The sequence below is a fragment of the Paenibacillus qinlingensis genome (assembly GCF_013204845.1).
Lineage (GTDB): Bacteria > Bacillota > Bacilli > Paenibacillales > NBRC-103111 > Paenibacillus_E > Paenibacillus_E qinlingensis.
Genome location: NZ_JABMKY010000006.1, coordinates 115,343 through 173,013 on the forward strand (window position 1 = coordinate 115,343; position 57,671 = coordinate 173,013).

Sequence of the window (57,671 nt, forward strand, 5' to 3'; positions counted from 1 at the left end):
GATGAGAAAGGTGATCTTGAGCTGGTTCAATCGGCATTGTTGAAGAAAATGAAGGATGAGCTTCATGGTACGCGGTTATTTCTGCAAGCTGTAGAATCAGATGGCAGTCTGGTAGTTGCAGATGGTAATAATTGGTTTCTGAAAAAACATTACCGAATTAAACAAAATGAGACGATGGATGTACCGGATGAGAGTGGAATGAAAATCTACCAATTTGACGGTGGGAATGGAAGACTTATAAAAACAGTCCATGCACTCACAGGCGCTCTGATTAATGAGCTGAGCTATGATGACTCCGGGCATCTTATCGCCATCCATGATGAAGAGGGCAATCAGGTATCTATTGAACGCGATGCCAGCGGTGTGCCTTTAGCAATCATTGAACCGGGTGGAGTGAGGACGAAACTTGAGGTGGATGCTAATGGCGAGCTCGTTGCGGTTACGGATAACGCGGGTCGCTCATACAAGATGGTGTACGATGCCCAGGGACTGCTTACACGGTTTATTGATCCTAATCAAGCTGTCAGTAAGTATGAGTATGATAGCAAGGGGCTGTTAGTTCGTGCAGAGAATGCATTGGATGGCGTTAAAACACTGCAAAGGACAGATACAGCGGTCGGATATACGGTTGTTTTTACTGATCCGGAAGCTCGTTCTACTGTTTATAAAGTAGAAAAATCCAATGGGAAATTGATTCGCACCTCGATTGACCCGGCTGGGGGACAAACGATTTTGACCGTTCAGGGCGATTACAACCAGCAGTTGGATTTGCCGAATGGTACGACCGTCAACAAAACGTTCTCCCCCGATCCGCGCTGGGGCATGAATGTCCCTGTGCTGCAAGAGATGACAGCCATAAATGCAGATGGTCGCCAAGTGCAATTCTCGGAATCTCGTTTGGCCGTTGTACCAAACGGTACTCTGAAATCCTACACCGTGCAGTACAACATCAATGGAGCAATATCCAAGGTGCAATATGAGGCAGCAACACGTAAATACACGGAGACAAGTGCAGAAGGAGCCATCCTATATACGTACTTGGATGGGAAGGGAAGGGTTAGCAGAATTGCGACTGCAGATACCTCGCTATCTGGAACTTCCTATCACTATGATGAACGAGGTCGTCTTGAGCGAATTGAACGTAGTGATCAAGCCCTCAATTATGTCTATGATGAGAAAAATCGGTTGAAATCGGTCATTGATGCTTATGGAAGCGTGAAAAACTACGGCTACGACGACACGGGACGGGTGACCAGTATTGAGACACCTGGAGGTAAAACGTATCGTAAAGATTACGATGATTCCGGTAATCCAACCAAGATTACGATGCCTGACGGTACTGATTACACGCAGCATTTTAACTCATTAAATCAGTTTGCAGGATTCAACCCAGACGGCTTAGAGCCTTGGATCTCACTGGAGCATAGCAGTAGCGGAAAGTTAGAACGATCGAAGCTGAGAAGTGGCAGAGAAACCAACTATCTGTATGAACAAAGCGGTGGTAAGCGAATGACAGCGATGAATGACCCCGATATTCTTCGCACATTCACTTATGCAGATGCCACGGAACGTGTTCAAAAGATTCAAAGCGAGCAAGCAGGAAGCTTACAAGAGATTGCTTACACTTATGATGGAGAAGATGTTAGTCGCATGATCTGGTCTGGCGCAGCTGAAGGCAGATTCGACTACACATATGATGCTTTGTCAAATGTGATAGGGTTCCAAACATCAGTTACAAGACAAGTTTATGGCGCTCTAACGAATACAACAGTCAATACGCCGATTAGCTTCGATCATGATAATCGGATGACTCGATTTGGCGCGTTTGAATTCAATCGCAGTGGCCCTGGCAGAACCATCGGATTCATTAGTGATGGAAAATTAAAAATCAACATAGGCTATGATGAAATTGGCAGGAGGGTAAACCAAACCACTGAACTTGATGGTGATGAAGTACATCGGATTGAATATGAGTATGATAAGAGAGGAATGGTTACAGATAGAACCGTTACTTCTGCAGAAGGCCAAGCAAAGGAACACTATGAATTCGATAGGGACGGCCAATTAATTTCTACCGAACGATACGGTGCGGATGGAAAGTTGGATATTGAAACCTATGAATATGACGAGAACAAGAACAGGATAAGTCGGGAGTTTAACGGTGCTAAGGAAGTAAGCGTGTATGATAAGTTCGATCAGCTAAAGAATGTTGGCGCAACCGCTTATTTATTCGATGATGACGGATTCTTAAAGCAGCGAGGTAATGATTCGTTTCGTTATGGCCTCCGTGGAGAATTGCTTGTGGCCACGGTTACCGATGTAACTTATAAGTACACCTATGATGCAATTGGGAGAAGGACTGCTCGGGAGGATGAGTCCGGTGGAAAGTTTCAGTACCTGTATGGTCACCCGCACTCCTTGCAGATGCTGACTACATCCATCGATCCTAATGGTGTTATGACTCAGTATGATTATGATGAGAATGGACTGTTGCTAGGACTGGAGCGGGCAGGAGTACGATACTACGTAATTACTGACGGTGTAGGAACTCCTCAATTGGTGCTCGATACCGACGGGAAAGTCGTCAAAAAGCTTAGGTACGACAGCTATGGCGTGCTGCTGAATGATTCGAATCCAGCATTCGAACTCGTGATTGGCTTTGCCGGGGGGATTGAGGATGGTGCGACAGGATTGACTCGGTTCGGAGCACGCGATTATGATGCCTTTAGTGGGCGGTGGACGGCTCGTGATCCGATTCTGCATGAAAGCGGGCAGGCAAATTTGTACGCTTACGTGAACAATAACCCCGTACTATTGCGTGATCCTTGCGGTCTGTTCTGTATCGGAGGTTCTTTATATGAAGGGATTGGCGGAGGTGGAAAAGTTTGCGCAACCGATGAAGGATTCTCAGCCTGTGTAGAGTTCGGATTTGGCGCAGGTGGCGGTTTGGATGTGAATCCTTTTGAGGACTTATCCAAGGATGCTATTGGGGTTGAAGTGACGGGCAAGCTATCATATGGACCTGCGTCGTTAACTTTAGGAATGAAGGTCGAAGATAGCTGGGATGGAGGGTGCCCCTCATTGGGTGGTGTCGCCGAAGCCGAGTTTGGTCCGGCAAAAATTGATATAATGGATCTATCGAATTCCGGGGTAAAAGGGGAAGATAGCCAAATGCATGAAGATGTCCGAGATTTAATGAAAAATAAGGACTACACTCCCGGTGGCTCTATCACAGTTAAAGCAGAAGCAGCAATAAAGGCAAAACTCTGCAAGCAACTCCGTTGGTAAATACAAAGCTGAGCGATCCGATTTGGAGTAACTAACAAGTAAAATAAGGGCTGTCCTTCAAGGTCGTTCGACCTTGAGGACAGCCCTTATTGTCATGCAATATCAACTCATATAATTTGACCATTAATCATTGTCCATTGTACTTGGAATTGTTCATCTAACAAGACAAGATCAGCATCAAAACCCGCCGAGATCCTGCCTATAGTATCAAGGCCGAGTATGCGTGCAGGAGTTGTTGCTGCCATTTGAACCGCGTCTGTCAATGAAATACCAGTTTCAACGGTTAAACGAAGTGCCTCATTCATCGTAACTGTACTGGAGGCTAAAGTCCCATCCTCTAGACGTGCCACACCTTCGGTAACCGTAACATGATGGCCGCCGAACACATAATTTCCATCCCCTAGACCCATGGCTTGCAAAGCATCTGTGATAAGTACCATGCCATCTGGTCCTTTGAGACGATGCATCATTCGAACGATCGCAGGATGCAAATGAATGCCATCTACAATAGCTTGGAGGCTGACATGTTCTTCTTCAAAAGCGGCTACAACTAGGCCGGGATCCCGATGATGAATCGGACGCATGCCATTAAAACAATGCGTAACATGACTAGCTCCTGCTGCAAAGGCTTGCTTGGCCTCCTCGTATGAGGCATCCGAGTGCGCGACAGCGATAACCACGCCCATTTCCTTCAGAAAAGAGATGAGTTCCATTCCACCAGGTAATTCGGGAGCTATGGTAACCATTTTAATCAGTCCATCGGCTTCGTTAAAAATATCTTGCATTTCACTCAGATTCGGATGACGTAAATATCGTTCATTTTGCATACCTTTACGTTTAGGATTCAGGTAAGGCCCCTCTAGATGAAGCCCGGCAATTTTGGCCCCGACTTCATGCCCGATGACACGTTTCACGCTTCGAATCATGGCTAATAATTCTTCGATTGTAGAGCTGACAGAGGTGACCAAGAATGAGGTGCACCCTGTTTCAGCACAAGCCCTTGAAACCTCCTGAATGCTTGTCTCACTGCCATCCATCATATTGTATCCGTTGGCACCGTGAATATGCACATCGATCATGCCAGGTACTAATAAATGTCCTTGACCATCTATGAATTCATATTCGCCCTCTGGAAGAGAAGAGAGACCACTTTCTATTTTTTCAATCCTTCCGTTTCGTATCCAAAGTGTGGCAGATAGATCAGGGGCATCTTGTTGAATCACGTTTACATTGTGCAAAATTTTAAGAGTCATAGTTGTTTTCCTCCTCATAGTTGTCTTGTTCCTCACATTGAATAATCGTTATATTTTTATGATGAAGAACTTCGCGTATTTCGATAGGTACCTCTTGGTCAGTAATTAAAATATCTACAAAGTCAAAATCTAAACGATAAACTGAATTGGTTGAGAACTTCGTGAAATCGGCCACAGCAATGAGCTGGTCCGATCGGCGGGCCATCTCCTTTTTTACAGTAACATCATCTTCGTAAGGAAAATAAAGACCATCGGCACGTATAGCTGTAGCTCCAATAAATGCCTTATCAGCTCTTAATTCTCTTAGTTTATCAATGACAGATGGGCCATATAATAACCGATTTTTGGTGTGTAAATAGCCGCCGAGCACATAAACTTGGAGATCTTCCCGACCTGACAGAATTCCTAATATATCTATGGAGTGTGTGATCGCTGTAATGTTTTTGGCGGTAATTTGTTCGGCTACAGACTGTACCGTAGTTGATACGTCAAAAATGACTGTCTCCCGATCTTGAACTAGATTAGCTGCTAACTGCCCGATTTTCCTTTTACTGTCCGTTTCGTCAATTAAACGTTCTTGATAGCTAGCTATTTCCTTCTGCAACTGAGGTAGAGCGACACCTCCATGTGTACGAATAACAACCCCTTCTTGTACTAATTTAACAATATCTCTTCGGGCTGTATCTCTAGATACATCTAGAAGAGAGCAGATATCCATAACACTCATCACGTTGTTTTTATTAACATAGTCGAGTATTTTTAGTAATCGTTCTTCCTGATACATCAATATCACCCCATATAAGTAATTCTATCATACTTTTTAAGTATTTAAAAGTAATTTTTAAGTAAGTTTAAGTGATATGGATTTGAGCTCACTTGTTCAGATTATACCAATTTTACTATTTATGATAAAATTGATTTAGTTTGATGAGCTAAATTAATCCTGTATTATCGGAGGGGTTTCCTTGAATTTATTCTATATTCTTATGTTCCTATCATTATGGACAATGGGAGTCGTTCTTATAATATATAGTCTTAGAATGAACTTTTGGATCGGCATTACGTTGATTTTCGGGGGAATGGCGAGTTTTACTTTTTCCATTCATTTGGTGATCATGCCATTTATTTTACCCCTAGGATGGTTAACACCTTCCATAAGCTCACTGATATATCAACTCAGTGTCGTTGCTATGAGTATCTATTTCTACCTTTTTCCTTTTGCCGCTTGTATGGGAGCGTTATGGATCGGTGCTATTGAATCCTTTAAAAAGAGGCTGCTGGTATCGCTTCTACTTTCGATACCTGCTATTGTGGTACTATTTTCTGATAATCTAAGTACTACACCTTGGGGGAGCTTCGATATCAGCACATTCCGGTGGTGGGCCGGCTTTTATCTCCTACTAAGCTATGTATTCTACTATGTCGCCTTCAGACGAGCCACGGAGTATCACGAAAAGAGAAATAAAAAGCGGGTGGGCATCCTTTTCACTATTGGTACATTGTGTGCATTCGTATTTGATTTTGTGGGGTTTCGATCGTTGACATTGAGAGAGTGGAATTTTCAACTGGAGAGTAATGGGGCGTGGAAATTTAATGTAGTGGTTATTCTTGGTCTTGTAGCTATCATTATTTTCTACTCCGTGAAGTATGGATTTCTTGGCATTAAACTAAGAATAGAACGCGATAAATTGGATTATTCGATGAGGGCACTGACAATGGGGGTCTCTATTCTTAATCATTCCATCAAAAACGAGATTCAAAAAATCAACTATTTAACGGAGAAAACGGAGGGTTTCATTCACGCTGGCCAGACAGAAAAGTCCTTGCAGGCAATCGAACAAATTCATTCAGTCTCCGCTCATCTGTTAAGTATGGTTGGGAGAATTAAGGATAAGGCGGAAGACATCTTATTAAGTGAATCCCAAATAGAAGTGAAGAAGCTATTGGCAGAAGTTATTTTGCCGATGCAACCGCTTCTAGAAAGCCGCTCCGTCGAGATTATATGGAAGCAGGTGGAAGCAGGTGATTTGATTTGCGATACGATACATATGAAGGAGACTCTGTCCAATCTCATTCATAATGCCATGGATGCGCTGGGATCAAGGGGGGGCATCATTACACTGCAAGCTCTAAAAGCCAAGCGTTATTTCATCATCGAGGTGAAGGATAATGGGGTAGGCATACCAAAGGATCAATTGACCAAGATCTTCGAACCTTTCTACACAACGAAGAAAAATTCCCATAATTATGGTCTAGGATTACCTTATTGTCTGTCGGTCATGAGGAAGCACGGAGGTAAGTTGGACATTGCAGAAACAGAAATGGGGAAGGGGACGACAGTCATTCTGCAATTTCCAATTCAACGATATGTTGATTAGTTATTTTAATTTCCTTTAAAATAAGTCAACTTATCCTTGATACTCTTCAATTGTGATTTGATCGTGTTCGTTGATTTATGAAGCCTATCTGATATTTGCTGTTTGCTAAGCCCTTCCTTTCTAAGGTCAAATACTTCTCTCTCCATAGGAGACAGATCCATGAGCTGGATTTCACTGCGCATAATACGAGCGGCGTCCGCATGGATGGTTGAACGATCCACATATGCTTCTCTTATAGCACGTACGATATCCTTATAGCTTACTTTTGTGATGTAATTAAGCGCACCAAGTTGGAAAGATTTCATAATGACATCCCGCTCAGTTAAAGAAGTAAGCATGATCACTTTAATCCCATGTTCATAGAGCTTCGACAAGATTTCCTTCATAGCCTCCAACCCATCCAGGTTGTTTCCGGTTAAATTAATGTCCATCAAAATAATATCTAATGGATATCGAAAAGCCGCATCAACAGCTTCTTCCTTCGTGCCAGCAACAACAACGACCTCGATATCTTCTTCCTCAGCCAAATCTGAACTTATGTTCTGCTGCCAAAAGAGATCATCTTCCACAAGCATGACACGTATGCGATCCATCTATTTCCCTCCACCTATAAACATCTATGAATTATTCCTAGTATAACAAAGTAAACCCCAGAGCTGGTAGGGTGATTTTTTTTCACCCTTGTTCACTAAAGGGTGAAAAAAGTTCATCCTCCTCAAGCGTTCTGTTGCGCTGTATACTACGAAATGTGCCCAGTGAGGATTACTGCCTTATGGTGTAAATATAGATAATATGAAATGAGGAGAAATTTAATATGAATGCAACAATGGAGAAGTTACAGCCCCCCCAGGGACCAAAAGGATCTTTGCTTGGCGGGAATTTGATGGCATACCGGAATGATCCGCTCGGATTCTTAACAGGATTGCAAAAGGATTACGGAGGAGTGGCTAAAATAAGATTTGGTCCACAGACAATGTACGTTATTTATGACCCGGCGCTTCTAAAAGAGGTCCTAATAACAAAACAAGAGAATTTTATTAAGTTAAAGGGTTTTCAAGAGGCGCGTCTTTTTGTTGGAGACGGGCTAGCGACCAGTGAGGGTGAGAAGCATAAGCGGATGAGACGTACCATGCAACCGCATTTTACGAGAGCTCATATTCAGACTTATGCTAAGCAAATGGCACAGATTGTTCGAAGTGAATTAGATACTTGGAAATTAGATCAAGAACGCATGATCACGGATGATATATCGAACATCACTTTTTCAATTATTGCTAAAACACTTTTCAGTTTAGACGGAAATGATCATTCTCGTGCAATCAGGGAGCCGTATGAGTTAATTAATCGGATGTGTTCTGAACGGATGCGTTCGCTTATGGCGGTACCTCTGTTCATTTCAACCGCGAAAAACCGAGCCTACAAAGATGCGCTTCAAGCACTCGATTCTGCAGTGTATTCGATCATTCAGCAAAGAAGATTGAATCCTGAACAAGGAAATGGCGATCTTCTTTCTGTGCTACTTACGGCCAAAGATGAAAATGGAGCCGGTATGAGTGATAGGGAGCTGCGTGACGAGTTGATGATTATGTTTATCGCGGGGCATGAAACTTCGGCAAACGCGTTATCATGGGCTTTTTCATATATCTTGCAACAGCCAGAGGTTGAGTTAAAACTTTATGAAGAGTGGGATCGTGTACTTAGAGGAAAAGATCCCTCTGATGCGGATTATATGCAGCTTACTTATACGCAAAACGTGCTATGGGAGGCGATGCGATTGCGATCACCAAGCTTTTTTACGGGACGTTCTGCAACAGCGGATGTTGAGATCGGGCATTTTACAGTAAAGAAGGGGCAGTCCATTCTGTTTAGTCCTTACGCGATGCATCAGAATCCTGAATATTTTCCGGATCCGTTATCCTTTATTCCGGAACGGTTCGAGAATGATTTCGTGAAACGGATACCGCAGTTTGCTTATATTCCTTTCGGCGGTGGGCCGCGTGGTTGTATAGGTAGTCATTTTGCGATGCTAGAGATGGTAATTACTTTGTGCATGATTGGGGAGCGTTATCGGCTCCGCTTAGTTCCAGGTCAGTTACCAATCGAAATGGAGCCGTTAATGACATTACGTCCTAAGAATGGCATTAAGGTGATTTTGAGAGAACATTAAGTGGAAGAGAAGAGCTATAGAGCTACATATCGTCTAAAAATAAACTAGGTAAGGAGAATTACTTATATGGATATTCAAGCTGAATTTGGATTTCGCTGCAAACAACTCCGAGCTCGATCCGGCATGTCACAGGAAATCTTGGCATTTAGAGCAGGACTTGATCGTACCTATATAAGTAGTGTGGAACGGGGTGAACGTAATGTGAGCCTTGTAAGTATGGAGAAAATTGCTTCCGCGTTCCATGTATCTCTTGGTTATATGTTCTCTATAGAACGATTCTCCGATACTCCTGCCTATCAACGGCAAGATTTCATAATTCCTCTCTCAGAACGATTTAAATACCATGTTGATTTTGAAAATAGAATATTATCTTTTCAGATCAGTGGATTGTTGAATGGGGAGCATGCTGAATACATGTCGAAAACTTGGTTTAAATTAATTGCTTTATTTGGGGATGAAGACGTAAGTGTGTTTTTCGACTATCGAGGTATGAAGGCTTCTGATGGTGATCCTGCGGTCTTCTTACCAGAGGTTGCAGAAAAGGCCGGTTTGTTCCAAAAGAAACTAACTTCAAATATAAATCGCATGGTAACACTATGTAATTCTGAATACATGATGCAACAATTAAATCATGTTTCGGCGATGAGCAATATTTTGGATAAATCACTAAACATATTTGGACACAATAATCAAATGATTGAAAATGCTTATGATCTCTTAGGTATAAACGATAACAAACTTATAAAAATTGTAGTGTAATCCACTCCAACTAATTAGAGAAGAAGCACGATGTGTGCACATATTATATATGCAAAGATAATAATAACTAAATAAAGGGGCAGCTTTCCGCTGGTGCGGTAAGTTGGTTCTTTTAGTTATTGAAATTTATGTTAGTATGCTCGATCAGTTTCAGATCCCGTTTGTACCCTAAGGTGATTGGAGAAAAGTTATGAAACCTAAATTTATCGTATTGGATCTAGATGGCACCCTTCTAAATTCAAAAAAGCAAGTATCTCAAAGAAATTTGTTCGCTTTGCAGAAGGTGAAAACTGAGGATATTCATATTATTTTTGCAACAGCCCGTCCTCCAAGGAATGTGAAATATGAAGATATAAATTTGTTTTCTTTTGGAACGGTGGTTTTTTATAATGGTGGATTATTTCAATGCAATGTGACAAATCGGGAGATTCATTATTCAATATCTAAAAAATTAGTTGCTTCTATTTTCGATTATTGCCTATCGGTAGACCCTGAATCCAATATGAGTGTTGAAGTCAAAGATGAATGGTTCACCTATAAATCGTTGGATTATCGAGAAATGATGAAGATTACAAAGAACCCAACAATTATTAGTATAGAAAAACTAAAAACCTTTGATTGTACGAAAATTCTTATAACGGATTGTCATGATTCTGAACATATCATGAATAAGTTTGGAGACCAGGTAAATATTATAAGTACAGATGATGGGAAGTTAATTCAAATAATGTCTTTAGAAGCGTCAAAAGAAAATGCTGTTAAGTATTTAATTGAATCGCTAGGTTATAAAATGAGTGATGTCATGTGTTTTGGAGATGACTTCAATGATTTAGGATTGTTTCAATCCTGTGGCAGTTCAATAGCGATGGGGAATGCAATTAAAGAATTAAAAGAAATTGCATCAGAAATAACAGAAACGAATGATAATGATGGAGTTGCTTTAATATTAGAAAGAATCCTGGGTATCTCGCAAATGCAGGGTAGCTTGAGCTAACACCTACTTACGCTGCAGGTCATTCCGCTGCTATGTTTGAATATGATTACATCCATTGAAATTATCTATCTACGGGTTGAATAGGCTGGTGCAGCAAATAAATTAGGAATAATCTACCATGAACGGACTGAGAACTAACCGTTGAAACTGATGATCACGAAATCATTGTTGCTAATGGAGCCACTCATATGGCTCCATTTTTCTTGAAGAATCTAGTTTGCTCCCTGTTTATTATTTGAAGTCTCCCCGGAAAGTCGGAGAATTAACAAGTAAGGGGCAGATTAGTTTAAGGATGATATGCCGAGCCTTATTTTCGGTAGTGGTAAGGAGTAATTCAGATAAAGAAATGACCGGGCTGCTCACCTGGTCATTTTTTGTTCTCATGCACGCTGAATCAATCGATGAAAAATCCTCCTTTATCCATTTTGCATATCATTTCGCATGTTCCTTCCAAGTTCGTATCCGAATGTTTGAACACAAATTGAGTGAGAAAATACTGTGATTTGTTGACATTTGTAATAATCATAATTATAATCAAATTAAAGAATGAATCGTCATTCTATACTTGAAAAGAGGTTGATCATTGTGTATAAGACTTCAAAAGAGACTCAAGACCGTAAGGATGCCAAACGCCAATTAATATTGGATACAGCTGCAAAAGTCTTTGCTAATAGGGGGTATCATAATACGACAGTAAAAGACATTGTTGAAGAGGCGAGTATTTCTGTGGGAAGCTTCTATTTTTATTTTAAAGGAAAGGAGGAACTGTTTGCCGAGCTCTACCTCAATATTGTAAAGGCTTTTCAAGATACTGCTCAGAAGGTTTTAGATATAGAAAACTATAATCTTGCAAAGAACTTTACACGTGTGATTTCAGCTAATCTTTGGATGTATCAAAGCAACCGGGAATTGGCAAGGATTATGTTGGTTGAAGCTGTAGGCCTTAATCCTGAATTTGAGAAAAAAAGGTCTGATAGCGTAAGAGAGTCTTGTAGGACAATGGAAGAATGGTTTAAGAGGTTTAAAGTTCATAACCCGGTAAATATTCCGGACGAAAGAATAGCAGCACTTGCTTTTGAAAGTTCTTTTTACTATCTGATCCTTGATTGGTTAGAAGGTGACGAAGCAGTAGAACTTACAGATTCGTCCTACGGATTGTCAATATATAATCTGCAAGCATTGAAGGTAACTTTTGAAGATGAAGATATCAAAATGTATGTCAAGGAAGTATTGGATGAATTAAAATGGGTTCAAAATCCCTAAAATGCACAGAAACGAGGAATTATTTTGAATACTCAGTTTGGAAAAGATTTAACCACAGGCAGCATACCGAAACACCTGATTCAATTTGCATTGCCTATACTCATCGGCAATCTGGTATCTACCGGCTACAGCGTCATCAATACCATTTGGGTAGGGAAACTGCTTGGCAAAGACGCTGTAGCTGCAATTGCAGTGAGCTTCCCGATTTTTCTTGCGATGGTTGCACTCTGCTCTGGCGCGACCCTTGCAACCTCCATATTGGTTTCCAAAGCATATGGAGCGAAAGACAATGCTATGATTCAAAAAACCGTAAATAACTCATGGGCAATTGCTATTGTGATGATTCTGATCGTTACTTTAGGTGGGCTGCTGCTATCCGAAACCATGCTCAGAATGATCGGGACACCTGAAGATATCCTGCAGCTTGCAACAGGATACTTGAAAATAAGTTTTTTGAGTTTTGCAGGACTCTATATATCCTACTTAATTTCTTCAGTTTTAAGGGGAATCGGGGATACGGTAATCCCTTTAATATTTATTATCGTATCTACAGTTATAAATGCAGTGCTTGACCCTCTCCTTATTATGGGTGTTGGATCAATACCAAGATTGGGGCTTAATGGTGCAGCTCTTGCCTCATTCATATCCTCCGGGGCAGCTACGATTATGGGATTCATCTATGTAAAGTATAAATATAAGAAAGAACCGATAAATCCTTCAAGGTTTTTATTTGAGAGAAAAACAATTATGGAAATACTAAAGATAGGATTACCTTCATTTATACAGCAAATGCTGGTTTCTATGGGGTATGCGTTTATGACTATTTTTGTAATCCGTTTTAGTGCAGCTTCTATTGCGGCTTTTGGGGTTGCCAGCAGGATAGATTCGATTGTTGCAATGCCTGCGATAGCGATGATGATGGCAGCCTCCACGTTAACCGCTCAAAACATTGGAGCAGGGAAGTCAGAACGAATCAAGGACATATTTAAGTGGGGAATCATTATTAATATACCGGTGATTGCTGCAATTTCCGTATTATGTGTCAGCTTTCCCGGAACGATCATGCGCATATTTGTAGATGAGGCGGATGTCATACAAACAGGGATAGAGTATTTGAGGATTGTAGGAGTAGGATATCTATTCATGATCATATTCTATGTATCCAATGGAGTCATAACCGGAGCAGGTAAGGCTATTTCAATAATGGTCATTTCGTTTATCTCACTTTGTGTAGTAAGGATTCCGCTTGCAGGTTTGCTATCGCATACGAGTATGGGGATACACGGTATTTGGTTCGCCATCGTTATCAGTTTTGCTGTAACTACGATAAATAGTCTTTGGTATTATTTTTCAGGAAGATGGAAAAAAGATGTTTTTATAAGTAAAAAGCTTAACTAGCAGGTTTTATGAGTTCTGCTTGGCAAATACAATGTGTATCTATCATTTATTCATTAAATTAGTAAATAACTAAATAACTAAATATAAGATGGAAAGTGTGGGGAAAATGAAAATACCAATAACTTTAAAACACAAGCCGGTTGTGGTATCGGAAAATTATGAGCAGGTTGACGGCCGATACGCCCGGAACTCAGATGCAAAAGGCCTGTCCCTGGGATTGGCCCAGTGGAATGATAGGGGAAAGGTCGATATCTCAGCAAAAGTATGGAGATACACAGGGGAAAAATGGTCAAGGCAGTCGGAGGAGCTACCTATTCACCGTGTTCTTGACCTAGCCATTTTGATTTGCAGAGGCAGCTTATTTTTTCAAGATGCCTATCGGTTCCCTAAACTATATGATCCCGATAACACCACGATTGACCGTATTGGGCTGCAAGGGGATGCCTTGAGTGTATCCGTTTGTGCAGAAAATCCCATGATTGATAATGATATTAAGCTGTTCGCTCAAGCACTTAGTGATGATGGCGAAATGATTGGAGAACGACTTCGTGTATTATCCCGGCTATTAGAAGAAATGGGGTATTAAAATGTTTGAAGAGAGGAAATGTTATGAAGAACTATGAAGAATGTATGTTGACTCCTACAAGAAAACTAACTGATGTAGAAAAAGAACTTGTTTGGAAAAAACCAATATCTCATAAAGTCAGCGAAGAAGAACTGCGAATTTGTAAAGAAATAAAGCGCAACTGGAATAGTGGGGAATTGAAAATCGCCAACATTCTGTTAGAGGGTGACGCCGGTTCTGGTAAAACACAACTTGCAAAAGCATTGTCGGCTAATTTTAGGCTGCCCTATACGAAAGTGACTTGTTTTGCCGATATGGACAAATCGGATATTATTGGCGCTATTTTGCCGGTTATTTCATCTGAACGTTTAGAAAAGATGGAACCTTTAGAGCAAAACGTTTTAAAAGTACTATATGAAAGCGATGGTTTTCAAAGTGCAACTGAGATATTGATGAACGAACTGGGGGATACACAGGAGCAGGCTTCCTTAAAGATGAAGCAATTACTTAAGATAGTTCCGCAAAATACCGAGGACGAAGTGATTGAGTATCGATTTTACCCTTCCGAAATCGTAAGAGCTTATCAAAAAGGCTATCTTCTGGAAATTCAAGAGCCAACCGTTATCCGAGATGCCGCGGTGCTTATGGCACTCAACTCTGCCTTAGAGCTGGATGGCAGCATTAATCTTCCCACAGAGATCATACGCAGACATCCAGATTTTATAGCGGTTATCACAACCAACCGCAGTTATGCAGGAACCAGACCGTTAAATGAAGCACTGCGTGACAGGGTTCAGCACACGGAAAAGATGGACCTGCCAACAAAAGAAATAATGATTGAACGGGCAATTTCCAAAACCGGTTATGAGGATGAAAAGGTGTTGGATGTTTTAGCAGATATCATTATTGTTTTGGACAAAACTGCCCGGGTCAATGCGATTAAAGGTGTTGCTGGAATGCGTTCCTATTTCTACTGGGCGGATGCGGTTGCGGGAGGTGCTTCAGCAAAAGAATCCCTTTATCATAAAGTCATCTACAAGATAACTACGGATTCCGAGGAAATCAAATTATTGGAAGATGCGCTGAAAAGCCGTGGTTTATTAGCTGGTTTAGATAAAGTTGAGATTGAATTAAAAAAAAAAGAATATTTGATGAGGTAGAGATTAGAACATGGGGAAATATCGAAGACACTGATAATAGCCACGTCAAGAAGGAAGAGGAGCAGGGAATTGCATTAAAAAAATCTGCGGATAGTGAGGAAAGTACATCCAGTGTTTCTGATGATGCCGCCGATATGGAAAGTTCAGATTTGGGAGAGGAGGGTACTCCCAAATATCATCAGGCAAATCCTGAAACATTTTCAGACGATGCGAAACAAAAAGCTCGGGATTTCCGTAAAAAGCTGAATCGCGACGCAAGGGAGGTTGTGTCCGATTCTATTCATAAAAGTGTGAAGCTCATTGTTCATCGTCCGGATTACGGTTTTGAATCCCAAGAGGAATATAACAGTATATGTAAGGAAATTATGCCAGTCGTACGGGAGATTGCCAGAAAAACCCTTCCGCTGTTGGAACATGAAACTTCTTTTGAATTTGCTAGGAATCAATATTATGGCAGCAAATTTCAAGCGGATAGCGTTGCGTATCAGGATTATAGGTATTTTGCCAAGAAACTTCCTCCAACAGAATCTCCTTCCCTTGTGGTCGGTATTAGGGTAGATGAGTCAGCATCTATGGCTGCTTTTGGGAGATTAGAAGCTGCAAAACGTGCGGTGATAGCCGTTTATGAATTTTGTCAAATTTGTCATATTCCCATATTAATCTACGGGGATACGGCTGATGCTTCCAAATTGGAGCAAATGTCGATTTATGCCTATACCGATTTGGATCAAAGTGATGCTAATGATCGATTCAGACTTATGGGGATTCGAGCCAGAAGTAATAACCGAGACGGGATGGCTCTTAGAATTATGGCAGACCGTTTAGCCGGATCACCTAGGCAGACAAAATTATTGATCAGCATAAGTGATGGGCAACCGAAGGCCATGGATGATTATACCGGAAATTATGCAATTAAAGACATGCAGATGACCATAGCTGAATATGAACGGAAAGGAATTACATTTCTTGCAGCCGCAATTGGCCAGGACAAAGATGTGATTAATCAAATTTATGGGAACGAGAGATTTTTGGATATTACAAATCTAACAGATTTGCCCGCAAAGTTGGTTCGGATCATCTCCCGGTATTTGTGATTACTGCAAACTTTTATAGAACCTGAAAGGAGAGACATTCATGGATAAGAGTAAGCGCAAGGAACTGCAGGAAGAATTCAAGCAAATTAAGACCTATATGGGTGTCATACAAATATTAAATAAGGTCAACGGCAAAATTTACATTAGTAGTCATTCCAACATAAAAAACAAATGGATGACCATACAAATGCAACTGGACAATGGAAGGTTCGCAAATTCCCAATTGCAAAAAGATTGGAAGGAATTGGGTGCTGATTCTTTTACCTTTGAGGTGCTGGAGGAGAAAGAAACGGGTGACGTTTCAGACATAAAGTGGGAACTTAAGCAGATGGAAAAGCTGTGGCTGGAAGATTTGCTGCCTTACGGAGACAGAGGATATAATAAGCCGCCTACGAATAAATAGCTAGAATAAGGAGATAAAGACCCTGTATTACTCTAGCGCCTATACAACTGTCGAATGATTTCAGTGAGGCAGGAGAAGCATTCTTGGCAAATACAATGTGTATCTTCTTCTACTAAAATAATGTTTAATCAGGGGGTATCTATGAATAACTATCATCTACTTGAGATCGAGTTCGAGAATAATGGACAAAAACAGTTCATCACTCCGACCATTATTCGAAATGACTGCGATACGATTCTCATCGACTGCGGTTATCCGAATTTTATCCCTCTCCTTGAAGAAGCCGCTAACTGGCATAATATCACGTTAGATTCGATTACCAAATTGATCGTGACGCATCATGATATGGACCACATCGGTTCACTCGCAGCGCTGAAGCGGAATTACCCACACATCGACATTATCGCACACGAACTTGATGCACCATACATTGAAGGGGAAAAAAAGTCGTTGCGGCTTGAACAGGCGGAATCAACCTTTGGCACTTTACCGGATGAAGCTAAACCGCAAGCGGAACAGTTTATTCGCTTTATACAGTCGATTGAGTCGGTTCCTGTTGATCGGACTGTTTCCAATGATGAGCGGCTTCCTTGGTGCGGTGGCATCGACATTGTTCACACGCCCGGTCATATGCCTGGCCATATTTCGTTGTTTCTTCCTGCCTGCAAAACGCTGATCGCGGGGGATGCCGTCGTCATCGAACAGGGGAAGCTCAATATCGCAAATCCCCAATTCACATTAGATTTGGATGAGGCCGTACGCTCTGTCCAGCGATTGCTTAATTATGACATCGAACAGTTAATTTGTTATCATGGTGGTTTATTCAATGGCGATGTAAAGCAAGCGCTGCGACAACTTATTCATAGATATACGTCAGGCCAGCTATACGCCAAATCGGATTAAATGGTTAGCTACGCTAATGCAAAACGATAGCACAATAAACAGGGAGCAGATTGCCGCGGCAGCTGCTCCCTGTTTTCAGGCTGTAATGTTTGCTTAATATCATAAAAGTGCAGGGCAGTTTCATTCATTAGCCGCAAATCATTTATCTCGAAACGTTAACTTCTACCTTAATTCCCGATATCGTTACCGTTCTGTAATCTTCATCTTTCAAACACATATAGTTTTCCGTTTTCTGGATAAGAAAATCCGGGGCCGTTGAACCCTCTTTTTCGCAGTTCTTTGCGCATTTCCCTCATAAGAGAGCCATGGCTTACAATTAATATTGATTTGTGTCTGCCGGTAGCGATTTGATCCAAAATTTCGCTGATTCTCTGCTGTGCATTTTTAATTTGCTCCCGGCTTTCATGATTTGTAAGTTGTTTGAGTTTTACGGCGACGGCCCACCATATAAAAGGCATTTTGAGATTTGTAGTAAATGTAGGCAATGGTATCTCCCTTAATTTGCTGGACTCTATCACTTCTCCTCTGTAAGTTTCCTTTGCCGTTAGGATCGCTCTTAGCATGTCGCTAGAGTAACATATTTCCCAATCAATATCACTCAAATCCACGTCTTTTACAACAACATCGGCTTTATCATAATCTGCGAACCATTTAGTCACCACATCTTTCGACACGAACCTTTGATTCGGGTATGCTAGTTTGACTTCAAAGTGTCGAAGAATTCCAATTTTCATATAAAAAACCTCCGTTTATGACTTTTTTAGTTTGTATAGTCATATAAAACCAAAAAAAATTGCTGCATAAAGCAGCCATTTCCTTTTCTTTTATACTTTGTTATTATGATTATAAACGATTTTGTGACTAAATGTCCATATTAGGTCATATATAATCAAAGGAAGGCTGGCCTATCTTATGCCAAAATTCACGGAACAAGAAAAAGAACACATTCGTCATTCACTCTTATCAAACGGCAAGGCTTTATTCGCTGCACAAGGTTTATCCAAAACCAGTATAGATGAGATCGTGTTAGCATGCGGAATTGCAAAAGGTTCTTTTTACAAGTTCTTTGCGACAAAGGAAGAGTTGTATTGGGATATCCTAATGAACGAAGAAACGATTCGAAACCAACTTCTACAGGAACTCTCCAAGCAAGATCGTTCCCCTAAAGAATTGGTAGTTGGCTTGCTCAAGCGTGCCTTTGAGATGGCTGACAAGAACCAATTTCTGCAGCCGATCTTCGAGAAGGGTGAGTACGAACGTCTCCTTCGTAAACTGCCTGAACATATTCGAGTGCGTGCCTCCGAAACGAATCGATCTACTGGTGCTGCGGTCATAAGAAATCTCATAAATCGGGACCAGCTCTCCGAGGAAGATCCTCAAGTCATTTCGGGGATTCTTCATGCGGTAATGCTACTTCGGCTGCATAAGGAACAATTGGGTGCTGACTTGTTTCCGTTAATTATCGATCGAATAATCGATTACGTGGCGGAAGGACTAACAAACGGAAATAGTGACAATATCATTATAGACCCACATCAATGAGATGTGGGTCTATTTTGGTTCTGGACACCCTCAAAAAAATGTGGTTTTAGAACGGATGTCCAATTGGTTCCCTTTTGGGGGGAGCGAACTTTGAATTAGTTGAAGCGCGACTCCTGTCTAAGCAAGCACTGGGATTTCATCGAGAGCTCGGTATACCCTTTTCCCATTGGCCTCTGCAGTACTTACCATTTCATCGGCACCCTTGGATGGTCCTCCTATTCGAAGAACGGCGTCGCAATGGGATAACAGCCGAACGGACGATGGGTGAAACATTCGTTCAAATATCTCATCTCCGATTCGGCGCGAACCGGCTGTTTCCATTAGAGGCAGAGCGTACCATTCGCCGAGGACGGGCATATGCCCCATCTCATAAACGCGCAGGGCCGTTTCATTCATTAGCCGCATATTGGCTTCGATTAACGCCTTGTCGTCTCCCGTGTTGGAACGATAAGGCCCGGCTATTAAGATATGTTGAGGCTTGCTTATAGATGGAAGCAACCCGTGAAGCTGGGCATATTGCAGTAGCATAATCGTTTTCGCATCCCGGATTTCACCGTTCTCCACCTTCTGCAAGGCTTGATTGAAGGGCAGTTCCAGCACTTCAATCTCTTCTTGTTCTTTTTCTACGCCTCCGCCAAGGCCAGTATGCATATGCGGTGTATATTCGGCCACGAAAAAATATAATATTTCCGTAACCGATCCTGGGGACATATAAGCCTCCCCAACCTTGTGAATATTTGAAACTCGGTATCCTGTTTCCTCTTCTGTTTCACGGCGAATACACTCTTCTGGCGAGTCCTTGTCCAATAGCCCGGCGCATGCCTCGATAAGGATTCCCGTTTCATTTCCGTTTAGATAAGTAGGCATTCGAAATTGTCGGGTCAGAATGACGGTTTGCATATCCCGGTTATACAGCAGAATGACCGCGCCATTGCCGCGGTCATATGCTTCTCTAGCTTGCGTTTCCCAGCTGCCATCTCGCTTTTGATAGTTGAAGGTCATTTTTTTTAATACGTACCAATTGTTCGATAAAATCTCTTCTTTCACCATTTCAATTTTCGGTCTCATACGTATTTCTCCTTATCTTTCTAATTTTTTCTGGCCAAAAAGAAGCCTGAGTCCTTCGTGATGTAGAGACTTCCTTTTTCCTCTATCTTTTCCTGTAAATAAGTTGTGAATTGGTCGAGCTTAGCTCCGACAAGAACCTTCCGCGCATTCATTGGCGTTGATGTAATGTACTGGATGAGCGGCTGCACATCGTCTATCTGCATGTGATCCTCGAACCGGATCAATTCGATCTCCGTAAATGAGGTCTGCAGCTTGTCTTTCCCGTTATCAAGCTGGAAACGTTCCATTACTGGATCAAGTACTTGAATGTGCGGATCGAAAGATCGGGTCAACTGCTCGATCTCTTGTAAATGACTTTGGCTCATTGTTGAGGCGTACAAGCAGCCCCGAGGCTTGAGCACCCGGTGCATCTCTGAAATGGCCAGATTCATATCAATCACATGATAAAGCATGTGATTGGCAATCACGATATCGAACTCGTTTTCGTGGAAAGGAATTGACTGTGCGTCGGCAAGAAGGAATTTGAACTGCCTGCTGTGCGCACCCAAACTAATTTTTGCTTCCTCAAGCATCCCTGCTGACAGATCGGTAAGCGTTATGCTCCAGGTTTTTGGAACAAGGTTCGCATTCCTTCTCCATAAAGCTGCATCACCACAGCCAAGCTCCAGTATCTTTAGATGGGGGAGGGTGCCCAAATGCTCAAAAAACCACCGGTGCCATCCGACCTTGTTCCAGCTAAAATGGTCGTATAACCGTATTCTCGCCTGCAGCCGAACCGCATTATGGTACTGTTCACTCCAGTCCTTTTCCTTTTGAATCGCTTGGATTATGTCCGCTAAATCTTCCCAATCTACTTCATGAGTCTGTTCATCCGGAATACCCAATGCTTCTTCAATCGCTTTGGATACGTATTTCATATGGGAAATTTTGTGTTGGATTATTTCCTTTTGCATCTTCAAAGAACTTCCCAAATCTTGTTCAGGGGCGGTGTCATTTATGATCAATTCTTTGATCTCGGCAAGGGACAACCCGATGTACTTTAGCATTTGGATTTTTTGCAGCCGGGCCACATCGTCTTTACTGTAGAGTCGGACGGAAGCATGATTGTATTGTGTCGGTTTTAGTAAACCGATCTTGTCGTAGTAGCGAAGCGCTCTCAGGGTCATCCCGGTTCGCTGCGCGAGTTGGCCCGTTGTCAAGTACTGGTACTCCTCCAGATTCAAGCATTCTTCCTCCTCTCGTGATTCTATTATATCCGGTGACGCTACGTCACCTTCAAGGTTTATTTATGAGCCTTGAATAATGGACAGATTTCCGTTGATCTGTTATAAATATACGTTCTCAGTTACATATGATCCATAATATTTCCCCTCTTTCGAATTGAGTCCCTTCTCCCTAATGCCAATGCTCCCGAAAATAGAACCTTTTTTCGGAGGTTGCTACTTATAGTCGATTGGAAATAGTACATTCGTACAATATAGTTGGAATATTGTGTATGAAGTTAACAAGAGGAGTCATTCTATGTGTTGAAGTGGAGAAAACAAAATTCAACGTTAGTAGTAAGTATAGTCTTATTAACATTATTACCATTTGGAGGGACTGCAGCACAACCTTATTCGCAAAAATTGGTAATACCTATTTATTTCAGAAGAACTAAGTTCTAAAGAAAACACTGATAGCTTAAAAGCATTAGAATTGCCTAGTGCCATCAAGAATGTAAATACTATTGAACAAAACACAGTTGTAACATGGACGTATAATGACATGAGATCTAATGGGCTAAATGTTGGAAGTGTGAATGCTAATACGTAACCTTCAAAAATGCATGGAATAGCACAGATTTACAATATCAAATATTATTGAGGTGGGTGTAAAGCAAGAGGGGAACAGATTATTTATTGAAATGATGTTGGATGATAAGGCATTGCAATATCCTATTATAATTGACCCAACGATTTGCGGCCGCGGCTGCGTATTTATTTAGACTGATGATTAAGTCAATACCAGCAGGTAAAAAGTCAGCACCTGCATTTTGAATTGAGGAGGTGATTTGATTTATGCATATTGTTTGGGATAACATTGAAGAAATATATTATCCGATTCAAGGCGAGTTGAAAAACGGAAGTCACGTTTTACTAGCTATTGAGTGCGATAGTGAAATCGACGAACTCAATAGAAAACTGTTAAGTCCTTTTATTGATTCTTGGACATATCCACACAATGGAAAGTATATTGAACCATTTTATCTGAATAGTTTAACGTTTAATAAGGAAAAGACTTTTGAAGCTTGTATAATATTAAAGAAGAAAAACAGAGAAAAAGATGAATTTCGACTATTTTGTCAGGATCTTATTCTGTATTTGAATACGGATAATATTCATGTAAAATCATGGAAGCTGCTTCTTAAAGAAAAATAGTATAATTTTGAGTCCCAAGCAGAGGTATTCAACTCACTGGGGACTTTTTTTATCCGCCGCTGTATCGCTAACAATACAAGTAAATGATAGAACGATACTAGCCGCTAAACTTTCAATTAAGACGACGAGTTTTATTATGTCGAAAATTACAGCATCTTGCAACAGAGATACACTTGACTATGCTGCCCGTTTAGAGCTCGTCTGCGACGTTTGTATACGTAGCTGTTAATTTGCAAATTTCAGCAAGCATCTTTTTGCTCATACGAAAGTGAGATATATCGCTGCCTTTCAGTTAAGCAGTTTCTTTTTCTTCGAGCATAGGCGTAATAAATGATTCATCGAACTCAGATCTCATTTTAGGCTCACCATCCAGAGATTCAGATATTTTTGCGATGTTTTCAAGTGAAATATTACCTTACCATATGTAACTCCACCGATTATAGGAGAATTGAAAATTCCATTTTCCCCTTGAATCTCACATATGTTTCGATCTAATCAATAAAAATATCCCAATAACTTTAATTTTGTCGGAACTATAATGATACTTATAGTCCGTCGCATTTTTTGAGGCAATAACATAACATGAAATCTATAATCCTTACCATAAGAGGACCTCATGGTTCTAGCAAAATAATGATTATCACAAATTGAAAAAGGAGAGGACGAACAATGCTTTCATTTACAAAGACCGCTTCACTATCCATACTACTTGCACTGACTCTAACAACTGCTTCAGGTTGCGGACTTGGGGAAAAAGCTTCTGAAAAGGCTGCTGAAAAATTGATTGAACAATCCACCGGTCTTAAGGTCAATCAAGAAGGTGATGGGGTAACAATAAGTTCAGAAAAGGGTGAAGTGAAGTTGAATGGGGAAGCCAAGGAACTTCCAAAGGGATTTCCATTATCCGCATTTCCAGGTTCACAGATTGAAAGTTCGATGGTAACCAATACGAATGAGGGCAAAAATTATATAGTAGCACTAACTAGTTCTAAGTCGATAAATGAACTAGCTACTTATTATGAAAATGCGCTTAAAGAAAAAGGTATAAAACCCGAGCGTACGGACCTCAAGGAAGATGAGGGAGACGCCTTAAACTCTGTATTCCTTAACGGTAAATCAGATTCCCTGAATATTACCGTGCAAATAGTTAAAAATGAGAAAGAAAAGAACAAGGAAAGTAATCAGTTGAATCTTATGGTGACACAACTAAAATAGCAAATGAAACTATCTGGGTTTAACTTCGTGACGCGTACCAACCGTCTGAAAATGAAACCCGTTCATCCAAACCGTCATCGCATACTATATACCTGCGATGACGGTTTTACTATGTAGACATAGATTAACGATGGATAATTTTCATGCAAGAATAAGGAGAACTTTCAACATGGAGCTAAGAAGCATCAAAGCTAAAACACAATTTCTCATTTTGTCGCTACTCCTTGTCATAGTTGTTGCTATCACTTCGATCGTCTCTGAACCCAATCTATATAGTAATAAGACGAAGTATGTTTCGACGAATGCATACCTTAATGAGAATCAAATTACTATTACTCATGACTATAGTGATCCTAAGTACGGTACATATAAAGATAACAAGGCTACAGCCCTTTCCAATTTAGTGAACACCATTATGAGCGAAGAAAAAGGTACTTCCACCTATACCGCTTCCCAAGGACTCATCATTGTCTACTATTCAAAGTTAGAACAGAACGACTGGGTTTTGGCAGTAGCAGTTCCCAGACAAGAGCTAAATACAAAAATAAATGTATTAAGGCTGAAAACTATAGTTGTGCTTTTAATAGGAATGATACTCATAGTTTGGGTAATTCTACTTTACACGCGCAACCGAACGGCTCATACGACCCGTGTTAACAGGATGGCCGGGCATTTGGTTCAGAGTGACTTTATATATTCCATTAAGGTGAAGTCGAAAAACGAGTTTGGTACAACGGCTGAAAATTCAAATCATAGTAGACATGTTCTGAGCAAAATGTTGGTTAAAGTATCAGAACATTCATCCCATGTTGTGTTCAATTCTGAAAAAATGACGGCGAATACTGAGCAGACAAGTACGGTTGCTGAAAAAGGGTGAAAAAAGTTCATCCTCCTCAATCCCAATGCATGCCTGTATACTACGAGATGTAATAGGAGGGTCTCAAGGATTATTATACCTTGGGTTAATTCCAACGTCATAGAAGTTAAATTAATCCATAATTAGGAGGTGATTGTTTTCGTGAACAATTAGCTGAATCTGGGTTAGCTGCATACCAGTAGTGTTCAAAAGGATTACTACTAAATTTCTAACAGAAAGAAGGAGAAAAAGAGTGAGATGGACTAAACTGGAAAAAAAGAAAGCGAGATGGATAGCGACATTATTGGCTTGGATTGTGTTTTTAGCAGGTCTAATCCCTGCGTCTCCGGAAATTGTTCAGGCAGCAGAAAATTATGTTACTAGTGTGGTAGCTTCTCCGGGACAGGTGAAACCCGGTGACACTGTTTCTTTGCAGGCTTCGGTGAAATCTCCAGAGAACAGATCGATTTTGGTGGATGTTGAAGTGTTTAACGAAACAGGTAAGAAGGTGTTTCAGAAATTTATAGATAAACAGACGATTGCTGCGGGAGAAACGAGGACGTTTCCCTTCGAATGGAATGTTCCGACGAACCTAGAATCTGGAAAATATACGGTTAGTCTCGGCATCTATAAGGCCGGTTGGGGAGGCATGTACAAATGGCATGCGGGCGCAGCTTATGTGACTGTAGGTAAAGAGGTGGATAACGGCTTTACCATTGCAGCAACAGCAATGCCGAATCCAGTTAAGGCCGGAGAAACTGTCAACGTAGAGACGATTGTGTCTGCACTGAAGACACAGGAAGCAGTCGGGGAGATGACTATTGTAAGCCCAACAGGTTCCATTGTCGCTTCTAGTTTTTATGATTTGACGACTTTCGTATCCGGGCAGAAGCAGAAGTTTCCATTTTCCTGGAGCATTCCTGCAACTGTTCCTTCGGGCGAATATCGCGTATCCTTCACTTTGAAGAGCTCAGACCACAAAAAAGTGTATGCGAGTCAGCAGTCTGCTGCAGTGATCGAGGTGAAGCCTCCTGCGATAGAACCAGATGAAGACCATTCTGCTAAATACGTTATTACTGCTCATACGAAACGGGAGAAGGTGGGGCCCGGCGAAATTGTCAATATTGCAGCGCGGGTAAAAAGCTCTGAGGATACGACAGTACTTGTGGATGTTGAAGTGTATAGTCCGTCCAAAAAAAAGGTACACCAAGGGTTTTATGACTATCAAGCCCTGGTCGCCAATAAGCAGCATTCTTTTGGAATCGATTGGCAAATTCCAGCTGGCTCAGAGCAAGGTGTATACACGGTTTGGGTTGGTGTCTTCAAACCAGGCTGGGGACAGTTGTATGCTTGGGAGTCCATTGCTAGCAAGTTTCAGGTAACGAATACGCCGCCGCCAGTGGATAGAACACCTCCTTCCATTCCTTCTAAATTAATTGCGAATGCTGGAGAAGGAAAGGTGACGTTGCAGTGGTCGCCGGTCCAAGAATCGGATCTAGGATCATACAATGTTTATGTTTCTAAAGACAATGGTGGGACTTGGGACTCCGTCTTTGATGTCGGCCTGACCAACGATTACACGGTTAATGGCTTGAATAATGGAACCACTTATTCGTTTGCGATTACAGCCAAAGATCTATCAGGAAATGAATCAGCCAAATCTGTTCTCGTGCAAGCCACTCCTTATGACAATGTACCGACGGATACGACACCGCCTTCCGTTCCAGTGAATGTGTCTGCGAATGCAGGCGATGGAACGGTCACGTTGCAGTGGTCTCCCGTAACAGAATCGGATCTAGGAACGTACATGGTTTATGTTTCTAAGGATAATGGTACGACGTGGGAACCAGTAATTAATGTAGGGAATGCTACTAGTTACAAGGTTGAAAACTTGACGAATGGAACTAATTATTCCTTCACGGTTACGGCCAAAGATTTGACAGGTAATGAATCGGCCAAATCCGCAATCGTGGAAGCTACACCTTCAAATGCAAATGATGGTGCCCCAAGAATTCCGCAAGGATTTGAAGCGGAAGCAGGGGATGGATCGGTTACGTTCCATTGGCAAGCCAATACGGAGGCGGACTTGTTGGGCTACAGGCTTTATACATCATTGGATAGCGGTGCTACTTGGGATGATGGCTATTATGTCGAAAAAAGTCCTTTTACAAAAGATGAATTAGAGAATGGGAAACCATATACTTTTGCAGTTACTGCTTTGAATTATAACGATGTTGAATCTGCAAAGTCCAAGACAGTCACGGCAACACCTGTCAAAGGCCCCCCTCCAGTTCCTGGGAATTTAATTTCTATTCCCGAAGATAAATCGGTTGCGTTGTACTGGGACCGGGTGTTGATCGAAGATTTAAAAAATTATAACGTGTATGTTACAGACGATAACGGAGTTAACTTTGTGTTAGACGCGGGCACACAATCGTCATATACTGTGCCAGGTTTAATCAATGGGGTCGAATATACCTTTCAGGTTACTGCCGTTAACCAAGCGGATAAAGAATCACGGAAGTCGGCAGTAAGTAAAGCGACTCCTGTCAATGCGGACATAACGCCTCCCGCTGTCCCAAGCGGTTTGCAGATTGCGGAGGTAAAGAACGGAGAGCTTGCTCTTCAATGGCAACCAGTGACAGATACGGATTGGTCAGGATATCGCATCTATAAGTCTATGGATCACGGAGTAACTTGGGGAGAGCCAATAGTAGCTTATTCTACTGATTATCTAGCAAACGGCTTGACGAATGGCACAATCTATACATTTGCCATCACGGCCTATGATGTTTCTGGTAATGAATCTGAGAAATCAGAGGCTGTTTCTGGAACACCAACTTTGTACACTGTACCCTCAGGTCTTAAGGCTGCTGGTGGGGATGGTCAAGTGAAGCTTTCATGGGATGTTTTGAATGCCGCTGATCTGGGAGAGTACAAAGTATATACCTCACTGGATAATGGCACAACATGGCAAGAGGGAGTCAGCGCAGGGAAGGCAACGGTCTATACAGCCAAACCACTTGAAAATGGTAAGGTTTATACGTTTGCCATTACTGCTGTTCGTTCAACCGATCAAGGGGAATCCAATAAATCGGCGTCTGTTTTCGCCAAACCGGATGCATTAATTATTCCCCCAGATCCAGTTTCAGTTGCGCCTCCTTTGCCGGCAACTAATAATGTCACGTTCGAAGATACAGTATCCTTCCTTTATGAGGGTCAATCTCCGATACAATCGGGTGTAACGCCTGGAACGTTCGAGGAGGAGTCGATGAGTGTCATAACAGGCAGGGTACTGGATGCAGAAGGCAACGCGCTCCCAGGTGTCAAAATTGAGGTCATGCAACAGGAAAACTACGGGCACACTGGATCTCGTTTGGACGGAGCTTATGATCTGGTTGTCAACGGAGGCAGCACCGTTACTTTGAATTATGAAAAAACGGGATATATGACCGTTCAAAGGAAAGCACCAACAGGTTGGAATCAATTTTATGAGCTGCCTGATGTTCGCATGACTCCTTACGATACGAAAGTGACAACAGTTGACTTGTCAAAGCCTGACATGCAAGTCGCGCAAGGAAATACTGTGACAGATGAGGACGGGACTCGTAAAGCGACCATGTTGTTCCAGCCAGGCACGCAGGCGACGATCAAGTTGGCTGACGGCACGGAGAAAATGCTAGACACGTTGAACGTTCGTGCCACGGAATATACGGTCGGCGAGCATGGACGCGAAGCTATGCCAGGGGAAGTTCCGCCTAATGTTGCTTATACATATGCCGTAGAACTGTCGGCGGATGAAGCGGTTGCTGCAGGAGCGACTGACGTATCTTTTGACAAAACTGTGTATGTATATGTTGACAACTTTCTCGAGTTGCGCACAGGAAGCATCATCCCGAATGGCTACTACAACTTGAAAACAGGGGCATGGGAAGCGGAAACCGACGGGGTGGTTGTCAAAATTGTAGATATTGTAGATGGCCTGGCCCGAATAGATATGAATGGCGACGGCATCGCTGAGACGGATGAAGTATTGGCGCAAGTCGGCTGGACGGAACAAGAGAAGGCCAAATTGGCTTCGCTATATGCTTCAGGTACAACTTTATGGAGAATGCCTGTTACACATTTCTCACCTCATGACTATAATCCTTGCCGTATTGTTGATGAGAGACTTTTACCGCCGAAAGCAAGTCCAATGCAGAAGATCCCTTCTGAAGGAGACAGCGAGTGTAACCAATGGGGTTCCATAATTGGCTGTGAAAGTCAGACACTAGGACAACAAGTTCCAATTGAAGGAACACCTTTCTTGCTTGATTATAATAGCAGAAGGACACCGGGCTTTAAGGAGAAAAATGCGATCTATGTGCCTGTTACCGACGATAGACCACTTGTATCAAGTATTTTGTATGCAGAGGCAACTTTTGAAGTTGCAGGGCAAACCATAGTTAAGCGCTATCCGACAAGTGAGCTGCATGAAAATCTTGAAGATTCTTTTGCTTGGGATGGACTTGATAAATATGGACGGAAAATGGTTGGCCAGCACAAATATACAATGGATGTAGCGTATGGATATCCTGAAATGATGAATATTATGGTACTTCCATATGAAATTCCGAATTATGGATATCTTTTCGGGGAAAGCTTCGGTAAATTAGCAGTGGGGCCAGCGGCAGATGAACAAATTGCTGCTTACACTACGGAAGGCCGAGACGACATAGCGGCACATCGCATATACGAAGGATTAATTGAAAGCCCGAACAATCTTTATGATGGAATGGGAATTGCAGGCTGGAAACTGGACGTGCAAACTCAACTTAGTAACCTCGATAATATCGTTATTGATGAAATGGAAGCAAAAGATAAGGATGTAATTATTCGGCCATCGCTGTATGACCGTGGAAATGTGGTCGGATCGGATGGAAGCTTTTATACCACAAAAGGTTTGGACATCTTTAAGATTAAAAGCAACGACAAAGGCTCGGAAAAGGTAGCCTCGCTGCCTTCTGATAAAGATTTGTTACTTGGGGTTGGTCCTACGGGTACCTTATTTACTCGTAATACCGAGACATGGAATATTTCCCGAAAGCAGCCAAAGGAAAACAAGTGGACCAATTTTGCCGGGAATGGAACGGCCCGATCCACGTGGATGTATTATAAGGATGGAACCGATGCCAGAGGCGTTAGCCTAAGCAATTTTGAAGATTACGAAGTAGGGCCGGATGAAAGTTTGTATTTTGTGGATAAAGGTGCCCTTTATCGTATAAGTCCAGATAGTGAAATGTATAGCTACACGGTAGGGGATAGAGCGATCTTGGACGATAGGTATAAGGGAACCGGCAGTAATTCAGGAGAAGCTACAAAAATGAATGTTGGGGCTGCCGAGAGCGTTGAAGTTGCCCCTGATGGAACCATCTATATTATGCAGAATCATTTTATAACGACATGCAATTCAGGCTGCCCAGGAATCATTGTAAATAGGATTAAAGCCATTGATCCTAGTGGATCCATTCGGATTGTTGCAGGTAAACCATTTGCATCGGATCTTGAATCCGAGTATAAGAATGTGACTTACAATATTGCTGATGGTGCTGATGCCGCAGAGACTTTCTTCGTTACGGCTGATTTCCACTTAGACGGTGAAGGAAATATGTATTTCCTCAATTACGATCCAAATAAAGTGAAAGTGATTTATAAGATTGACAAAGAAGGAATTATACATGAATTTGATCCGCACGTGCTTGAGATGATCACGCTTAAAGCGGTTGTTAGAGTTGAACCGCCTAGGCCAATCACAAGTGTACGTTTGCTTCAAGCAGGTCCTGATGGAAACGTGTACTTTAGTGTGCAGACAATTGATAATACTTATCGAGTTTTTCGTTACGGTGTTGGAAAGAGCGGAGCTATCCAGGAAAAAATTGAACCGGATGACAATGGCATTTATGCGCAAGTTTTTGACATGCAGACAGGGCGGCAGTTGAAAACTGTAAGTAGCCTTACTGGAAAAACACATTTTGATTACAAGTATGATGCGGAAGGGCGATTAATCAGCTTAGTTGATTACAAAGGCGATAAAGTTACTATTCATCGAGATACTGCGGGAGTGCCTGTGGAAATCGAAAGCGCATATGGTCAAGTGACTAAGCTCAGGGTAGAGGATGGACAGTTGCTAGAAATAACGAGTCCAGCGGGAGAAGTGTACCGCATGACTTATGATGAGTCCGGTTTGATGACCCAAATGACGGATCCAGAGAACAACGTTAAGAAGTATGGGTTTGGAGAAAGAGGAAGACTCATACGTGCGCAAACACCACGAGAGGGTGTGAAAACATTGCAACGTGCAGATAAACCAAACGGATATACAGTAACATTTACAGATCCGGATAATAAAGTTACGAAGCATGAAACCACCCTAGCGCCGGGTTCACGGACGAGAACGGTAATTGACCCACTAGGCTTTAAGACGACCGTAGAGGTGAAATCCACTACTCGAACCACGAAATATTCGGATGGAACCACAGATACAGAGCTTTTAGTGTCCGACGAGCAATGGGGCGAAGAATTCAAGAGAGTTGCGTTCGCCACTCATCGCTCTAAAACGAATGAGATAACTGAAATAAAATACGATAAGTTTGTTGAATTGGAAAACCTGAATAACCCGTTAAGTCTCAAGTCACTGAAAACGGTCCAAACGATCGACGGAATGGCCACGACCAGCGAATACTTTCCTCTGGAGCGAAAAGTTGTCGTTACTTCGTCGGGCGGCCAAGTAAATGCCACATATATGGACGAATGGGATCGTACTGTGAAAACAGAAGAGCCTGGTACAGGTATCGCACCTGTATTGGTTACTTATGATGAGCATGGACGGGTGAAAATGGTTTCGAAAGGCGAACAATATCTCATCTATTCCTACAACGACAAAGGATTGGTTGCAACGGTTACGGATGCCGATAATCATGTGAAAACCTATACTTATGATGATGCTAACCGTGTTGAAACTCTTCTTACACCTGGGGGAAGACAATATCGGAATGGATATGATAAGAATGGAAATTTAACTGAATTTACGATGCCTAATGGAGAAAAGGTGCAACAGAAATATAGTGCCGATAATGAATTTGAGGGGATTTCGTTCGGCGATGAACAAACAGGGCTGAATGTTAAGAGAACCTTAGGGAATGCCAAGGACCTTTCGACACTTCCTAGCGGTCGTACAATTGATTATATTATGGAGAACAATCAAATGGTTCAAACAAATGATAATGATCTCTTGCGATCCTTCTCCTACGTTGCCGGCAATGGACTAGACCTCTTTGACAAAATAACGAGTGTGACCAAGAATGTATACGCGGACACGCAAACGGTTGATTTTGGTTACGATGAGAATTTTAATATCAACTCTGCCGTCTTTCATGGAGACGCTAACGGCCAGTTTCAATATGAATACAACAAACTGGGATTGATGACGGGTATGACTTCCACTGTTGTATCCGCGACATACGGTCAATTAAACGTTCCAACAGTGTTTGACTGGGACTCTAATTTCCGAATGACCCGAAGCGGTGATTTTAATTACAAATATGAGGGACCTAATGGCAGATTGAGTGCGATGAATGATTCAAAGCTTCAAACAGACATTGCCTATGACGATATGGGACGTTTGAATAAGCTTGTGTACAAACTCAAGGGCGTCGAGGTTTACAAGGTTTTCCTCACATATAATAAAGCTAATTTACTTGAGAGCAAACAGGTCATATCGAATGGGAAAACGTCTATCTACGAGTATACCTATGATGAGGATGCTCAGCTCAAAGCCGTAACCCGAAAAGGTGAAGCAGGAGAGATCTACAACGAAGCTTATGAATATGATGTGAATAAAAATCTCACGAACCGAGAACTTTTAAACGGTAGTAAAATAAGAAGTCAGTATGGACCGCTGGATGAACTTCAGCAAGTTGGAGATGTATCTTACAAATTTAATGTGGACGGACAATTAACTCAGAGGGGCGAGGATACGTTCCATTACGGAGCAAAGGACGAACTGCTCGAAGCAATTGTTGATGGTAATGGCATCCACTACACGTATGATGCTGTCGGTAGATTGGTTGCTAGAGAAAACGCTCAAGGCAAGACACAATATTTGTACGGCAATATCACGATGGCGAAGACGGTGACAGCGACGATTGATTCAAATGGCGTCATCACTCTCTATAATTACGACGTGAATGGATTGCTCATTAGTTTGGAACGAAATGGTCAAACTTATTACGTAGTGTCCGACAATATCGGGACACCGCAGCTTGTTCTTGATGAGTCGGGCAATATTGTGAAGGAGTTGTTTTATGACAGCTTTGGTCTATTGCAATCTGACTCGAACGCAGCATTCCGGTTAGATATCGGTTTCGCAGGAGGAATCGCGGATGAAGATACTGGATTTGTACGATTCGGTTCTCGTGACTATGATCCAGTATCTGCCCGATGGACTGCCAAAGACTCCATCTTCCTGGACAGCAAGCAAGCGAATATGTACGCTTATGTCGGCAATAATCCGATTATGCTTAGAGATCCTTGTGGTCAAGCATGTGTAGGAGGCTCCTTTTATAATTTAGTTGGAGGGGGAGCTAAAATTTGCATTGATGACGAAGGCATGGCTTTCTGCGGCGAAATTGGCGTAGGAGTGGGTGGAGGGGTTGAACTCAATCTTTTTGAGGAAGTTCCGTTAACCAGTGTGGGAGCTGAGGCGGCAGTGAAGATTAAGTATGGTCCAGTAGGCATAAATATGGGTATAGAAGGAAAGCTAATTAAAGGGAATCCTTGCTTTCAAATAAAACCCAAGTTAACAGCAGGAGCTGGCCCATTAGAGATCGATCTAATTGACCTGTCCAAAAGCAAGAAGAAAGCCAAAATGGATGAACTTGGAAAAAAACCAACAGAGGTGTTGGAAAAGGCAATAGACAAAGCAAGGGGTGCACGAGAACAAGATATATCTTTGAAAAACAACATAGAAGCTTCAGCCAAGTTAAAAGGCTGCATTAGTTCTAAAAAGTAATACGATTAGGCTGTCCTCATGGTGAACACACGAGGGCAGCCTAGTTTTGTAATTAGGAATGCTTGGAGGTGAATTACCACTTTATATAGGGTATAGGGGTATGGTGTATTGTTGGTGTGAGGAGGAGATAAAATTGGTAAAACATGATATCCAAGAATTAAATGAGGGCTGCTCTCATTCAAACAGTGATCGAATAAGTCATCATTCAGATAAAACAAAAACTAATCCGATTTCTAGGCTTAATCGCATCGAAGGACAAATTCGCGGTGTGAAAGGTCTTATTGAGAAAGATACGTATTGTGACGATGTGTTAAATCAAATCGCCGCGATTCAATCAGCTTTAAACGGTGTTGGGAAACTACTTTTTGAGCATCATCTAAACAGTTGTGTAATTGAGCGCATTCAAGAAGGGGATAATGAGGTTATCAAAGAACTCATGATTACCATGAATAAATTATTGAAATAAAAGGGAGAGATTAGATATGTCAACTTAGTTGGCAATGGACTTTTTTAATCAATGTTCAGGTTGGCATAATTGCTTTGTTCGTAGCACCTAAACTTCTTACAAAAAGTATCCGAAGAAAAGGCAGCATTGACGTTGTAGGTTCTGCACTTGTTACTGCATCTTTATTTCTACTCGTTTAGGGTATTGTTACAGCAGAGATCAATGGATGGGGCTCAACGTCGACTGTTCTCACGCTTATTTTAGTAGCTGCAATGTTTATCCTTTTCCTTGTTATTCAAGCTGTGAAGAAAGAACCTCTTGTACCATTACGTATCTTTAAAGTACCAAATCTGGCTGCAGGTAATATTGCACTTATCATGCTATCAGGTGGTTGGATCCCATTATGGTATTTCCTCAATCTTTACTTGCAGCAAATATTGAAGTTTTCTGCTTTTACTGGCGGAATTAGTTTGCTTCCGACGACGATTATAGTTGCCGTCTTTATGATGTTCGTTACAGGTAAATTGATTGGAAAGTTTGGCATAAAAGCAAGCCTGGTCATTGGGTTAATTATACTTGGAGGTTTGATGCTCCTCTTGTTCTCTGCAAGCACGCCAGTAAATGGAAGCTTTGTGGCTCATGTGTTGCCTGCTTCTCTATTAGGTGGTCTAGGCATGGCACTGGCCTATATCCCTGCTACAATGGCAGCTATGTCGGGAGCTAAACCTGAGGAGGCGGGACTCGCATCAGGAATTGCAAATACAAGTTATCAGATTGGATCTGCAATCAGTCTGGCCATTATGGTCGCGATTGCAGCATCGACGACGGCTTCCTACTCTGGTAGCGACCCTATAGCAGCTCTGAATATGGGGTTCCATCAAGCGTTCTTATGGTCTGGTATCATAACTTTTGTAGGAGCGTTGTTGGCATTTATGTTTATTCGTACCCCTAAACAGGGGAACCAATGAGACTTACAGCTATGTAACTGGGTTTTAGTCTCCAGTTAGGCTATGTGCATGATTAGGCGAGCTGTACTGGCATTTCAAGTCGATGGTGTATGTATGGACAGATTATTTTAATATGCACCGTAAAGAAAGGCCGAATTTCCGGCCTTTCTTTTTTGATTATTCTATGATTGGGAAACTACTTAGAGACTGCATCATGGCCTATTTCAGAGACTAATTGAATCAATAATTCCAAACGATTGGGAATATGGCTAGAAATATTCATGACACTAGATAGGAGAAGTATGCAGATGAATTAATATATAGCATTCCGTTTAGAGTAAACAACACTAAATGGAAGTATATAGAATAAATTGCGATGCTATGTGGGACGGCTCTTTCCCATGCACCTTTTTAAGTATTCCCCCGTGAATCCGCCATTAATAACTAAATATTGACAAACTATTTGCTGGAATTGTTGAGCGCTGCTACGTTAGTCAAATAGTTTATTATCTCAGTCAACAACTCTATTTTCCAGTCTAACACTATTTTTCACCGAAATTATTATCACTCTCTATTAAAAAAAACAAGCAATAATATCAATAGAATTTTAATGTTATCAACATAATTTTTTCATATTAAGATTATGTTAAAGCGCAAATATATATGTATATGATTTTATGTTTTTATATCTATCATAAATTGATAAGTGTGATTGACAATTGATAATGTTAGATTCTATTCTAGGCATGTAACGGATATGGGCTTTATGATACGAACAAGGCTTTACTCAGCTTGGAAAGTTCAGCTTGGTGAGCCAATCACTGGGCACGATTTGACATGGCGGCCTACGATAACATATGGTTTGACGATTTCGTCGACTGCCAATTGGAGAACGGCATTGTCCGCTCATGTGCCCTAGTGAAGGCAATGAGTACTCGCTGGAGTGCCATGGGTTCCAGCCGTATCTTCATTCCGTGGAACTACTACATGGCTTATGGCCACTTGGCATAGATAATGGCGAGTAGACCTTTAGGTTTACAAGCTTATTTATATGGATGAGTTAAGTGTTGTCATACTAATAACAATTAATTTTTCTGTTGCATTGGTATATGCTCCTTCTTTTACGTAAGAAATCAGTAACTAAACGCCGTGAGATACCGGTATTTAAAATATATAAGGCAGGATAATTTCGGAATTTTGAGCGTAGCAAGACAAAGGAGATGTAATTATGGCTTTGACTCAGAATCAAGTGAAGAGAATGAATTCTTTTCAGCAGGAACGTTTTACAGAAGATCAGCTTGACACATGAAATTTTAAACATACGTAAATCCTTAATCGCTTCAGACGGCTTCTTCAACTGCGATAAATCATACTGCTTCGGAATGCTTCGGCGGTAGAACAAGTAAAGCACGAGAAGGCTGGCCGCAACGGAGAACAAGGTTGGAACGATCGTCCGACTGGCATATTCGACAAAGCCTACGCCAAAGATGTCGAAAAAGAGGATGTTTACAAGGTTGCTGACCACAAGCAGAAGTGAAGCCGTGTCGGAGATAAAGCCACTTGCCAAGATGAACATGATACTTATAGTGCGTAGACTTTTACGTACAATGCTCGTTACCATAAAAGTGCGAATTATAGGGATCGGCATGGCGCAGACGGAAAGGAGGTGATCCCATTCTTGGAAATAAGAATGGATTCTGTAATTGACTAACGGATTGTCCCTTTGTTTTCCGAGTAGTCAGAATATTCTTTACATTATCTTAACAATTATTACATTCTCTTAACAAAAACGGTGAGGAAACTCAGATGGTGACCAATTACGCGCGGAAGGTCATTGCCTTCCTGGTCGTAACGATAGGATAGAGCGTTCCCCGATGTCATGTTGAATCATAAAGGAGGTGATCTCATTATTGGAAATAAGAATGGATTCTGTAATTGACTAACGGATAGTCCCTTTGTTTTCCGAATAGTCAGAATATTTTTTACATTATCTTAACCATTATTACATTCTCTTAACAAAAACGAGGAGGAAACTCAGGATGTTGACCAATTACGCGCGGAAGGTCCTTGCCTTCCTGGTCGTCACGATTGGATTTGGTTTTATTTTTTTCGCCACGTCGGGCAGCACCGCGTCCGCCTTGAAAGAGCGTCCCCCAATCGCGCCGGAAGTGAAGGAGTCTTATGCCGGGGTAATCAATGCAGAATGGATGGAGTTTTGCCTAGTAGATACTCCGTATTCCGATGAGAACGTAACGGACACCGACAATTATACGATTACGAGCACGGACGATCCGGATTTCTCCGGCGGCGTGACGCCGATTCTGGTTCAATACCGGTATTTCCCCGAGCAGGCTCCGTACAATCCGTCCCACAAGGAGAATAAGGGCAAGATTCAGGTCTTCTATCGTGCTTATCTCAAATTGCCTTCCTCTGTGAAGTTCAAGGAGGGGAACACGTATTCAATCGCCATTAAACCTGCGGTTGCTCAGGTAGAAGCGTTCCCCTTCAAATTTGACTTGACCAAACCGAATCTTGTGATCCATTCCAATCAGGTAGGCTACCTGTCGGAAGGGAAGAAGATCGCCTATCTGTCTCTCTGGACTGGTCAGGGAAGCATTGAGTTCGGCGCCTACAAGAAGTTCCATGTGGTGGACAAGACGACTGGAAAAACAGTCTACACTGGATCGGTCACCGCGCCGTATCCTTTCGTTCTGGAAAGATGGAGCAAAAGCTACATTTACACGCTGGACTTCAGCGCCTTGCAGGCGGAAGGGAACTATGAGCTGTACATTCCCGGCGTCGGCACATCGTACCCCTTCAAGATCAGCAGCCGGATCTACAAGGACAACATCGCCTACACGGTCACGCGTGCCCTGTTCCATCAGCGCGACGGCGATCACGGACTCGATAATCCTGCAAATACCCACTGGAACCGCCCGCCTGCGCATCTCGACGATGCGATCGACCAGGCCCTGTACCTCGCAAACGGTAATGACGCAAAGAAGGCTAAAGTCGACCTGACCGGCGGACATATGGACGCGGGAGACCGGGGCAAGTACCCCTATAACTCGGCTTATCTCGGCATCGATATGCTGATGGGTGCCAAGTATTACCCGCAGCAGGTGGAGGCGCTCGGCGAGTCGCTGGAAATTCCGGAATCGAAAAACGGAGCGCCAGATTTCCTGGATGAGCTTGTCTACGAGCTCGACTGGCTGTATAAAGCGATCACGAAAACCACTACCAACGGCATGCTGGCGAATTATCTCCGGCCGCAGGGCAGCGATCCTAATGTGGGGTCATACGAGATCGGTCAGCCGCTGACAGGCGCTACGAACCGGATGTTCTACAATGCCACGCAGGGACCGAACAGGGCCGAGACCCTGTTTGCCGCAGGTGTAATGGCGCAGGCGTACAATACGCCGCTCATGCAGAAGTATTATCCGGATAAGGCCAATGTCTATCTAACTGCCGCCGAAAAAGCCTTCAATGGATTCGTCCAGTTTGGTGATACGGATGAACACGGCACCTATTACGACCAGACAGATAAGGGAGCGAAAAAATCCTGGTCCAATGAAGTGGTTTTGGCAGCAAGTGCGCTTATGGTTGCGACGGGCAAACACGAGACCTACATGCCGTATCTCATGGAGCATATGCCGACCAACCTGAAGGACGATACGTACAAGAACATCAAGCTCTGGGATTGGGTGCTGGACCGGGCGTGGCTCGGGACCTTCGTGTCGCTGTACGAGAATCCATATGTCACGGAGGAGATCAGACAGTGGGCTAAAAGCGGCATCATTAATTTCGCGGAATCGGAATTGAAGAACGAGTCGCCGTTCGGCGCTTCCACGCAGGATGACGGATTCAAAGGGGATCAGATCGGCTGGCGGTTCACCAGCTCGAACCTGATGCCGCTCGTCGTAGGCTATAAGGTCTCCGCCGATCCGGAGAGGAAAGCGGTCTATATGGATCGTATCCGTAGGACGTGGGACTACGAGCTGGGCGGCAATGCCGTCAGCCGGTCGTTCATTACAGGACTGGGCGATCCGCAGAGGTCGCCGCGCTGGTTCGTCCACGAGATCAGCCAGTATCAATGGGTAGCTCATAAACAAGCAGAGGCAAATAACGAACAAGGAGGCTGGGTGGAACCGCCGCCAGGGTATCCGAACTCAGATCTGCAGAGTACGCCTTATCCGTATTGGTTCGACGACCCTTGGAATATGGTCGCGAAGACGAGGATTTTCCCGAACTATAAGGATCATGCCAAGATGTACCGCTACACGGATTCGTGGAATGTAATCAATGAGTTCTCAGTCAATATTCTGTCCGCGAACGCCACGTCCATGCTGCCGTTGATTCCGGTGAAGACCCATGCGCTTACCGTGAACCCTGGAGGGGGCGAGGTGCTTCCGGCGGGCGGCACTTACAGTGAAGGCATGGAACTGAAACTTACGGCGAAGGAGAAAGCCGGACTCAAGTTTTCCGGGTGGAGCGGGAGCGTAACGGGGGGCAGCAGAACCGTCACCCTTACGATGGATGGGGATAAGAACGTTACCGCCAATTATACGGAGTTACCGGTGAAGACCCTCACGGTCGACGCGGCTAACGGTACCGTTGCGCAGGAGAACGCAGACGGCAAGTACAGCCAGAACGACGTTGTCACGCTTACCGCGGAGCCGGCGTACGGATACAAATTCAAAGAATGGACTGGAGCGGCAACGGGTACCAATCTGACAGTAGACGTCATCATGAACACCGACAAATCCGTCACTGCCCACTTCGATCCGGTGCCCGAGTACACTCTTTCGGCTGGAGTCTCGGATTCGTTGAAGGGAACGATCAAGGTCAATCCGATCAAAGAGACCTACCTGGAAGGCGACGAGGTCATTCTCACAGCCGTCAAAAAATTCGGGTATCGGTTCACCGGCTGGACCGGCCTTGACGGGAACGACAATCCCGCCTTGGTTAAGATGAACGGACACAAAGAGATCACGGCGAACTTCACGGCCGTGCCCACCTACCCGATTACGTTCATGGCAACGGAGGGCGGCAGTGTCACGTCCGTTGTCGACAAACCGGCGAATGTGCAAGATGGAAAATACGAAGAAGGGACACAAGTAACGCTGAAAGTGTCAGCTAAACCAGGCTATCTGTTCACCGGCTGGAGTGGCGATGTCGTCAGTAGCGCGAATCCTCTCATCTTCACCGTTACCGGCAGCAAAGCGGTTGCGGCCAACTTCAAGCTGGCATACGGACTGATGAGCGTGGATGTCACGCCGGTCGCCGGGCAACCGGGGGGCACGACGGTAGCGGACAATGTCTATACGCTAACCAGCCACGGCACGAAATTCGGCGTTGCGCCCGACAGCTTCCGGTATCTGCTGCGTGCGGGGCAGAAAGGTGACACGGTCTTCACCGCCCGACTGGATTCCTTCACCACCGACAATACGGCTGGAGCCGTAGCCGGCATCCAGATGCGCTCGAGTCTGGCGGATGATGCCAATTACGCTGCGATTCTGGTGAAGAACGGCAAACTCATCGTCCAGATGAGAAAAGGCGGTCCGTGGTTCGATGTGTTGCCGAAACCGCCGTTTGTTTACATCGATGCGGCGCAGCCGATCTGGCTGCAGATCAAGCGGACGCTCAACCGGGATATTGAGCTGAGCTGGTCGAGTGACGGTTTGAACTGGAACTCCTATTACAAGGACACCATCTGGGGATGGGACGGCGCTAACACGGAACTGACGATGGGCCTGTTTACTTCCGCTGGCGAGAACAATACGGGAACCGTAAAGACGGCGACCGCACAGTTCAGCCAAGTCAACTGGCCGGGCATGCATCATCTTACGGTGAATGCCGGTTCGGGGGGAATGGTGGAAGGTGAATCCGGTCTCTATAACGCAGGTTCAGAGGTTAAGTTGAGGGCGGTACCGAATGCTGGGTATGCCTTTACCGGCTGGGAAGGAGCTCTGACGGGCAAGGCCAATCCTAATGTTGTGAAAATGGACGGAAATAAGACCGTCACGGCCACCTTCAGCAAGATGCCTGATATCTGTGAGCTGATTGTGGAGAACGTCACAGGTGGCACCATCGTGCTTGACCCTCCCGGCGGCAGATACGCACCGAATACAGTGGTCAAGTTGAAGGCGATACCCGACGAAGGGTACAGCTTCGTATCCTGGAGTGGGGATCTGATAGGCACGACAGATTCCATCGATCTTCTGATGGATGGACATAAGATGATCTCAGCGAAGTTCGTCCCTTACAAGAACGCTGATATTCTGACCACCCATGACGGTAGCACGTCCGAGGACGACAGTGGGATCACGATTCGGGCATCCGGAAACGCCTTGTGGGGAGAAAACGACAGCTTCCGGTATACCTACAAGGACAACCTAAGCGGCGATGCCGTTATTGTCGCCAAGGTGACCGAGTTCAACGGAACGGCGAACAATGCGCGGGCAGGCATTATGATCAGGCAGGTAACCGACCTGCCGAACGATTACCAGGGCATTTTCATCACCAACGAGAAGAAAATACGCAGTCAGTTCCGAATCAACAACAAATGGACGGTTGTCGATTACCCGGCTAACGGGCAGGTTGCCGACGCCTTGGAACTTCCGGTATGGCTGAAGGTGGAGAAGATCGGCACGCGGCTGACCACATACTCCTCGATGGATGGCGAGAACTGGGTCCAGAGGGGCTCACAGACGATCGCGTCCATCCAGGGTTCGTTCACCGCGGGTCTGGCCGTTACCGCAGGTCAGGACGGGAAATTCGTCACGGCCAAGTTCGGTCATGTGGAGTGGCCTACCGTGCCGGCATTTGCGTTAAAGACCGAAGCCGTCAACGGAATTATTTCTGTCAGCCCGTCGGATGCTGCACATCCGTCAGGCACCGAGGTAACGATGACCGCAATCGCGGATACCGACTACGTCTTCACCGGCTGGAGCGGCGACCTGAGCGGCTTGACCAACCCGGCTACGATTACGATGAATGCCGACAAGCTCATTAAGGCCAACTTCAGGAAGAAAACGGACACGTACACCCTGAGCACCATCGCGGAGCATGGCGTCATTACACGGAGCTCTGAGCAGGAAACGTACAGTCCGGGGACACAAGTCACCTTGACCGTTACACCGCACGAGAATTATGTTTTTATGGGATGGAGCGGCGACTTCGTCAGCACGTCTAACCCTCTAACTGTCATTATGGACGGCAACAAGACAATCACCGCAAATTTTGCTTTTGTGCTGAAGCCGGGACAGTATGAGAATGCGGATGTCGGTGGCGCGGCCGCCGGGGCTACGGTTCATGAGGGAGCGTCCATGAAGGTGACGGGCTCAGGAACGAACGTCTGGGGAATGGGCGACAAGTTCAGGTATGTTTATCAGAACGTTAAGACCGGTGATGCCACGATCGTCGCCAGAGTCGACGGGATGACCTATTCGGGCAGCGCGCCGCACTCGGACATCAAGATCGGCGTCATGGTCCGTCAGAGCGAGGCGGCGAATAGTGCCCACCAAGGCATATTTGTTAGCGGAAGAGGCGAGCTTGTAAGCATCAAGCGTGATTTTGCCGGATCATGGTCCCAGACCATTCCACCCAATGCACCTACCGTTAAGGTTTCAGGCCCCATCTGGTTGAAGGTTGGAAAAGTGGGGAATCATGTGAAAACCTATTCGTCGATCGACGGCGCCGAATGGACCGAGCGAAGCTCGCACACCCTAACCTTCACAGTGCCATTTACAATGGGATTGGTCGTATCCGCAGGTGTGGACGGTCAATTTGTCGAGGGTACCTTTAGCAACATTATGTGGCCGGTTTTACCTACGGAGCTGGATCAACCATAATAACGATACGAGCGAGATTGCTTATATCCTGGAACAAGCTGCAGGTAGATAAATCGGCGTCTGCAATGGCTCATCGTCAAGTTATCGACACTTGATCCACCGGCTCTGGGAGTCGGTGGGAACGTACAAGGGGCGGGTAATCGGTTCCGCCCGGAATGATAAGAAGAACCATGATCCATCGAGGCCACTGAAGAACTGGCAAATTTAGATTAAATAATTGCTCGCGTACAAAAAGAAGACATCGACCACTTCGGTAGATGTCTTCTTTTTATAAATGAACCCCATTTAAACGAAAAGGCTAGTTCTTCAGTGGCCTCCTGCTCTCCCATACTCTTTTTCCTAAGACGATCAACAATTAAAGCAATACTTTTTTTCCGTTATCAAGACCAAAACTTATGAAAATTAAATAAAATAAAGGGTTCTACATATTTTGCAAGACCAATACGTGAACCCTTTATGTAGTAAACGACCTAAGAACCTCGATCCTTTATTGAAATATTGATCCTGTTGAATCTCTTATCGACGTCCTCGGAAGGTGCGGCGCAAATCCTCAACCCACTTGTCCGGAATTTCCCAGGGGATGAAGTGTCCACCATGTTCGTGGGCTGTGATGTTGACATGTTTATACCAAGGAGCCCGATCGCTGTCGAGAAAATTTGGTACGCGATTTTGGGTCGTGATACCCGGCGGATTTTCGTAGCCTACGAAGGTTATACCGGTTGGTGCCTCAATGACAGGTGAACGGCTATGATCCGGTGTCCATGGATAGCGGTTAGCGTTCGCATAGACGCGCATTGAGGTTTCGATAGCGTTGTTGACCCAGAAGATTGTTGCGTGTGTAAGGATGTCGTCCTTTGTAAAGACATTCTCGACGTTGCCCTTATTGTCACTCCATCTAGCCCATCGTTCCAAGATCCATGCGAGCATTCCAACTGGGGAGTCGCTCAGTCCGTAGGCGAGTGTGCTGGGATCAAGAACATGAACGGCGAGATGCGATGCGAAACGGCGGTCAAACTCCAAAATCTGTGATCGAATTTTCTCAGGGATGTTGTCGGGAATGGGACGACCTCCGGAGAGATCCCAAGCGCGATCTCCATTAAACAGGCTCAGTTTTTGAGCAGACCCAATATGTATTGCGTAGAGCTCGTCACTATATTTGTGTCCCAGTTGACCGGTCACGAGAGCGCCTACATCGCATCCCCCTGCCGCGTATTTCGCATAGCCCAGAGTATCGGTCATGAGTGTATGCCAGAGATCGGCGATTTTCCAAAAATTCATGTCCGGATTGTTTGGCAGTGGCGTCGAGAATCCAAAGCCAGGAAGTGAGGGCACGATAACGTCGAATGCTTCAGCCGGATCGCCCCCGAATGCGCCAGGGTCCGCTAGTGGATCAATGACCTTGGACCAATGCCAGAACGTCCAAGGCCAGCCATGGGACAGGATCAATGGTACAGGTTTGGGCCCAACGCCAGGTTTACGCATAAAGTGCACAGAAACTCCATCAACATCTACTTTATAGTGCTCGTAGGCGTTGATAGCCTTCTCGGATTTGCGCCAGTCAAACTCGTTAATCCAATAGTCGACGAGTTCCTCAAGGTAGTTCCGACTAACACCGTAAAACCAGTCATCATTACCGGCATCGAGAGGCCATCTGGTTGACTTTAAACGATTTTGGAGATCAGCAAGTAACTCATCCGACACGTAGATCGGACTCGGTTCAAGCGCAAAAGGAGCTGTTGTCATAAGTGTTCCTCCTTGTAAGATGGAATGTACTTCCTTGTATTCGTTTGTTTTGTCCCTCATTCGGGTATGAATTACGGAAATGTAATCGTGACTGAGACTACGAATCGGTTCCCAGTTCGACCAGACGTCTCATGGCGGGAATTGCGGAAGTAATTGCCCGTTTTTCCTCCAGAGTGAGCCCTTCACTGAACTTCGAGAGCTGTGTCATGCGGTCCAAACGACGCGAGTCAATAACATTTACCCCCAGTGCAGTAATATGCACTTGAACGACTCGGCCATCATTTGGATCTGGTCGGCGCTCGACGAGTCCGTCTCGTTCAAGTCGGGTCACCAACTGTGTGATTGCCGACTGCGTAATTTGCTCATTAGCTGTTAACTCAGTAAGCCGCATGGGACTCTTGCGAGACAACGTATGCAAGACGGAAAGTGTAGTGAAGCTTAATTTTTCAATTGAAGGCAACCGAATGAAAATCCTCGTTAAATCTTCGAACACCATAGCGAAGTCGCTAACGTTCAACTCAGTCAGGTTATTTTTAGTTTCCATAAAAAAACTATATCACAAACTTATATAAGTGTCTAATGTAAATGGTTGACTAAAACTCCAACCCAACTTAAAGACGTTGGGTTCACGCCTCGATTTCAACGAAATCATGTTCTCTACTCGTTTCGCTAACCTGCGTTAACTCAATGAAGTTCAACTAAATATTTTTGTGAATCGGAGTATAAATCTTTTTCAATTATTATCGTAATTCTTTGTTCACGTTCTCCAGTGCTTTGTTTTTGCGTTTTAACGTTTCGATGAGTTCATTCTTATTCGCATCATCCATGTCACACTTAACTTGCTTTGAAGAAGGTACTTGTGATTGTTGAAGGCATTTTTTTGATTTTTTGTGAAATTGCCTCTAATATCTAACTGTTTTTTGTTTTTCAATCCCAGGGATTTGATTTTATATTATTGCCTCTGTTACCTATCTTTTATCACGCGTGGGGAAAAGATTATCCGTTCAACCTCTTAAAAGATCTCGTAGCGCTATGCACGAATAGAAAAGCTAATAAAAAGGCTTGATATAGGGGAACAGGTACAGTCACTAAAGGCAAACCGGAGCTTACAGACGTTCAAATTGAAAACATGAATGAAGAAGATACAATTCTTAGACTAATCGGCACTGCTGAAAAACAATCAGAGCACCCTCTTGCTGAGGCGATTGTAGCTGGAATTCTTGCTAAAGGTATTCAACTTACCACCACGGAGCAGTTCGAAGCAATTCCCGGCTATGGAATACGAGCCATCGTAGAGGGCAAGGAAGTACTTGTTAGAACCCGTAAGCTTCTACAGCGTGAAGCAATTAACTTCGGTAAAGCAGAAACTGCTATGGAAAAGCTCGAATCTGACGGTAAAACAGCGATGCTCGTAGCGGTGGATAGCAAGTACGCTGGTATGGTAGCCGTAGCGGATACGATCAAAGACACATCGAAAGAAGCCGTCTCTCGTTTAAAACAGATGGGCATCGATGTCATCATGATGACAGGTGACAACAAACGAACAGCACATGCAATAGCTCAGCAAGTTGGTATCAATCACGTTCTCGCGGAAGTTCTTCCGGAAGGCAAAGCTGAAGAAGTGAAGAGGGTAGGAGATGCAGATGATGAAGTTTGCTGTTACCCCAGTGAAGCATTAAACAAGTCGATCTCAGGGATCGAAACGCCAACACCTTTGGAAATTGGATATGCGGGGTGTGCTCTCGGAACAAGCGACCCCTTGTTGAAAGATATCGGTGTAGTCAAAATGAGAGATACGTTTGATATTTATATCGGTGGCGAGCCCAAATCATTAAAACCATCTTTTGCGGTCTTGCTAATGTCGAACGTTCAAGAAGACAGATTGATTCAGATGGTTCAAAGGCTCATTCAATATTTTCAACAACATGGAAAAATGAAAGAAAAGTTTTCCAAATTTATCAATCGAATAACAATCGAGGCATTGCACGAGGCAATTACAGAGTGAGCGTAACGGGGATTTGTTCGATGTAGGAAGACAGTTCTAATCTTGGATGATAAAGAAAAGATTTGTGAGATTGTTGCATAATGAGGAGAGACTTTGATCTCTGATTCAAGATTCCTATATTAGGAGGAAATCATGAAAAAAGTAGCAATTTCGATCTTACTTATGGCTGTGTGGTTATCGGCATGCGGAAAATCAGGCAGTTCGACTGAGCATTCTTCGCATAGCGGGACGGCAGGATCAACGGATAATGGCGCATGGCGGTACAGACGGAATGGATCATAGTGGTATGGCAAAAGAAGCTGCTGCCACTCAAGCTGGAAATGTCCAAGCACAGTTTAAGCTTTCTAGTGAGAAGACAATGCCGAACCAAGAATCAACGATTAAGATTAAAATTCAGGATAAAGACGGCAAATCGATTGATAAATTTGATACTGTACATGAAAAGCAGATGCATTTTATCATTGTCAGCAAAGATTTATCTTTCTTTAACCACATTCACCCCGATTACGAAGGAAACGGTGAGTTTACTATTACCACACAATTTCCAACTTCAGATGAGTTTAAGATGATAGCAGATATTACTCCAACAGGTATGGGGGCAATGAGTAAGAGCCAATGGATTACGGTTCAAGGAGAACAGTCTGCTCAAAAATCAATTGATCCTGACACATCATTAACTAAATTAGTGGACGGTAAGGAAGTAACGCTTTCGATTGATCACCTTATGGCAGGTACGGAGCTAAACTTGAACTTCAATATTAAAGACTCGCAGTCGAAGCAACCTGTAAAAGACCTGCAACCTTACTTAGGAGCTGTTGGACACGTCGTAATCTTAACCCAAGATGCAGAGAATTATCTTCATGTGCATCCGACAGATGAGAAGGCGTCAGGACCGGATGCTAAATTTATGACGACCTTTCCACATTACGCGTATATAAGATTTGGGGACAATTCCAGCAGAATGGTAAAGTATTTACTGTACCTTTTGTAATAAAAGTACCGGAATGATGGAATGAGGCTGTCTTAGAAGTAACAATAATAGTGTATGGGGATAACCCAGTACATGATTTTAAGGTTAATGTTGACGGAAACGAGATTCACCAGTTTGGTAATGAATCACATATAGAAGACGGAAATTTCATCATATGCAGTAAAAGAGGTACAAGCTATGCAAAAAGCCTCTTTGATTAACTGATTGAGTATAGGTAACTAACTTTGAACCCAAAACAAGGCGAGCGCAGGCTCAAGCGGCACAAATAATTAAACAGGATGGCTGCCGCTAATTGGTTTCGGCATTCTTGCTTTGTTGGATCCTCTAAAGTACTTGTCAATAAGGAACCACACAAGAAGGAAGATTAAGAATAAAAGACGGTTGGCGTGACTTGGTACAGTTCGGCGTCGTAGAGGATGAATTTTGCTTTCCACAGTTGACTTTGTATATAGTATTTAAGAGGAAGTATAGTATCAGGAGATTAATATTTCATCAAGTTAGTCATATGGAGGTTGAGTAATGCTAAACAAAATTGTCCCATATCAAGAAAACTATCATGATAAATTAGTGGATATTTGGTACCAGGCTGTGCGTCATACCCACACATTTTTGACGGATACGGATATTGAATTTTATCATCAGATGCTTCAAAATGGAGCATTAAAGGAAGTTGAGATTTGGGTGGAGTTGAATGAAAACAAAGAGCCGGCAGGGTTTATTGGGCTTGACGGAACAAAGATAGAGATGCTATTCGTTGACCCCAAATACCACGGAAAGGGTAAAGGCAGTCGATTAATAAAACATGCTGAAAAAGTAAAAGGCAGCAATCTCCAAGTTGATGTCAATGAGCAAAACGATGGAGCATACATTTTCTACAAACGGTATGGTTTTGTCAAGAAAGGACGATCGGAACTAGACAGTTCAGGACGACCTTTCCCCATACTTCATCTAGTATTAAAAAGGTAAACTACCACGAGAAAAACCATTCTCAGATGATTAAACCAATCCACCTATCCTTGTTAAGCGCTAATGAACTAGAATTATAGCTCAATTAACAAGAGGATATTATGGGTCTTTGGAGGTGTGATTTATGCCCATCATCCGTATCGCCATGCAAATTAATGCGCCAGTTCAGGTATGCTTTAACTTAGCGCGAAGTATCGATATCCATATGGAGTCAACTTCACAAACAAAGGAAGTTGCAATTAATGGGCGTACAAGCGGCTTAATTGAGTATGGAGAAACCGTTACGTGGGAGGCAACCCACTTCTTTGTTCGTCAACAATTAACGTCAAAGATAACAGAGTTTGAACCGCCTTATAGGTTTGTGGACGAGATGGTTAGTGGTATCTTTCAGGGATTTAGGCACGATCATATCTTTGAATCAAATGATAATGGTACTTTGATGTCGGATGTTTTCGAATACACGTCTCCCTTTGGAAAACTTGGAAAAGTCGCAGATTTGTTATTCTTAAGGTCTTATATGGAACGCTTACTTTTGAAGCGGAATAAATACATTAAAATTAAGGCCGAGCAGGGGCTAAAGTTGTTATGCTAGCGGCGAACGATAAGAACTGAAGTTAAAATGGCACAGCATTTATTGGTAAATTCTGTTTGACCAAAAACTTCATGAAGCATGGCTCCAGGTAAAGGAGAACAAGGGTGGAGGTGGAATTGACGGTGAAACCTTGGAGAGTTATGAAAAACAGCTGGATGAAAATTTAAGTAGACCTTTGCGAAACTTCGGAGATAAAACCTACTTGCCCTCTCCTGTACGTAGGAGATACATCCCAAAGAAAAATGGGGAAATGCGTCCACTGGGGATACCCAACATTGAACATTAGATTGTGCAACAAGCGATTGTAAACGTGTTACAGCCAAAATGTGAAGAAAACATTTTTCATCGTTACTTGCACAACAGCTAGGTTGTGGATAGTCCCTGTTTTCGAACGTGGTGCCAGAAGTGCTCTTACAGAGCACTTCAGGAAAAAGAGTATGGTGCACTGGCTTCCAAGTCGATGTACCTCATGCCTTTCAAGCTTGTTCGCGCTGTAATTCGCTTTTTAATGTTTGGCCTACGTATCCCAAACTTCATTTTATTTATTCCCCCTTGCTTAACTGCTGGGGCTTTTTTGTTACATGGAAAGCACCAGAAAGTGAATACAGGTCGGAAATATTTATGTGTGAAACATTTTTTTATGATTTTCCAAATACTCCGCGCTTTTACAATTAATTGCAAAACTTACCATAACACCAAGTTCATATCCTTTAGTTTGTTCATCAAATGCTCTCATATAGGCTTCAACTAACCTATAGTGGGATGAATTTACATCAGCATCAACGGCAGCATAAATGACAGTTCCTTCAGGTTATCCAACTTCTTTGGCATATTGGAGTGTTGATTCAACGAGTGCCTTAAGCGCGTAATTCTTCAATAGTTGATTTTTGTGGATTGGATACATAAGGGCGGTGTTTTATTAATCGGAAAATTAAATATGTCTAATCAGTCAAGTTAATAATAAAAAATAGATCCTAGAATGCATTTAAATAGATCTTTTAGACTATAAATATATCGAGAAACAGTTCATGTAGACTATGGGTATCGTAGAAATTTTTATCCTATAGCATTAATATAAAGAGATAAAAAAAGAAAAGAAAAGAAAAGAAAAGAAAAGAAAAGAAGTTAAAAAGTCCAGAACGGATGCATTAAATGAATGTATTAATGTGTGGTGAAAGCTGGTCGAGTAGGAACAAACGAGCAACGCAGCAATTTATCGACAAATATACAAAATTGGTTGAAGAGAATCACCTAATGGGACTGTTTACAGCAGATAAGACCGAGGGGAGCTACTTGTATTAGGGCAGCTTGCCCTAGTATCAATCCATGATAAACAGCGTCATCATCGAATATGTGAAATACAAAAGGCAGTAAGTGCTGGCTATATAGCCCAGGTACAGCTTTTAATATCAAATAACTGGAAAAGTACGTTGGAGATATGAGGAGGAATTTGGGAATGGTTAATAAGAAGAAATTTTACAAAACTACCTGGTTTCTATGGGTAATGATGTTTGTAGTTTCTCCGGTAGGAATTATCTTACTTTGGCTGAAGAGACAATATAAGCCACAAACATTGGGCATTTTATCAGCAGTATTTGGTGTTTATTTTATTGTTATGATTGTTATTCTAAATCAGGATACCAATAAAAAACCAGTGGTAAAAGAAGTTAAGGATACCCCTGCTGTTGTTGTTTCTTCAGTTTCTACGGGTAAGCCTAAAGAAGAATCTAAACCCGAAATAGGAGCAAAAACTACAGAGAAACCGAAAATAAAGTCCCCAGAAATAAAGGCACCAGAAGTAAAAGCCCCAGAAGTGAAAGTCCCAGAAGTAAAGGTCCCAGAAGTAAAAGTCCCGGAAGTAAAGGTCCCAGAAGTAAAAGTCCCGGAAGTAAAGACACCGGAAGTAAAGGTACCAGAAATAAAAGTTCCGGAAATAAAGACACCAGTGAAGCCTATAGCCCCAGCACCCAGCGTATTAAAAGACTACATTCCCTGGGCAGTTGAAAACTACGCAGGCGAAAAAAGTAATATAAAAAATGCGGACAGAATACGACGCATAGAGATTGATGACAAAAGTATTTTTATTGAGTTGAACGCAGATGACGATATTACAAAAGAAAGAATTAAATCCGACATTCTGAAAAAGAGTACCGCTATCTTTAAACAAGTTTTTAAAGATAGAACGGATGTCCCTAATGTATCTTTATCATGGGGGCTACCCCATCAGGACACTAAAGGTAATGAGATTATTAACAGCGTTGTTGCTGTGTCTTTATCCAGCGATGCAGCGAAGACAATTGATTGGGACAAGTTTACATATTCGAATCTACCGAAAGCAGCTACTAGCTATACCGAACATGAGATACTTAGGAGGTAATCCAATAAGCTAATAAAAAAAATAAAGGAAATGAAGAGTTAATTGAAACGATGGGGACGTAGCTTAAATTTTTGTTTTAAAGTTCAAGAAAACGTTGAATGTATCTTTTAACAGCATGTACTTGCATGTCTTTCCAATTGTTAAATTGTGTGTTTGTTGAGCTACATGAGCATCGAACAGATCATTTGATAGGTTTCTGAAGTCCATTTGGTTTTGAAATTCATATCCTCCTGATTTTAAAAATTCTTCAAACGAGTGAAATCTTGTGAAGTTATCCATGAAATTTGAATTTAACAGTTCTCTCAAGAAAATACTTGATGATTGAGAAAAAGATTCAAGGTCTTTCTGAAGTTGTTTCAGTCTCTTCTCATTAATAGTGACAGGCATATTCTAGACCGCCTGTACTACGCCCCAATGTTATTAAATAACAAAAATGCCGATAGTGTAAGATACTCATAGTCGGCATTAAGGTTATCCATGTATTCCTTGGTATTTTTTATCTAAAATTAGCAAACAGTCTAATTTATCAACCAGATTTCACGTAATCTCTGCTTGACAACCTCTAGTTTTATTCTTTTTAGATCCTCAGCAACGTAATGAACTATTTCAGTTTTTTCAGATACTCTGTGAAATGAGTGAAATGACAAAAATTGATACATTTATTGTAGTTTTCATGTATACAGCACTTCATCCGTTGAACCATATAATGATAAAAGAAACAAGAGAAAGAGGTGATAGAAAAACAACGGACATAACTTTTTTTAAAAGCGAAAATCGTACCAAAAACGGAAGGGAGAGATGTTTCGTCTTCATATGTAAGCGCTTACTAATGTGTGTGTATGCTGCCATTGAAAATGGATATAAAGATGTTCAAATGTACTTCGACTAGAAAAGGAGCGTAGATGATGTTGACAATTAGCATGGAAAAAAGAGCTTCATTCGTCTTTTCTGTCATTTTTACAACATTGCTTGGGCTGATTGCTGCTGGAATCGTTAGTCTGACTGAGGTTAAGGCTGCAGCTACAACCTATTATGTTGCCACGACAGGTAATAATTCATATCCAGGCACATCGAGTCAGCCCTTTGCTACAATTCAAAAGGGAATCGACATGGCAGGAGCTGCCGGCCCGGGATCTACTGTTATTGTAAGGGGAGGGACATACAATATTACATCACCGATTACGATCACGACCTCAGGTACAAGCGGCAGCCCAATCACGCTAATGGCATATCCAGGGGAAACGCCGGTCATTTCCGGCCAGAATACGTACCCGAATCACCCTCTTAGTCTTGAAACAATGACTTATACGGGGCCGGCAGTTACTAATGATGGAGTGACGTATAGTACGGGGCAGCAATTCACTTTTTCCTGGAATGCTTTGTTGAGAATTACAGCAAATTATATCGACATTGACGGACTTGAAATAAAGGAGTCCTATGGCGAGGGGATTTATGCTGGCAGTTCAAGTAGCCCCAGATATCAACATATCAACATCACAAATAGTAAGGTTCATAATAACCGTAATTTGGCTGTGTTAGTAGAAAACGTTGATAATTTTACCTTGGATGGCAATGAATTGTGGGAAAATGCCAATTATGGGCGTTTCAGCAGGTTATCAAGCCAAATGGATTGGCCTTTAATTCTCATGATCAAGAATAGCTCGCATGGCACAATCAAGAACAGCAAAGTATATAACAATTGGGGGGAGGGCGTTGGCTTCTGGAATGACACCCATGATGTTGTGTTAGAGGATAGCGCTATCTATGATAATTATGCGGTGGAGGTCTATGTAGACAAAGCTTATGATATAACCATCCAGCGGAATATGATCTATCATACGGGGAATCCCATTTATTTCAGAGGTACCGGCCCTTCCATGGGGATTGCCATAGCAGATGAGCCTTATCTAAGTTATCCAGCGGGACACGATAGGAAAATTATTAATAATTTCCTTTACGGGAACGGTCAGAATTTTGCTTACTGGAATACTGGATTAGCAACAGGGACTTCTTTGAATAATGATCTTATTGCAGGCAATACGTTTATTGATGCAACGAATACGAATATATCGATTACCGGCGGTGCAAACCATGTCAACACGAGGATAGAAAATAATATATTCAAATCAATTGCGGGTACATTACAAAATGTAGATCAGAAACCGGGATTGGTCTTCTCCAATAACTGTTGGTCTAGCGCTGTCACTGGAGTTGCCTCGCATGTGAATGATGTCATTGGGAATCCTTTGCTTGTCGGCGGCACATTTGGACCCGACTATTTCAAGCTGCAAACCCATTCTCCGTGTATAGCGAAGGGCAAGAATAATTTAACAGATGTCACAGAAGATTATTTTATGAATGCAAGGCACAATCCGCCAAGCATAGGTGCCTATGAGCATCCTGCCGTTATCCTCGATAACAGTGATTCATCTAGCGTAACCAAGACAGGAACCTGGACGATCAGTTCTTTTAGCACCCAAAGGTATGGCGCTGACTATCTGCATGATGGAAATACAGGGAAGGGGGCTTTGAGCGTCAAATTTGCACCTAATCTATTGACTACAAATACTTATGACGTCTATATGTGGTGGAATGCTGATACGAACAGAGCAAACAATGTGCCGGTCACTGTCAACGATGTTGGCGGAACGCACAGTACAACTGTTAACCAGCAGGTGAACGGAGGACAGTGGAACTTCATAGGGAGCTACACATTCAATGCTGGGGCAACGGGGAATGTAATAATCAGCAATACGGGGACAACCGGATTCGTTATTGCAGATGCTATTAAATTTGTTCCACATTAATTCAGAAGAGGGTGAATGAGCGACAGCTTGTTCACCCTCTTCTTCATGCAGAACAAGAATTGGTACATTTATCGTATCTTTTGTGTATACCGAAGTTCAATTCTTGGGTGATAAAATTAATAAATAATGAAAACGATTTCAATCGTTGAAGAGGGTGATTTATTTTTGGAGTAAGGAATTATAGACCGAGGGGATCGGAAATTTTATTAGGAGGTTGTATAAATGAGCAAGTTTACATTGAGAGCAGTATCAGGGTTCATGATCTTTATATTCGCTGTAAATGCGATGTTATTCAGCAGTGCACAACCTGCAAGGGCGGAGGTGGCCCCCAGTGGAAGTGTGTATTACGTTGATGCTACGCTTGGAAATGATAGCAATAACGGACTGAAAACGGAAACGCCATGGCGCACGATGAACCGGGTGAATAGTCAAATTCTGGCGCCGGGTGATAAGGTACTGTTCAAAAGAGGAGAGAGTTGGTATGGCTCGACATTGAAACCTGCAAGCTCAGGCACGAACGCAAGTCATATTATTTTTGATGCATACGGTTCTTCCACGCTTCCTAAACCGAAAATTTCTGGAGCAACGCCAGTAGCGGTGTGGATTGGACCTGATGCCAAGGGGGAGTATTATGCTTCTCTGCCGGGGGCAGGTGCTTCCAAAACCATCCTTTTGGAAAATGGTAAGCGATTAAAAGGTAAAATGCAGGATTCACTACTACCAGGCCCTGTGAAAGGATCTCTCGTAAACGGTTCATGGGCACTGGATATAGCAAACAATTATATCTACTATAAACCGTCAAAAGGAACTTCCAGCGAGAATATGACGGAACTTGCGACTGGATCAGCGAGAGCATTTGATTCCAATGGCCAAAGTTATGTGGAGGTCAACAACCTTGAATTAACAGGAGGCATGGATGAGGTAGGTTACATTGCACCCGGCAGTGCAAATGTGATTGTGAAAGGAAACGATATTCATGGAGCCGTTGGAGCGGGCATTAGAGTAAACGGTTCAGCCAGCATAACGATAAGTTACAATTATGTCTACGATATCAATTCAAGAGGCATCTGGATTGAAAGCGGTTCCACAGGCAGCGTTATTACTTACAATAGAGTCAGTGCTATCGGAAAGTTAAGCACGGATGACGGGGAACTTACCGGAATTGAGGTTGGGGGGACCCCTACCCTTTTGAAACCTTCTGCTAATATCATTGATTATAATACGGTGACCGACATTGGCAGGGACTTCTATAAAGGGAAGAATGGCACCAATGCTAGAGGCAGTATGAGCAGTACAGGGATTGCAATCAATTCCTCCAGTATGAACATCATTAGGTATAATAAACTATCCAGTATTTGGCGGACGGGCATACACCTCAAGACGGATTATGGCGATGCCACGACAAATCAGATCTATAGCAACCTAATTTTCGATACCGGGAAAATGTATACGCTTGATTCAGGAAGCCATGGCATTATGCTGGAAAACAAAAACGGCAGTATTGGCGGATCGAAAATCATGAATAATACGATCGCCAATTCCAAATTTACCAGCAGTATGGGGAAAGAAGCTGCGCTTGGGCTCAAGGTCGTTGGTGGTGTCACACTCGATAACTTACAGGTGAAGAACAATATCATTGCATTAAATTCGGCAGATTATGCCGTTGCAATCGATCTAGACAGTGGGTCTGCACTTACCAACTACGTGTCTGATTACAACCTTATTTACCATTCTTCAGGAAATGCGATGTATTGGAATCAAAGCGGAGCTTCCCACGTCTATGATTTCGGACATATTGTGGGTAGTGGTGCGGGGTATTATTCTTTTGACAAGTCGCAAGAAAGCCATTCTATAGCCAGTGATCCCCATTTTGTTTCGGTGGAGAAATCGGATTTTCATTTGCTTGCCTCGTCCCCGGCTGTGAATGCAGGGATCGATGTGGGTTTGAATAAAGATTTGGATAGTCTTCCGATGCCGAATAACGGTGGATTTGACATGGGGAGTTACGAAAGTGCATGGAGTAAAGTGGATACAACGGCAGCTATCGTACCTGGAAGTGCGCTAGACCTATCAGGCATGAATGATGGCCCAGCAGGTCAATACGGCTTTATCCAAATGGATGCGGAGGGAGAACTGCACTTTGAAGGGAAGCCGGAAGAACCCGTTCGCTTCTTCGGACCCAATGTCAATTGGAACATGTCTTTTCCAACGCCTGCTGAAGCCGTAATTATTGCGGACAGACTGGCTGGGATGGGATATAACATTGTAAGAATTCATGGACAGGATTCCATGGAAACGTGGGCACCGGGTATGTTTAAGACACCAACTTCAGGGGCAGTTGAGCTTGATATGGAGAAGGTCAAACTGCTTGACAACTTTATTTTTGAATTGAAGAGGAGAGGCATTTATCTACAGCTTGACGTTTTCCATCTGTATGATTTCAAAAACGTGCCTGGGCTTGGCAACTATGCGGAAGGACAGAGCTCTAAGTATCTTCTTCCGTTTTTTCCGCAAGCTTACGATATGTGGAAGCAGGCAGTCGACTTGTGGTTATCCCATGTGAATGAAAAAACGGGACTAGCGCTCAAGGATGATCCTGCTGTGATCGGCATAAGTCCATGGAATGAGCAACTTCTGACCAACCTAGTTCCGTCCAAACCGGATTTTAAAAAGTTCTTACTGGATGACTTCAATGCCTTCCTGCAATCGAAGGGCCAACTGCCTATAACCAGTTATCCTGCATCCTTCTGGAACACCTTCGGACCGATCAAGGGCTATATGATGGACTACTATACGGGTAAAACATTAGCCTCCTTCAATGACATGAAGGATTATCTTAAAAATACCCTCGGCGTGAAGGCTGTTATCGGCGGAATGAATCATATTATGAATCCGATGGTGGATTACTGGAGAAGCGAGGCGTCTGATGTTCATGAGACGCATATGTACTATCAGCCTTTATTTAGCGGGTACCAATATGATCCGTCGTCAATGAGGAGATTAAGCAAAGCATTTGACGTGATTGATGGCAGTTTTGAAAACTACTATCCTGCATTATCTTTGAAACAGCTATATGCCAAGCCTGTCTTTCTAACTGAATATCAGGACAACTATCCGATGAAGGGCAGAGATGAAACGGATATATTCACTGGAGCGGTCGGTGCATATCAGGG

At 43.0% G+C, this 57,671-nt stretch carries 36 protein-coding genes and 2 pseudogenes (2 of these 38 running past the window's edge); 29 read left to right on the top strand and 9 right to left on the bottom strand.

Going from position 1 to position 57,671, the window contains the following annotated elements; all coding sequences use genetic code 11:
- Positions 1-3,288, top strand: partial view of an S-layer homology domain-containing protein gene (locus HQN88_RS13905; protein ID WP_173112658.1) — the 3' portion only. Its footprint begins 4,524 nt before the window's first position; 3,288 of the gene's 7,812 nt are visible here — the last part of the coding sequence; its start codon lies off the left edge, out of view; it ends in the stop codon at positions 3,286-3,288.
- Positions 3,289-3,395: 107 nt separating this feature from the next.
- Here HQN88_RS13905 and nagA read toward each other — a convergent pair whose 3' ends face one another.
- Both nagA and HQN88_RS13915 read right to left on the bottom strand, forming a co-directional pair.
- On the bottom strand, positions 3,396-4,541 hold the full coding sequence (gene nagA / locus HQN88_RS13910) for an N-acetylglucosamine-6-phosphate deacetylase (RefSeq protein WP_173112661.1): 1,146 nt from the start codon (positions 4,539-4,541) through the stop codon (positions 3,396-3,398).
- Complete coding sequence (locus HQN88_RS13915; RefSeq protein ID WP_173112664.1) at positions 4,531-5,325, bottom strand: DeoR/GlpR family DNA-binding transcription regulator; 795 nt, start codon at positions 5,323-5,325, stop codon at positions 4,531-4,533. Before HQN88_RS13915 ends, nagA begins: the two co-directional genes overlap by 11 nt.
- Positions 5,326-6,079: 754 nt before the next feature.
- Here HQN88_RS13915 and HQN88_RS13920 point away from each other — a divergent pair.
- Entirely contained in the window at positions 6,080-6,919 is an 840-nt protein-coding gene (locus HQN88_RS13920; protein ID WP_173112667.1) for a sensor histidine kinase, read from the top strand.
- 5 nt (positions 6,920-6,924) lie between these two features.
- Here HQN88_RS13920 and HQN88_RS13925 read toward each other — a convergent pair whose 3' ends face one another.
- Positions 6,925-7,512: a response regulator transcription factor gene (locus HQN88_RS13925; protein WP_173112670.1), complete on the bottom strand. Its 588-nt coding sequence runs from the start codon at positions 7,510-7,512 to the stop codon at positions 6,925-6,927.
- A 221-nt stretch (positions 7,513-7,733) separates the two neighbouring features.
- Between HQN88_RS13925 and HQN88_RS13930 the strand changes: the two genes are divergently transcribed.
- From HQN88_RS13930 to HQN88_RS13975, 10 genes are all read left to right on the top strand, one after another.
- Positions 7,734-9,086 carry a cytochrome P450 gene (locus HQN88_RS13930; protein ID WP_173112673.1) on the top strand — a complete coding sequence of 451 codons (1,353 nt, stop codon included), beginning with the start codon at positions 7,734-7,736 and terminating at the stop codon, positions 9,084-9,086.
- Positions 9,087-9,152: 66 nt separating this feature from the next.
- A complete protein-coding gene (locus HQN88_RS13935; RefSeq protein WP_173112676.1) occupies positions 9,153-9,845 on the top strand; it encodes a helix-turn-helix domain-containing protein in 693 nt (230 codons plus the stop codon).
- A 190-nt stretch (positions 9,846-10,035) separates the two neighbouring features.
- Positions 10,036-10,839: a Cof-type HAD-IIB family hydrolase gene (locus HQN88_RS13940; protein ID WP_173112679.1), complete on the top strand. Its 804-nt coding sequence runs from the start codon at positions 10,036-10,038 to the stop codon at positions 10,837-10,839.
- 585 nt (positions 10,840-11,424) lie between these two features.
- Positions 11,425-12,102 carry a TetR/AcrR family transcriptional regulator gene (locus HQN88_RS13945; RefSeq protein WP_173112682.1) on the top strand — a complete coding sequence of 226 codons (678 nt, stop codon included), beginning with the start codon at positions 11,425-11,427 and terminating at the stop codon, positions 12,100-12,102.
- A gap of 24 nt (positions 12,103-12,126) precedes the next feature.
- Complete coding sequence (locus HQN88_RS13950) at positions 12,127-13,500, top strand: MATE family efflux transporter (protein ID WP_173112685.1); 1,374 nt, start codon at positions 12,127-12,129, stop codon at positions 13,498-13,500.
- Between the two features lie 106 nt (positions 13,501-13,606).
- Positions 13,607-14,086 carry a DUF6530 family protein gene (locus HQN88_RS13955; protein ID WP_173112688.1) on the top strand — a complete coding sequence of 160 codons (480 nt, stop codon included), beginning with the start codon at positions 13,607-13,609 and terminating at the stop codon, positions 14,084-14,086.
- A gap of 23 nt (positions 14,087-14,109) precedes the next feature.
- A complete protein-coding gene (locus tag HQN88_RS13960) occupies positions 14,110-15,225 on the top strand; it encodes an AAA family ATPase (RefSeq protein WP_173112691.1) in 1,116 nt (371 codons plus the stop codon).
- A 134-nt stretch (positions 15,226-15,359) separates the two neighbouring features.
- A complete protein-coding gene (locus HQN88_RS13965; protein WP_173112694.1) occupies positions 15,360-16,319 on the top strand; it encodes a vWA domain-containing protein in 960 nt (319 codons plus the stop codon).
- Positions 16,320-16,359: 40 nt separating this feature from the next.
- Entirely contained in the window at positions 16,360-16,722 is a 363-nt protein-coding gene (locus tag HQN88_RS13970) for a GIY-YIG nuclease family protein (RefSeq protein ID WP_173112697.1), read from the top strand.
- A 141-nt stretch (positions 16,723-16,863) separates the two neighbouring features.
- Positions 16,864-17,625 carry an MBL fold metallo-hydrolase gene (locus HQN88_RS13975; RefSeq protein WP_173112700.1) on the top strand — a complete coding sequence of 254 codons (762 nt, stop codon included), beginning with the start codon at positions 16,864-16,866 and terminating at the stop codon, positions 17,623-17,625.
- A 200-nt stretch (positions 17,626-17,825) separates the two neighbouring features.
- Here the strand turns inward: HQN88_RS13975 and HQN88_RS13980 are convergent, their stop codons facing one another.
- Positions 17,826-18,359 (bottom strand): histidine phosphatase family protein, encoded by a 534-nt coding sequence (locus HQN88_RS13980; RefSeq protein WP_173112703.1) that lies wholly within the window; start codon positions 18,357-18,359, stop codon positions 17,826-17,828.
- Between the two features lie 178 nt (positions 18,360-18,537).
- Here HQN88_RS13980 and HQN88_RS13985 point away from each other — a divergent pair, with 178 nt between their 5' ends.
- Entirely contained in the window at positions 18,538-19,167 is a 630-nt protein-coding gene (locus tag HQN88_RS13985) for a TetR/AcrR family transcriptional regulator (protein WP_173112706.1), read from the top strand.
- A gap of 117 nt (positions 19,168-19,284) precedes the next feature.
- Here the strand turns inward: HQN88_RS13985 and nudK are convergent, their stop codons facing one another.
- Both nudK and HQN88_RS13995 read right to left on the bottom strand, forming a co-directional pair.
- Complete coding sequence (gene nudK / locus HQN88_RS13990) at positions 19,285-20,235, bottom strand: GDP-mannose pyrophosphatase NudK (protein ID WP_173112709.1); 951 nt, start codon at positions 20,233-20,235, stop codon at positions 19,285-19,287.
- 20 nt (positions 20,236-20,255) lie between these two features.
- Positions 20,256-21,458, bottom strand: a complete 1,203-nt coding sequence (locus HQN88_RS13995) for a MerR family transcriptional regulator (protein WP_246320237.1) — start codon at positions 21,456-21,458, stop codon at positions 20,256-20,258.
- Positions 21,459-22,292: 834 nt separating this feature from the next.
- On the opposite strand from HQN88_RS13995, the gene HQN88_RS14000 reads away from it, so the two are divergent.
- From HQN88_RS14000 to HQN88_RS14025, 6 genes are all read left to right on the top strand, one after another.
- The gene (locus HQN88_RS14000; protein WP_173112712.1) at positions 22,293-22,652 is read left to right on the top strand and encodes a hypothetical protein; all 360 of its coding nucleotides are present in this window, start codon (positions 22,293-22,295) and stop codon (positions 22,650-22,652) included.
- Between the two features lie 669 nt (positions 22,653-23,321).
- Positions 23,322-23,867 carry a hypothetical protein gene (locus tag HQN88_RS14005; protein WP_173112715.1) on the top strand — a complete coding sequence of 182 codons (546 nt, stop codon included), beginning with the start codon at positions 23,322-23,324 and terminating at the stop codon, positions 23,865-23,867.
- 169 nt (positions 23,868-24,036) lie between these two features.
- Positions 24,037-24,744 carry a methyl-accepting chemotaxis protein gene (locus HQN88_RS14010; RefSeq protein ID WP_173112718.1) on the top strand — a complete coding sequence of 236 codons (708 nt, stop codon included), beginning with the start codon at positions 24,037-24,039 and terminating at the stop codon, positions 24,742-24,744.
- Positions 24,745-24,976: 232 nt separating this feature from the next.
- Positions 24,977-33,772 (top strand): fibronectin type III domain-containing protein, encoded by an 8,796-nt coding sequence (locus tag HQN88_RS14015; protein ID WP_173112721.1) that lies wholly within the window; start codon positions 24,977-24,979, stop codon positions 33,770-33,772.
- Positions 33,773-33,905: 133 nt separating this feature from the next.
- On the top strand, positions 33,906-34,238 hold the full coding sequence (locus HQN88_RS14020; protein ID WP_246320238.1) for a metal-sensitive transcriptional regulator: 333 nt from the start codon (positions 33,906-33,908) through the stop codon (positions 34,236-34,238).
- A 197-nt stretch (positions 34,239-34,435) separates the two neighbouring features.
- The gene (locus HQN88_RS14025; protein WP_274319421.1) at positions 34,436-35,185 is read left to right on the top strand and encodes an MFS transporter; all 750 of its coding nucleotides are present in this window, start codon (positions 34,436-34,438) and stop codon (positions 35,183-35,185) included.
- Positions 35,186-36,458: 1,273 nt separating this feature from the next.
- Here the strand turns inward: HQN88_RS14025 and HQN88_RS38635 are convergent.
- Positions 36,459-36,785, bottom strand: a pseudogene (locus HQN88_RS38635) (ArsB/NhaD family transporter); the annotation flags it as partial.
- Between the two features lie 418 nt (positions 36,786-37,203).
- Here HQN88_RS38635 and HQN88_RS14035 point away from each other — a divergent pair.
- On the top strand, positions 37,204-43,017 hold the full coding sequence (locus HQN88_RS14035) for an InlB B-repeat-containing protein (RefSeq protein ID WP_173112733.1): 5,814 nt from the start codon (positions 37,204-37,206) through the stop codon (positions 43,015-43,017).
- A gap of 516 nt (positions 43,018-43,533) precedes the next feature.
- Here the strand turns inward: HQN88_RS14035 and HQN88_RS14040 are convergent.
- Both HQN88_RS14040 and HQN88_RS14045 read right to left on the bottom strand, forming a co-directional pair.
- Complete coding sequence (locus HQN88_RS14040) at positions 43,534-44,760, bottom strand: epoxide hydrolase family protein (RefSeq protein ID WP_173112736.1); 1,227 nt, start codon at positions 44,758-44,760, stop codon at positions 43,534-43,536.
- Positions 44,761-44,857: 97 nt separating this feature from the next.
- The gene (locus HQN88_RS14045) at positions 44,858-45,256 is read right to left on the bottom strand and encodes a MarR family winged helix-turn-helix transcriptional regulator (protein WP_246320239.1); all 399 of its coding nucleotides are present in this window, start codon (positions 45,254-45,256) and stop codon (positions 44,858-44,860) included.
- Between the two features lie 579 nt (positions 45,257-45,835).
- Between HQN88_RS14045 and HQN88_RS38640 the strand changes: the two are divergent.
- The 9 genes and pseudogenes from HQN88_RS38640 to HQN88_RS14090 all read left to right on the top strand — a co-directional run.
- A pseudogene (locus HQN88_RS38640) lies at positions 45,836-46,765 on the top strand (HAD-IC family P-type ATPase); the annotation flags it as partial.
- A 132-nt stretch (positions 46,766-46,897) separates the two neighbouring features.
- Positions 46,898-47,047 carry a hypothetical protein gene (locus HQN88_RS14055; protein WP_173112742.1) on the top strand — a complete coding sequence of 50 codons (150 nt, stop codon included), beginning with the start codon at positions 46,898-46,900 and terminating at the stop codon, positions 47,045-47,047.
- Entirely contained in the window at positions 47,013-47,756 is a 744-nt protein-coding gene (locus tag HQN88_RS14060; protein WP_173112435.1) for a hypothetical protein, read from the top strand. The genes HQN88_RS14055 and HQN88_RS14060 overlap by 35 nt, the downstream gene beginning before the upstream one ends.
- Before the next feature lie 519 nt (positions 47,757-48,275).
- Positions 48,276-48,722, top strand: coding sequence for a GNAT family N-acetyltransferase (locus HQN88_RS14065; protein WP_173112744.1), 447 nt, complete (start codon positions 48,276-48,278; stop codon positions 48,720-48,722).
- Between the two features lie 124 nt (positions 48,723-48,846).
- Positions 48,847-49,314, top strand: coding sequence for an SRPBCC family protein (locus HQN88_RS14070; RefSeq protein ID WP_173112748.1), 468 nt, complete (start codon positions 48,847-48,849; stop codon positions 49,312-49,314).
- Between the two features lie 1,152 nt (positions 49,315-50,466).
- Positions 50,467-50,616 carry a hypothetical protein gene (locus HQN88_RS14075; RefSeq protein ID WP_173112751.1) on the top strand — a complete coding sequence of 50 codons (150 nt, stop codon included), beginning with the start codon at positions 50,467-50,469 and terminating at the stop codon, positions 50,614-50,616.
- A 154-nt stretch (positions 50,617-50,770) separates the two neighbouring features.
- Positions 50,771-51,691 carry a hypothetical protein gene (locus HQN88_RS14080; RefSeq protein WP_173112754.1) on the top strand — a complete coding sequence of 307 codons (921 nt, stop codon included), beginning with the start codon at positions 50,771-50,773 and terminating at the stop codon, positions 51,689-51,691.
- 902 nt (positions 51,692-52,593) lie between these two features.
- Entirely contained in the window at positions 52,594-54,498 is a 1,905-nt protein-coding gene (locus tag HQN88_RS14085) for a golvesin C-terminal-like domain-containing protein (protein ID WP_173112757.1), read from the top strand.
- 222 nt (positions 54,499-54,720) lie between these two features.
- Positions 54,721-57,671, top strand: the beginning of a protein-coding gene (locus tag HQN88_RS14090) for a golvesin C-terminal-like domain-containing protein (RefSeq protein WP_173112760.1). Its footprint extends 3,250 nt past the window's final position; the window shows 2,951 of its 6,201 coding nt (coding positions 1-2,951); its start codon is at positions 54,721-54,723; the stop codon falls past the right edge of the window.

Excerpts from the sequence above, each read along its gene's own strand:
- HQN88_RS14005 (WP_173112715.1), top strand. The coding sequence starts at position 23,322 with ATGCTTTCATTTACAAAGACCGCTTCACTATCCATACTACTTGCACTG.
- HQN88_RS14045 (WP_246320239.1), bottom strand. The coding sequence starts at position 45,256 with ATGGTGTTCGAAGATTTAACGAGGATTTTCATTCGGTTGCCTTCAATT.
- HQN88_RS13975 (WP_173112700.1), top strand. The coding sequence starts at position 16,864 with ATGAATAACTATCATCTACTTGAGATCGAGTTCGAGAATAATGGACAA.
- HQN88_RS13935 (WP_173112676.1), top strand. The coding sequence starts at position 9,153 with ATGGATATTCAAGCTGAATTTGGATTTCGCTGCAAACAACTCCGAGCT.
- HQN88_RS13955 (WP_173112688.1), top strand. The coding sequence starts at position 13,607 with ATGAAAATACCAATAACTTTAAAACACAAGCCGGTTGTGGTATCGGAA.
- nagA (WP_173112661.1), bottom strand. The coding sequence starts at position 4,541 with ATGACTCTTAAAATTTTGCACAATGTAAACGTGATTCAACAAGATGCC.
- HQN88_RS13930 (WP_173112673.1), top strand. The coding sequence starts at position 7,734 with ATGAATGCAACAATGGAGAAGTTACAGCCCCCCCAGGGACCAAAAGGA.
- HQN88_RS13925 (WP_173112670.1), bottom strand. The coding sequence starts at position 7,512 with ATGGATCGCATACGTGTCATGCTTGTGGAAGATGATCTCTTTTGGCAG.
- HQN88_RS14055 (WP_173112742.1), top strand. The coding sequence starts at position 46,898 with ATGAAAAAAGTAGCAATTTCGATCTTACTTATGGCTGTGTGGTTATCG.
- HQN88_RS13985 (WP_173112706.1), top strand. The coding sequence starts at position 18,538 with ATGCCAAAATTCACGGAACAAGAAAAAGAACACATTCGTCATTCACTC.
- HQN88_RS13970 (WP_173112697.1), top strand. The coding sequence starts at position 16,360 with ATGGATAAGAGTAAGCGCAAGGAACTGCAGGAAGAATTCAAGCAAATT.
- HQN88_RS14085 (WP_173112757.1), top strand. The coding sequence starts at position 52,594 with ATGATGTTGACAATTAGCATGGAAAAAAGAGCTTCATTCGTCTTTTCT.
- HQN88_RS13980 (WP_173112703.1), bottom strand. The coding sequence starts at position 18,359 with ATGAAAATTGGAATTCTTCGACACTTTGAAGTCAAACTAGCATACCCG.
- HQN88_RS14035 (WP_173112733.1), top strand. The coding sequence starts at position 37,204 with ATGTTGACCAATTACGCGCGGAAGGTCCTTGCCTTCCTGGTCGTCACG.
- HQN88_RS14000 (WP_173112712.1), top strand. The coding sequence starts at position 22,293 with ATGCATATTGTTTGGGATAACATTGAAGAAATATATTATCCGATTCAA.
- HQN88_RS13915 (WP_173112664.1), bottom strand. The coding sequence starts at position 5,325 with ATGTATCAGGAAGAACGATTACTAAAAATACTCGACTATGTTAATAAA.
- HQN88_RS14010 (WP_173112718.1), top strand. The coding sequence starts at position 24,037 with ATGGAGCTAAGAAGCATCAAAGCTAAAACACAATTTCTCATTTTGTCG.
- HQN88_RS13960 (WP_173112691.1), top strand. The coding sequence starts at position 14,110 with ATGAAGAACTATGAAGAATGTATGTTGACTCCTACAAGAAAACTAACT.
- HQN88_RS13940 (WP_173112679.1), top strand. The coding sequence starts at position 10,036 with ATGAAACCTAAATTTATCGTATTGGATCTAGATGGCACCCTTCTAAAT.
- nudK (WP_173112709.1), bottom strand. The coding sequence starts at position 20,235 with ATGAGACCGAAAATTGAAATGGTGAAAGAAGAGATTTTATCGAACAAT.
- HQN88_RS14075 (WP_173112751.1), top strand. The coding sequence starts at position 50,467 with ATGAATGTATTAATGTGTGGTGAAAGCTGGTCGAGTAGGAACAAACGA.
- HQN88_RS14070 (WP_173112748.1), top strand. The coding sequence starts at position 48,847 with ATGCCCATCATCCGTATCGCCATGCAAATTAATGCGCCAGTTCAGGTA.
- HQN88_RS14060 (WP_173112435.1), top strand. The coding sequence starts at position 47,013 with ATGGCGCATGGCGGTACAGACGGAATGGATCATAGTGGTATGGCAAAA.
- HQN88_RS14080 (WP_173112754.1), top strand. The coding sequence starts at position 50,771 with ATGGTTAATAAGAAGAAATTTTACAAAACTACCTGGTTTCTATGGGTA.
- HQN88_RS13965 (WP_173112694.1), top strand. The coding sequence starts at position 15,360 with ATGGAAAGTTCAGATTTGGGAGAGGAGGGTACTCCCAAATATCATCAG.
- HQN88_RS14040 (WP_173112736.1), bottom strand. The coding sequence starts at position 44,760 with ATGACAACAGCTCCTTTTGCGCTTGAACCGAGTCCGATCTACGTGTCG.
- HQN88_RS14065 (WP_173112744.1), top strand. The coding sequence starts at position 48,276 with ATGCTAAACAAAATTGTCCCATATCAAGAAAACTATCATGATAAATTA.